Below are 49,203 nucleotides of genomic sequence, written 5' to 3' on the forward strand. Positions count from 1 at the left end.
ACGCCGCCAGCGTTCGTCCTGAGCCAGGATCAAACTCTCCAAGAAAGTTGATTAGCTCATAAAAGTTACGTTGGCTCATGTTCTTCATATATAGTAGATACATGATTGTTATTGCTTGTTTGCACGATTTTGTTTGTTTAGTTTTCAAAGAACAAATTCACCTCGGTAAGAAGCGACAAAAAATATTATACTATAATTCTCACAAACAAGTCAACATCTATTTTAAAAATTAAAAAGATGTTTATCTGCCCGAAAAGAACTTACTTATAGTACCATGTAGGTTACTCAAAGTTCAATGATAAATTTTCCCAATTAACTAAAAAGGGCTGTGATTCGCAAACCACAACAGCCCTTATGTCCTTTTATTTTTATTTTATCTTTTTCCATTCCTCATATAAGGATGGGTTTAACTCCTTCACATGTCTTAAAAACTCATCTAAATAGCCAAGTTTTTTTAATCCAGTGAATAGTTTTGTCGGGACAGACCTTACAGTAGTCATTGCCCTCTTGTGATCGATTACTTTAATTTCTCCCAGCTCATTAAAAAAAATGTGGCGAACCTCGGTGTCAAGTCTAGCAAAACCAATCTTTTTTAATTCTGCTAGCATGAATAATATCTTCATTGCGATTAGTTTGGGTAGTTGCTTCTCCTTTTTTAAGTAGGCTTTTAGATTACCTCCATTCACCAATTCCATTACAATATAATTGGACCCATATTCATAGAGACGGGGGATAACGGAACTTGATTGTCCTATTTGTAGAGCATTTAACTCCTTTTTTTGATTGTCTTCATTAACATATACTTTGACACACTTTTCAGGTGACAATTGAAAGACGGACCCATCTGCACCTTTCCCAAGCATTGTAAAACCGTTCAAATCTTGTAATGTTATATTACCCTTATTTTTGGCTGCTATTTTATCAAAATCATTCATTTCTAATCTCCTTTTATTTCATTTGTCCTTCAATATCCTTTTATAATAGTTTAATGTTTCATTTAATCCTGTATGCAAATCAAACTCAGGTTTCCACGCCAAAAGATTCACAGCATTGGTATTATTCAATCGACTATAACGAATATCCCCTTCGCGTTCTGGCATAAGGATAGGTGATAGATTACTATTAGTTAGTGAATTAATTATTTGAAATAGTTGTTTAATGCTTGTCTTAGAATTAGTGCCGATATTGAAAATACCATTTGTCCCCTTTTCAATCGACAATACATTGGCACGCGCGACATCTTTCACGTACACAAAATCTCTTGTTTGTTCTCCGTCTCCTAATATATGCGGGGCTTCACCATTAAGCACTTTCTTCAAAAAGATCGAGATGACCCCGCCTTCTCCAATAGAAGATTGGCGTGGTCCATAAACATTCGCATATCTAAGAATCGTGTAAGGAAGTTTAAAAAGTTGATGAAAGGCCTGAATGTATAGTTCTGAAGAATATTTGCTAATTCCATAAAAGGACAGAGGCTGAACGGGGAATGTTTCCTTTATACTACAATCATCTTTTTCCCCATAAACAGCACAAGACGAAGAAAAAATGAATTTTTTAACATTAAACTTTTGTGAGCAGGCTAGCAAACGAATCGTTCCCAGAATATTTTGGTTAGCATCCTCGACTGGATTTTTTATCGAGGAGGCAACATCTACTTGTGCCGCCAAATGGATCACCACATCCGGTTTTTCTCTTGCAAAAACAGCATCTATTTTGGGCGAAGTGATGTCCATTTTAATGAATCGAACGTTGGGAGGGACAAATTTTCTATTACCAGACCGTAAATTATCTACTACGATCGGTTCATGACCGGATTGAATTAATAAATCGACAACATGTGAACCAATAAATCCAGCTCCCCCAGTAACGAGCACCTTCATCTAGACTCACTACTCTCTTTTATTAAATTAAAAGATGATCGTCTAATCTTTTCCATTCAACAATCTCCTTTCATGTATAAATCCTTATTTAGACTTTGACTAATATAATCCCAGTTCTTTTCCCCAAACTTCTATTTTCTCGAGATATCTCTTGAGGAGTGTGCTCTTACCTCCATCCAACACCTTTTGTAAATGACTAGAGAGCTTCTTTTCAAGCGTTCTCTGTAAATAGGCCTTTTTAAGAAGATTTAGAGGATTTTCATTAAAAGTTATTCCATATTTCAACATTTCTTGACAATAAACTTGCACGCATTTGCTTCGAATCTGTTCTTCACTCTGCTGCCAATCAGAGCGAAAATCTATTAATAATTCGACCAGAACGACCAAATCATACCAGCATGGATAATGCTTAGCAGACTCCCAATCAATCAAAGTAACTTTCCAATTCTTCACATCATCATTGGCATTTTCACAGCAAATATTATGGACATGGAGATCGCCATGGATGAGACATTGTCCGGTTTCAGTAATTTCCGGAAAAAAATTGGGCCCATTTTTTAATATTTTTTTGATTATTTTATACCTTGGTGCTACCAATTCTTTTAAGTTAGGATCTTTCATTGCCCGATCCAGGTTTTCCTGTGCCTTTTTGATTCCTTTCGTCCGTTCCTTTACCTTTTCCTCAGAATCAAAATAGGGAAGAGAGGAATCAAATAGATCTGCATGCTGCAAAAATCGTTTATTAAATGTTATGGCATGAAATTTTGCCACCGTGGGGATAATTTGTTCCAAATGTTTTGGAGCTAATTTTATTTGTCCGCGTAACGGCTGCAAACATTCAGTAAACATCCATGTTTCATTGCCATTAACGTTCGGTTCCAGCCAATACAATTGCGGCATAAATTCGTGATAGATGTTATAGGCATTTTGATACATACTGATTTCCAACCGATGATTTTCTTTCAGCGGCTGTTTGTATATTTTAAGCACGATGGGAATGAACTCCTGCCCATCTGATAGAATCAACTTCCAAATACTTGTCTTTTCGCGAGTATTTTTGAGGCATTCAATTTTTTCATCTACTAATTTTACTTTTTTATTAAGGACTTTTTTTAGCTTCTCTTCCCAATCATATTTTTTCCAACAACTTAAAACTTCTTCTAAACTATTCAAATAGAAAGTTCTCTCCTTCATTTATTATTTATTATTGTCTTCCCCATAAATTTTTCATATGGGAAACAAAACTTCTAACAAATGGAAGTGGGTCATTCCAAGCAAACAGAGCCTCAACTTTTTTTCCAGATAAACTCTTTATCCACTCAAAGAATTTCATTTCGCCTTTTTTTTGTTTTTGGCGAAAGGAAAGAAAATCACGGACAAAGTAAACCCATTTGACCCCTTCTTCCTGTTCTGTCACTGGTGAGGGATTTTGCCCTGTAAGGGATAAATAATACAAGTGAGCCAAATTAACCCCACAAGCAATTGATAACGCTTGAGTTAAACCAATTCTTGAATTAATTTCAATAAATTTCAACTTCCCATCTCTGGGGTCCCGTTTAAATTCGGCAATAGCTAAGCCTTTGAATTGAATATCTTTTAAAAATGTCGTAGCGAGTTGAATGACTTCTTCGTCCCTCATACTAAGGGCAAGTGCTGTCGATCCAAAATGGGGGGGAAATTGATGTAATTTTTGATTCATCCACAAGCCAACTAAATTCATATTTTCATCAAAAAATGTTTTCACAGAATAAATGCAATCCTCATTACCAGGGATGACTTCTTGGATCATTAGTTCACCGAATGGGCGATAAAAGAGGTACTCTTCTCTCAGTTTAGAAGGCTCTTCAACAACGATTGCTTTTTTATAGAGTCTATGATCGATATTTGTGCGAAAATGAGAGGAGTAAACTGGTTTTAATATGCAAGGAAAGGTAACTTGCTCAATAATTTCCTCGAACTGTTCTTCGTTATTAATAGCGAATGTTTTTGGGCATGGCACATTTGACTTCTGGGCCAATTCGTATGTTAGTCTTTTATCCAATACCGCTTCGACTAGTGTGTGTTTTGGTAATAGAAACCTATAGTAGTGTGAAAGAACAAATCTGTTTTTTGAAATAAACTGAACAAAGTCATCAGAACCCGCATACAACACTGGCTTTTGTCCAATTCTTTGTGCCAGTCTCGTAAGAAAAAGTATTAAAGCAGCTCCCTCACTCACTGGATTTGGACAAATTCCACAGTCGGCAAACCGAGTTTTACCAATTTCATATTTACCTCTTGTATCAAAGGCATATACTTTTATTCCTTTTTTCGCTAAACTCCTCACAATTCCGATTCCGGTCGCACTTAAATCAAGAACAACAGCAGGAACATCATGCCGCATGCTTTTTTCCTCCTTTCATAATAATGATTGATAAACTTCTTCAATTTTCCGAACCATTTTATTAACGGTTAAATTTTGTTGTGCAAATTCATAGGCATTTCGTGCTAATTCTTCCCTTAATGATTTTTTTTGTAAGAGAAGCAATAACTTGTCTGCAAGTTGCTTGTAGTTAGCCGGTTCAACGATAAATCCTGAGTAGCTATCTTTAATAATCTCCGGGATGCCGCCACAATTGGTTGTAAGAATTGCCTGATTGCTAAACATTGCTTCAATAATAGAAATTGGCAGCGTATCACTTGTGGTTGGGAGAACAAAAATGTCTGATTCACTTAGCAATTTTGGTATGTCTTTTCTACTCCCTAAAAAGGAAACATTTTTTAATCTCAATTCACTAACCTGTTTTTCAAGTTTCTTTCTCATTTCACCATCGCCGACAATCCGCACTTCTACATTTTTCATCTCGTCTTTTAATAGAGCCAAAGCTTTAAATAAATACTTATGGCCTTTCCGAGGACGAAGGCGTGCGATACAAGTTATGACCGTTTTTTTCCTGCTTTTCTTCTGAAAATCCCCAACACCAAAATCAATCCCTGTATGAACAGTGGTTATTTTATTATCCACTGTACCTAAATTTCCTAGAATTGGGCGAAAGATATCGCAAAGGACGATCACTTGATTAGCATTTATTATGGCTTGTCTGTCAATGGCCCAAAAATAGATTTCCTCAACCGATCCTTTTTCAATTAAGTTAAACTTTAGTCTGTTTTGGGTCATAAATCCGTGAGGTGTAAAAAGAAGAGGCTTTTGAAAAGTTTGGTTTAAGATTCCTAGTACATTGGCTGTGTATCGATCTTGTGGGTGGATAATATCGTATTGAGACAGATCAAAACTTTTTAGCATCGTATAATAACTGGATAATTTGCTGATATTGTGTAGAATTTTTTCATTAAAGCTGCCATAACGATTGAGAAAAAATTGCTTGAATTCCTCAGAATAACGATCGCGTAATGCCTTCATTTCATCTGACGGAAAAGAGTTTAATGCTATAATATCGACACTATGCCCTAAATTTTCCAAGCCGTTTTTAAGGGTATTGATATAGTGCTGCAAGCCTCCGATCATTGGGAATTCCCAAAATGTGGTGATTAATATCCTCAATTTTTTGTTTTGAATATTTGTTGAATGGTATTGTTTCCTATTTATTATTTGTTCTTGTTCAAATGATTGCTCGACCCCATAATATTGATCCATTGCAGAGATTAAATAAGGAAAAAGGGTCGGTAAAAAAGGGGGGTCAATTTGAGGATAATCTGTCATTTCCATACCCTCCTAATAATCTCAAAAGCTTCCCCGTATTCGACGCCCACCGTCATTCCTCTAACACGTGCCAAATATCTCACACCGTCATAGGAACGCGGATGTGGGAATGGTCTCATTTCTATATCATAATATTGAAGAGATTTGATTTTATCTTCAATGGTATCCGTAATATCCACAAAATAATTGGGTTTGAATTCTTTGTCGTTTGTATGCTGGCTCCATTCACTTGAAGAAACGGTTTCAAAGCAAAGTATCTCAACCGGCTTTCTTCCCGGCAATGGACGAGCAGCAGTTAAAACGGCCTGACACAATATTTGGTGGTCACGGTTGGTATCACCATAATGATGGGTGAATATCATGGCAGGAGTATACTTTTCCAGCAGGTTCTCAATCGATTTGTTAATTTCAACAAGCGGGATTGTTTCCATTAATAAATTTGGGAATTCCAGAAATAGAACCTCATCTACTCCTAAGTGTTTATTTGCCTTCAGCATAAATTGTTGTATATGATGCTCCTCTTCCTTCCGCCCCTTAGCAGCAATCACAGTAATGACTTTATAGCCATTATTAATTAACTTCTTAATGGTTCCTCCGCTCCCAAGAATCTCATCATCAGGATGAGCGGCAATCACTAACACATTCTCACTCATTAGAACACCTCAACTCCAGTTAAAATAGTTTTCTTGTAATTATATGACAAGAAGAAAAAGTCGATATGGACAATAGGGATAAATATGAAAAATAGGCTGATTAGTGGAAGTTTTGACTGTTTACTTAACCCCCTAGCTAACTAAAGATAAAAAAACATATGCATCTCGCATATGTTCATATGTGTTTTATTCAGTTAGTTTTTTTTATTCTTCGATTTACGTTTTCTTCAAACTCCTCCACTGGTAACGGTTTACTAAAATAATAACCTTGCGCTTCTATACACCTATGTTTTAGTAAAAAGTCAGCTTGGTCTTTTGTTTCAACACCCTCTGCAATCACTTGAAGTTTCAATAAATGAGCCATTAGAATAACGGTCTTGATTATGGTTTGGTCGTTGACATCACTTGTGCATTCCCGGATAAAAGACTGATCAATTTTTAACTTATCAATGGGAAAGTTCTTGAGATAATTGAGCGAGCTATACCCTGTACCAAAGTCATCAATACTAATCAAAACACCAATTTTTTTGAGTTCCTTAAGTGTTGTGATTGCGGATTCAACATCCATCGTCATACTTTCGGTGATTTCAATTTCTAAGTACTTCGGTTCAAGTTTGGTTTCTAGTAAAACTCTGCGTACGACATCAGGTAAATTAGATTGAAAAAATTGTCTTGCAGAGATGTTAACAGCAACCGTTATGGGTGGTAAACCGTATTCCTGCCATTGCTTATTTTGCTCGCAAGCCGTACGGATAGCCCACTCACCAATTGGAATAATCAATCCGGTTTCTTCTGCAACAGGAATAAAATCAGCGGGGGAAACTAATCCCTTTTCAGGGTGCTTCCAACGAATTAATGCCTCTGCTCCAATTAATTGACCGGTTTCAATATTTATTTGAGGCTGGTAATATAATAAAAATTCGTTTCTTTCTACTGCTTTACGCAGATGACTTTCTAATTCTAATTCATAATGAGTCTTTTCTTCTAAATCATCTGTAAAAAATTGATAATTGTTTTTCCCCAGGCTTTTGGCAAAATACATGGCTAAGTCAGCCTTTTTTATTAGCGTGTCGAAGGTTTCACCATGTTCGGGAAAGACACTAATTCCAATACTCGGGGTAACAAATATCTCCTTATGACCATGATAAAATGGATTAGATAAACTCTTTAAGATAGATTGAGCGACTTCACGTGCCCTTTGACCATTAGAATTGGAAAGCAGAATGGTGAATTCATCACCGCCATATCTTGAAATGATATCGTTTTCGCTCACAAACCCTTTAAGCTTATTTGCGACTTCTATAAGGATTTTGTCACCAGTTTCATGCCCAAACGAATCATTGACAGCTTTAAAACGATCCAAATCGAAAAATAGCAATGCAAAATTTTCTTGATAGCCATTTGAATTTTTTACTAAATCGTCCAGTTTCTCCATTAATAAGTACCTGTTCGGTAGTCCTGTTAATTGATCATGATAAGCCATATGCTTGATCATATTTTCTGTTTTTAATCTTTCAGTTATGTCAATAACAGTTCCGATGATGGCTGTTTTCCCGTGGTATTCAATAGTGGAACCATAAACTTCTAGAGCCACAATACTTTTATCTTTTCGAATGATCCGATATGGGAATGTAATGGTACTCTCTTCCTTGGTCATTAGTTTCATTAAATTTGCAGTCATAACAGGAAGGTCTTCAGAAAAGATGATTTCCGATAGGTTCAAAGTCAAGAATTCTTGCTCACTATAACCTGTCATCTCACATATTCTTGGATTAACATAAACTAATTTATCATTTTGAAAAACATAGACTCCTACTAAAGAATTTTCAACTAAACTTCTGTATTTTGCTTCTGCTTCCATCAAGTTTTTTTGTGCATTTTTATGCTCAGTAATATCTTTTATAATTCCGTAGATGCCAATAATTTTATTTTTTTCATAAATAGGAATATTTGTTGCTTGGATCTCTTTTTGGTTTCCTTCTTTATCAAAAATGGCACACTCGTATGTTGAAACCACTCCAGATATGGCTTTACGGAAATGATGCATGGTTTGTTCAACATCTTCTGGGACTATCAACGGCACAAATGACTTGTGTATTAGTTCTTCTACTGTATATCCAAATACGGACACAGCTTTATTTGCATTCAAAAAATTCCCATCTAAATCAAAAGTGATGATGATGTCTGGATTATGTTCAAATAATGATTTGTAATACTGTTCATTCCGTTGAAGTTGCTCTGTTTGCTTAGAAACTTTTCGAAAAAACTTGGCAGTGATCCAAAAAATAATCAAAGTACTACTTGCTAACACTACAAATATGTATATAGCATAATGAAAGAAAATTTCCCGCATGCAGGACAACCCTCCGGAAATTGTGGTTCAGTTCCATTTCATCCTATTCGAAGGACACAAAGAAACATATGCATTATGCATATGCTCTCTAAAACTTAAAATTTTTATACTAGGATAACGGCTCTTCAGAATCTCGTTAACTTTTTCATAATTTCTGTTTTTCGTTCTTTATCCCTTATTCTTGTTAGGTCAAGCGCGTATTCATGCCCTTTATTTTTCGATTTTAAGATTTCTCTTATTGCATTTTTTACACTTTCTTCATCATCTGTAACCATGATCACTTTCCGCAGCATTTCTTCTTCACCTCTAAGTTCCATTTATTTTTCTGGCTTGATTTACTGCCTTATTTTTAAAAAATTCTGCGACAGAAGAATTGATTAAAGCAACACAAAATGGCAGTAATAATAAAGAAGACAATTGGTACGAGAACAATCCATGATTGTGTATAAAGATAACTGATATCTCCGCCAATAACACCGGACCATTCATAAGAAATCGTTCGTGGCGGTGTATCATCATCAGGATAATGCGTTCCCCCCAAAAAAAGCTTCATAAATCCAAGATGGGCAAGCAGCTGTAAGGATTGAATAAATTGCTGCCCAAATAATAAAATCCATTTTTCATAGACATGCGGGACATTATGTTTTAGGAAGATCCGGGTTTTACCCGCACCCAGTGTTCTTGAAGCTTCGATAAATGATTCCTTCTCGATTAGCTTCATTTCATTGGCCACCTGAAGACTCAAATTAGGTATAGCAATCATTGCAAGAATGAAAGTTTCAAATAAAGCACGTTTCCAAAAAGGGATATGAAAACCATCAAGCGGCATCCATAAAACACTGTACAAGATAAAGTATGCAATAATGGTTTGCAGTACGACTGAAAAAGGTTCAAATAAAGTTTTCACGCCTTTGTATATCGTTTGTTATAGGAGTATAAAAAGGAACCTAATACAATCGATAATAGAAGCCGGAATATGGCTATCATGATAGTTATACCAATCGTCCATTTTGCCCCCTCTACCATTATATGTCCCAAATCGTATCCATACCGGTCGCTGCCAAAGATACATCTTATTAAATTTCCTTTCTGTTCTCGAAACTAATCCATTCATAAATCCGGAACACCAAAAAAAGGGGAACAAATATTAACAAACAGCCCATAAAAAATGGATCCAAACCGGTTAACATCATCCGAAGCAAGCCATTCATATTAAACAAGTAATCTATGACTAATAAAGTGGACAGCATTGACCAGAGTATTGTCTTCGAAGTCCCAAACATTCCTTCGGTAATATTACGAAGAACCATCTCATTTGAGAATGTTTCAATCATTCACGGATTTTTTTATAGAATGGTGCCTGACACCAGAGTGATTTTTATTCAAAACTTTTCTAATTATCAATAATTATAGTAACCTTTTAATTCCATTTACGTCAAAAATATGGGAAGTATAAGGAAAAACCTAATTGGAAATTAAAATTGCGTGTTGAAGGGAATGAGGATGATGATTAAACGAATCTTTTATCTTCCAGTAAGGTTAATCGCCAGTTTATTAGGGTTTGTGATAGTGGTTAATATCCCAATCTTATTAACTTTTAACCCTTATCAAAATAAAATTGAGATTAAATTTAGTTTTTTCAAGGAATATGTAATAAGCAACATCACTTGGTTTACCCATATTGATGAATATCCCTTCATAGTGAATTATTTAAAAGGGCCTGGAATGGAGAAGTATTTTTATACAATGACGATCTTATCTATCTCTTTACTAATTGTTATCCTCCTAGGATTGCTTATTGCTACAAGTATCATGCTCCTTCCGCTTAACATTCGAAACCGGTTCAGTAATTTTATTAATTTTACAACCACAGCACCTGACTTGTTGGTAGTCTTTCTACTGCAATATTTTGTCATTTACTTGTATCGAACTTTCGACCTAAATATTTTTCAATTATATGGTGGAGCTGAATCAAGACCATATTTCGTGCCAATCTTAATCATCGTTTTTCTTCCTACGCTTTTTTTAATTCAGCACTTATTAAAAGAATTCATGAACGAAGCGCTTCAGGATTATGTTCTATTAGCACGCGCAAAAGGGCTTCCTTTAAGGACTATCTATTTCAGGCATATTCTCTGGAATATTGTTCCATTAATAATTCTCCATTTAAAAACCATTATTTGGTTTATGCTCTCTAATGTATTTATAGTGGAGCATTTGTTAAATATTGATGGTTATAGCGCTGAGAGTTGTAGTATTTGTGGTTGGACTCCTCCTTTTCGCCATTCCATTACTCATCATTAATGGGTTGGCCAGTATCGTAATTATTCTCCAAAAAAGAAAGGAAACTACAAGTCTATGAAATGGTTTACATATAAAAAAACTATCTTTGGTTATCGATGATGCTATTTATGGTATTTTGCTCTATCAAATAATAATCCTTGTTATCATTGGTATTCCTTCCGTTTTACTTACGACTTCGGGAATTCTTGAAGAAATAAAAAAGGAAAATCATTCATCCTTAGTTCCTACTTAATGGGCGGGAGTCATTATCATGTTTTAAAAACACAATTTAAACCATATATAAAATCATATGGAGTGTTAATGTTGGTCCAGCAATTACTCAGTTCGTTAGTTCTCATTATGTATCTAGGGGTCTTTCAAATTTACATTGGTAGTGTGTCGAAGACGGAAGTACATGGTCTAGAGATTCCAAACTCAAATTCAAAAGAATGGGCAGGCTTAGTGGGGCAAAACATTTATGAGTTTTTTCGCGCCCCCCATATAGTCCTCGTGCCATTTATTTGCTACTTTATTGTCATTTTTATCATTAATATGATAAAGAATGAACTTGAATCTTCCATGGACATTAATCCGTTAGGAACCTCTATAAAAAAGAAAAATGCCAAAAAGAAACACTCCGTCAAAGACCTTAAGAAAGTGACTTTAACTGAAGCTGACTTCACCTTACATCGAGATTGAACCAAAAAGCAAAAAAAAGGGTGTCAATCACAAATAGTGGCTGACACCCTTTTACTAACAACTATTTAGTACTGTTTGAGTAGTTTATAATTCCATTGGAAATGCTGGTGAGTAAGTTGGTAAGATAGGCAGTGTCGGACAGGTTCTTGTCTTCACTAGGATTGCTCATAAAGCCCATTTCAATTAACGTACTAGGCACTTTCGACCAATTAAAGCCTGATAGGTCCCCGCGATACGAGATCCCATTTACTTTTACAGCTGGATTTTTTTTAGTTTCATCAAGTATAAGCTGTGAAGCCTTTAGACTTTCTTGATAAATAGCTTTTGTAAATTGATCATCCTCAGAAGGGGTTAAGACAGAAAGACCTTTAACATTTCGATTGGTCGACCCATCCGCATGAATCCGCACAAATAAGTCGGCGTGATTTTGATTAGCGATTTCGGCTCTTTCTTTGTTACTCATATTCACATCATGGGTTGTTCGGGTGTAAATAACTTTTACTCCTCTTTTTTTAAGTAATTTGCCTAAAATTACTGAGGCCTCTAACGTTAATTTGTACTCTGGCTTCCCTGTAGCAACTCCAGCCGTTCCACCCGTTACTTTAATTTTGGTCTCTAACGCACCAGGTCCTACAGGCTCCTGTCCCAGGTTAGCCCGTCGTTGATGTCCTGGATCAATGACCACTATGAAGTCATTTTGCACTACTTCTTTTTCTTCTTCGACTGGGGTTTTCGTTGTTTCTTGATCTTCTTTACTAATTTCCTGTTTTACAGGTTCTTCAGTTAATTCTGATGCTGGGCCATTTTGGCTTTCTGTCCCTACTGTTTTAGCAACTTTTTGTTCCAACATCACATTCTTCGTTGATTGGTCTTTTCCTCCCTCTTCTGGTTGATTGAAGATAAAATACACAGGAATCACTGCTAGAAGGATTATGATCGTGATTCCTATCTTAGCTGTCTTTGACATTATTTCAGAAACTCCTTTCGGCTTTTGATCAAATTCACATTGTAATTTTCCAACAATATTTAATGTGTTAACATACTATGGGTCCGAGCCATCATTAATAACATTAAATTGAGAATAACCCCCAAAAATAACAGATAGTTTAAAATTTCGACAAATCTTTATGAAATCCTACTTTTCCTATTTCAAACCAAATAAAATAACCACCTAGTAAATAGATGGCTCCTTTTTCTCTGGACATTTCAATTTTGCGCTGCTAATTTCCTGGATAAGTATTCTCTTCTATCCTCGATATATTTCGTGATGACCGATAATTCCTGGTCGAATATATCTATATCTTGTTTTTTATATGGATCCTGAAGGACATACGGACGAATCAATTGTGTCAGTTTTTCCGCCTTCGGAATCATATGTCCTACTGTAAATTGCTGCTCCATTATCTCCTTAAGGAGCCGTTGATAGTGCTTACGAAATGTATCTACATATAATAATCGCGCCGTTAATGTATTAAAGCCATCATACGGAACATAATCAGACTCCATCATTTTTCCATTGACATCTCGGCCCCAGGTCGCATCATAGTCCCACGGTATGATTTCAAAAAGGCGTGTTTCACTATTCCTATAAAGAGCATAGTTATGAACAAAACCATCATAATTTGATGTAAAGATAACACCAGCCACCCAGCGGAGATATTTATCAATATCTACAAACTTATGAATCTCCTTTTCAAATTCACTTTTTGAGAACGTATTAATGTTATAGATAAATTCCTGTAGGTAATAATCATCTTCTGGCGTACCAACTTTTCTTTCATAGCCCAATCGGAGGGATCTTTTAGTTTCTTTGTCCAGATCACTCATCAGTGAAAAGTTGGCATCCCCATCCACAGCATAAAAAATGCTCCCCTTTGGCAGGTCCCTTCTTGTTAAGAAATTCTGATCAACACTCTCAATTTCCAAATAGACCCCTTCTGCTCTTGCATTTTGAATCAGAAAGATATGACGCGATTCTGGTGATAACACACCAATCTCCGCAAAGAAATCAAATGACAGTTTGTTTCTGATTAATGAAGGATCCTTAAATTCTGCATTCAGATGAATATGTTTGGAACCTCTGAATGTTTTCGGTTTATAGAAGGAAACCTGGTAAGACTTTTTCGATAAATCACGGATATGAGATCCTCGATAGGCAATATCGATATCGAGCCGTTTCCCTTCAATCGTTAACTGGGCTGGAATTGGGTCATCAATCCAAATATCCCTTTTCAGCTCCCGCAGGTCGATTGGTCTAATAAATAGTTTGTATTGCGGTAGTAGTGCTGTCTGGTCCATTTTTCTATTCCTCCTTCCTATAATCGTATGAGAATTGAAGGAAAGAGGTCCCTTTTGGACAGCTTTTTTTTCGTTCATAGGCCTTTTTCTCACTCAAATGTACCTGTACACACGTAATTTAGTAGAAGAAGAGTGAGTTTCTTGGACAAATTTGTCAATTAGTTATGTGCTCCCTTTTCAAGCTTAAAGGAGGTGCTAAGTTACTATGAGCGATTTTTCAGCTGAAGATATTCAAAGAGCCGCAGATGAAGTAAGACGAGGCGGCTTTTGGGACTTTATGTTCCGTGATCCTAGTCAAGACCGTCGCACTACACGCAGAAGAACATCGAGACGGAGAACATCCAGACAGCAAATGACTTCCCGGATGAACACATCAAGACGTAATACATCAAGAAATCGTAACACTTCGAGAAACCAGAATACATCCAGCCGAAATACTTCGAGAAACCGGAATACATCCAGCCGAAATACTTCGAGAAGAAATACTTCCAGAAGATGTACTTCAAGAAGAAGAACTTCTAGATGCAGATGGACAGGATGGCGTCGAGGTTCAAGATGTAATACTATCATCAATCGTTGTTGGAAGGACGGCAACATGTGGAATTTGAGAGTCCGCAACCGCTAATAAGTTTTTTTTAATAAAAATGGGAAAGGAAACTTGTCTTCCTTTCCCATCCTTATGAATAAACCTCTACTTTTTCTCAGGAATAACACAATTCCCATCCGCACAACTAACATCTTCCTCTGTTGAAAGATCTTGAAGGACTGGAACCGGAGACTCTTCTTCCCAGACTTTTTGCAACGCTCCCATAAAGGTCTCTGTCGGTTGGGCACCTGAAATTGCATACTTTTGATTAATGACAAAGTATGGTACCCCGCGAACACCATACTGCTGGGCAAGGGATTCATCCTGACGGACATCTGCCGCAAAGGCATTTTTATCATTTAGGACATTTAAAACTTCTTGACGATCCAATCCTGATGCTTCTGCAATGTCAGCTAGTGTATCTATTTCCCCAATATGCTTCGATTCAGTAAAATAAGCACGAAGAAGTTTTTCAGAGACAAGAGCTTCTTTACCTTGTGTTTCTGCATATTTAGCCAAACGGTGGGCATCAAATGTATTAGTCGGCTTCATTTCATCAAAATTAAATGTTAAGCCAACAGTGGTCGCCTGCTGCCCAACTCCTTGATTTGCTTGTTTCGCTTGATCAACACTCATTCCATATTTTCCAGCCAAAACTTCATGAATATTTTGTCCGATATTCTTAGGCGAATTTGGATCAAGCTCAAAGCTTTTGAATTCAACTTCCACTTGATCCTTATGTGGAAATTGATCAAGTGCCATTTCTAATCGGCGTTTTCCTATATAACAAAATGGACATACATAATCAGACCAAACTTCAATTTTCATGTCGACACCTCTTTTTATTCTGATAATAAATATAGTAACACAAGGCGGATGAAAACCAATCCAAAGTGCTCAATGAAAAATTGGTTGATTTTACCTGAAAACAAGGTAAAGTAAAAGGATATTTCTTATTAAAAAGAGAATTATTATAAAACTAATCAAAAAATACCTCGAGGTGATGTTGGTTGAAAGAGTGGTCAAAGGAAATTGAAATCCATGCTCCCATTGATATCGTTTGGGGATTATTAAATGGTTCATTAGAGGAATTGCAAAGAATAATGCCACAAGTAGTCGATCATCAACCTGTAAAAGTGACAAATGAAGGTGTTGGAAGCATCTATCGGCAGAAATATCGAGAAGGCAAACGTGTCGAAGAGTATGATGTTGAAACATTAGAATATCAAAATACTCCAGATCAGAAGAAATTAAAAGTAGGTTTTACGCTTGCCAAAATGTTTGAGATCACCGCTAAGTATGAATTAAACGCCATCACTAAGCAAAAAACTCTTTTTAAATACACCTGTACAAATAAGCCACTAAAAGCCTTCCTAAAGTTATTTTTATTCTTAGCAAGCGACAAAATTGTCGTTCAATTTTGTGAGAGAGTAAAAAAAGTAGCTGAAGAAGAATATAAAAATAGCAATGTACTTATAAGATAGCCTGGTTAAAGACTATTTTTACAAAAGAAATTCCACAAGTTTGAGACCTGTGGAATTTATCTAATCAATTAGCTATTATTTTGTTGGGCTCCAAGAAATAAAGAAAATTGCCCGTTACTATTTCTCCAGTTAACTCCTCCCAGGCATGCTTATAGAAGGATAGTTGACTGCGATAGAATGCCTGGAGTTTTTCATAATCTTCTATTTGTTTAGCTCGGTCTGTTTTATAATCAACAATAGTCCATGTGCCATTCGTTTTATAGGTGAGATCAATCATTCCCTTCACATAGAAGGGATGCTTATCCTCAGGGTGAGTAGTGATTAACGAATAAAGAGGATGCCCTCTTTCCACTTTTAATGTAAACGGCACTTCTGTCATTACTTCCTCAGCTTTCACCAATTCATCCCAGAGCGGTGAATGTCGAAATTTTTCCAGGTAGGTGTTTACTTCTTTTTCCCTTTCGATTGGAAGCTTATATTTGCTTAAACCGACCTTAATATATTTAGAAATGTCATGACCTTGAACTGCTTTTTCAAATATATCATGAATCAGCGTGCCCCAATTTTTGCCGCCGCCAGATTCTCGTTCAATGGTAATTAACTCAGAAAAATCTTTATCCTTTGTTGGCGACCAATGTTCAAAGGTTTTTTCCCTGCTTTGGTCCAGCCAAGCGTTTTTACTAATGGTTTTGGCCTGAAATTCGGTGATGGTAATCTCGTTTGGTATGGAAGGAATCCTAAAAGCCTCTACTTCCGCGATTTCCATCTCTTCGATGTTTTCCATTTCAAAAAGGATGTTCCAAGGATTTTTCTTATTCCCATTGTGGGAACTGATGATAAGGGCTTTTTCCGCACGAGTCGCTGCAACATAAATAATCCTCAGCTCCTCTTCGGTAAGGTACATTAATTCCTCTGACTTATGCATAACCCATTGGGGTGGAATCGCAACTTCTTTATCCGCAAAACCATTCTTCACTGTAAAAGAAAAATACCCTTTTGATGTATGATCTTCCCGTTTAATATGCTGTGATAAAAAGGATTCAGGACTGACTGTCTTAGCGGGATGTGCCAAAAAGACAATAGGCGCCTCGAGGCCTTTTGCTTTATGAATATTCATAATCCGAACAGCATCCGCCTCTTCTTCAAGATTAGCCACAACTGTTTTTTCAAAAATCATCTCTGTCAGTACTTCGAGGACTTGTTTATAGGTTGTTTTTCCAGCAGCCTCCTGTTTACGAAGGGCTTCTAGTATTTGGAGCAGACTTTTATAAGTTCGTATGTTGCGGCCATTTTTCAAAAGTAATGGATAAAAGCCAACTTCTTCGATGATTTTTTCAATCGCTGCTGTTGGCGAAAGCGAACGAATTAGCTTTTGATAAAATTGTAATTTTTCTAAAACGATTTCAAATTTAGCTTGTAATTCCGGCGAAATTTCCGTAGGAATATTAGCAAAAATGGAAAATCGGCCATTTGCTTGTTTCCATTGGTATAAATCTTGGTCACTGATTCCGAAGAAAATCCCCCGTAACACGGCAATCAAGCTTACCTCATCTGTTGGGTCCAAGAAGGATGTTAGCAAGATCCATAAATCTTGGAACTCTCTCGTTTCACCAAGAATTACTTCACCACTGATACTGACTGGAATGCCCATATCCTCGATCGTTTTCGCATAGGCTGCTACTCCATCTGTATACCTCGTTAGCACCATGAAGTCCTTGGCTTGATGTCCCTTCCCTATTAGGGTTTGAATGGTTAAGGCGATGTTTTCTGCATCGATTAATATAACATCTTCCTTCTTTTTATAATTGGCAGGAACGGATAAACGCTTTACACCAGTAAACCCAGTGCCCTGGTCCTCGTAAAAGGAAACTAACGGCCGGTATGCCGCTTGGTAATCTGATTCTACCTCAGGTAAATGCCGTTTAAACACCATATTTAATTCACTGGTTACCGTGTCAACTGTCCGGAAATTAGTCGTCAATTGCAGCACTTCGCCGCCATGTTCCTCGAGTAACTGCTTGACGCGATTATAGGTGTCAATATCAGCACGGCGAAAACGGTAAATGGCTTGTTTTGGATCGCCTACCACAAAGAGTGAGCCAATTTTCGGTTTGCAATTTGTCCATGTTTCTTCATGGATGTCTTCACACGTTAAATAAAACATAATCTCTGCCTGAATTGGATCAGTGTCCTGAAACTCATCCACGAGTAAGTACCGATATTTCGCTTGGAAATAGGCTCGAACCTCAGGATTCCCTTTTAGCAACTTTGAAGTATACATCATTAAATCTTGAAAATTTAGAAGGGATCTCTCTTTCTTCAATTGCACATAAGTCTTTACGGCCTCTTCTAAGAAACTAATAATTTTTGGATGGCAATATTCTTTCCATGCCTGGATAAGTGGTTTAATTGTTACTTCAAATACGGATGAAATTTTCTCTTCATAAAATTTTGCATCTTCTTTGGAGAACCAGCGATTATAGGTAGGCTTTAAATTCTTATTAAAAAATTCGAAAATGCTAATAATGTCCTTTTCCTTCGAAGGGTCAATGAATCTTTCCTTTTGAACAGCTGTTAAAATCGCTTTCTGTAAGCTATCATATCCCTTTGGAGGCTCCTCCTCCGGAACGCATCTTTTTGCTTCCTTGATTAAGAGCATGAAAGAATGATAATCGATATTAAGTTCAGGTTTCGGGAGTGTTTCGGTTATCCAGTCCACATCAGAATATTCCTTTAACCCTTTTAACCAAGGGAAAAGGTTGTCCACAGTAATCCCTAATTCTTCGATGATTTCCATTGAATGTGGTTTTTCATCCATTAAGGTTTGTAAATGACGCTGCCAGGCCTCTTCTAAAATCTCGAGATCATCGGCTTCTTCAAGCTCCTTAAAGGTTAAATCTAGATTCGCTTCAATTGGGCGCTCACGCAACAATTTCGCACAAAATGCGTGGACCGTCCCTAAAAAGCAGCGTTCTATATTTTGCAGTGCTTCCCCTAGACGAAATTGGATTTCAAGATTCTTTTCTTTTTTCCATGCTTCTTCTAATTTCGCTTGAAAACGGACCTTTAACTCATCGGCTGCTTTCCGAGTAAACGTAATCGCAACTATTTCCTGAATTTCTGCAGTTCCCGTATAAATAAGGTTAACCATCCGCTCGACTAAGCTTGTGGTTTTACCTGAACCCGCCCCAGCTTCGACTAAGAAATTCGTGCTGAGTTGTGATTTAATTTTATCCCGGGCTGCTTGATCGCGAATTTCCTTAGTCATAGGCTCTAACCCCCTTTAGATTCTGATTGGACTGTTTTATTTCAAGGGTATCTTTATCATAAAAATGACGGCGGCACACCAGCTTATATTCACAGAATTTGCAATCATTGACATCATCAGTCATCTCAAAATGACCATGACTCACCGCTTCGTTTAGTTTTTCCAAAATATCCATGCCATTGGTTCGAAGCGTCTTGTCCTGCTTCCTCGTAAATCTTTGTGCTAAACCTTTTTGAGTTGGAAAATAATAGGAACTTTCTTCGACAGCACCCTCACCGAGATTTAGATGTTGTTCAATTGCCAATGCATAAATCATGTGCTGAAGTTGGCGGCCGCCTTTGAAGGCACCATTTTTCGCATACCCATAGGTGCTCCCGGTTTTATAATCAATGATGTGATATTTGCCATCCTTGGTTTGATCGACACGGTCAATGATCCCAGCTATTCGTATTTCCCCAGAGGGAAGAGTAATAAGCGCTGGTTCCTGTTCGCCAATCCCAAATGAATATTCGAAATGAAGCGGATCATAATTTTCAGCATGAAGCTCTTCTTCTTTTAGAAAAATATCACAACAAGCTAGGATGTCATTCCGCTCACGTTGATAGACTCTCTCATTCGGAGGCGGGAGCACTTCCTTTTGTTCATCAATTAAGTTTTGAGCAATCTTTACAATAAGGCCTAAGTGCTTAGCATAAGAAGGCTTGGTAGAATCCTCTGTTATTTTTTTATAAAATGATTCAAAAATACTGTGAAGCAAACTTCCACGTGTAGCTGCGTCCAGCCATTTGTTTGCATCATAGGAAACGTCCTCTACCGGCCTAACCTTTAGCACTTCTCTTAAAAAATAGGAATACGGACACTTGGCGAGTGTTTCAAGTTTGCCTGCACTCAGCGTTTTCTCTTGATTGAGGCGTGGGTCATACATTTCGGTATCAATTTGAATCAATCCATCATATTCTGAGAAATTTTCCGTATTTCGTGCAGTTTCCGCTGCGATTCCCTGTTTAATATTTGAAAAATGGTTAAGAATCCCATCATTAAGCTGCTGCGAATCATCATTGGTTAATTTTTCATTCCAATAATCTTTATCTTCAAAAATATCACTCGCGATGATAGATGAAGGCAGTGTCTTTAATGCTTTAAATTCTGCATCTTTATTGCCAGTGATTAGCCGATAACATTGCAAAACAATAAATGCGGGGTTAACGACCCGATTATCGTTCATATTAAAATTGCAGTAACTGACCGTGACATGCCCATTTGAATTAGCAAGAACTTGTGACATCGTATACAGATTTTCTTGACCCTTTTCTCGGAGTAGTGGCAGGCCATTCCCTAACTGTAAACGTTCTGTATCAAGTAATAGTGGATCTTCACTCATATTCCCTGGAAACTTCTTGTTATCAAGACCAACGAAAAAGACATTTGACCGGCTATTATAAATACCATTTTTATAAGATGTAACATGAAGGTGGCCAGGTTTTGGCCGTGATGTATTGATACGAACGGATAATAGCAGGTCTTTTATTTTTTCAAATAGATCATAGCTTGATAACGATTCGTCTGCATAGGGGAGCAGCTTTTTAATTTCATCCAATAGAGCTGATTTTGCTATTTCATCAAGAGCTGATCCGGTTTTAGCATTATATTTAAGTAAAAACGCGATACCGGTTAAACATTTTTTATAGTCCATCGTTGTCTCTAATGGTGGGAGATTCTTGAAAATTTCTTGAAAACACGCCCAAATCCAGAAAATATCTTTTGCTTGATTCTCATAATAATCATGGTCATCATCATGTTCGTGTTCGAGTAACTGATCACTGCGCCGGTTCAATTCCCCACTGAGCAGTTTAAGATAGCGATCTTGTGACCACCCAATTTGAAGGTCCCTGAGGACTCTGGTTAATTTTGAATTAGACATCACCACTTCATCAAGGCCAACAAATCCTCCCTCAATAAAGGAAACGCCTTTACCCATTATAATCAAGCCCTCATTCAATAAATCAAGAAAGGCTGAGACACTATAGTTGGACTGCATCCACGCGATTAATCCAGAAACTAGCCTTCCCGGCCGGCTGAATGAAATCGGCAGGCCTTCACCAAAAGTAATGGGCAGATCCATCTTTTGGGACAGGTGGTAAAACTGGGTTATGTATGAATCAGATTTGGTATAGAAAACCACACTTTCATCGAGTGGGATTTTTGCCATTTTGAGCTTTTCTAAAATTTGTTTAACTTCCATTTCTTCTGTTTTAGCAGTAAAAAGTTCTAAGTTTGATGCGCTGCTTGCATCTTCCTGTTGATAAATATAACTTAACGGTGAAGGGTTTCCCCAAGAAAAGGAACGGAGGCTTGACCGCTCAGGGGTATGGATACCCAATACAGGAGAAAGCGGCAGCTTATAAACAGCCTCAGGGATAATTTTACTCAGGAATTTTTCTTCTAGGTATGATAAGTTCAGACCTGATTGTAAGATAAACACTCTCTTCTCATCGATTTGAGCCGATTTAAGTGCCTTATGTATCAGTTCTGCTTTGTCGGTAATTTGCTGACTAATCAAAATATCTTCATATTTAGTAAGGATTTGAAATAGATCCTCTGCTTTGTCTGGATTAATAAATGCTTCCTTTTTCAAAGTATCCTTTGTATAGCCAGCTAACCGTAATGATTGAATGGTTGAATAAATAGCATGACTAAAGGCTGGCGTGATTTCCATTCCGGCAAAGTAACGAAGTTTATCTTGTTTCTTCAACTCATTTAGAAGATTGTATGTAAAATGTACTCCAACGGTATGGTCTAAACTATGTTGCGGCTTTTCCGAATTCAACTCGACTAAGATTTGGACTAAGTCATTCACTGTTTGATACTTGAGATTAATGGCTTGGTGTCCTTGTTTAACGAAAGCCACATTGATTTGTTCCCCGATCGAATGGGAATCAACGATGACGATTTTTTCTTTTAAGGGTACTTTTTGACATATTTCCTTTAGTTCCTTTATTAATGATTGCATGGGATCCTCCAATTACTTTATATAATAAATCTACATACTCACTCTGTTCGAGTTTCATGTTTGTTATTCCTTTTTGTTATAAGAAAACACATATATTCTTCATATTTGGTAATAATAACCTCGATTAACATTGAAAGGATGGGATGTTTGATGTCGTTAGAATGGTTTGACAGAGTATGTGGAGAACTTCAAGAACACCTGGAATCTATTTGTGAAGAATATGATCAGGTTGGTCAAATGACAATTGAGAGAGCTGCCAAACATCCGAGGATTGAGTTTTATGTCGATACCGCAGATGTTGATACCGAGGAACTAGAGCGTGATTATTTCTGCTCATTGTTCTTTGATCCTCAAAATGAGGAATTTTACATCGATACCTTCGATGTTGACACCGGACATACGGCGAAGGTCATCCTTTCAGACATAGAAGACATTGTCGAGGAAGTTCACGCCAGTTTACATGATTACATGAACGGCGATGACCACTATACAGATGATGGGGTCTATCTTCAGACTTCCGAAGTCTATGATGAGGAGGAAGATGATGATGGGGTAGAAACCGTCTATGTGGATGATGAGGAAGAATATTACGAAGCCGAACAAGTGAACAGTGACGACATTTTTGAGGAAATTGATGTTGATTGGTCTACACCGGAGGTAACGGCTTTTAAACACGAGGATGAGGTGGAAGTAACTTATCAATTTGGATTGGTTCAAGCCACTGGCGACGGTGTCTTAAAACGTGTCAACCGGATCTGGACCACTGACGATGAATTAATCAAAGATGAGTCTCATTTCATTTTTAGCAAAGAAGAAGCATCAACGATTATCGCAATGATTGCCTCACATATGGATCAATTAAGCGAGTTTGAATTTTAAACTAAAAATCAATTAGATAAAAAGGGAGCATACCATAAGGATGCTCCTTTTCTCATTCTACCGTGTAATCGATTTGAATTAGATCCCATGGAGTGATCATCCCAAGGGGAGCCTCATCAAACTTCCCATTTTCGGTGATGATGACTGCTTCAATTTTCCGCTTCTTCTTATGTGCTTTTTCAAAAATATTTTCAACCTCAAAAATATTAATCTCTTTTGAGACGATTTCGATTGGGTATTCTTTCTCATAATTCATGATATCTGATACATGGATGTTGGCAAGATTGACAAGACCGCTTTCCATATTTTGCGCCATCCATTTTACAATCGAACTCGATGTAAGTAAGCCCATACATTTTTTGTTTTTATAAACTGGAAATTTAGAATAACCGTACTGTTTAATTGCGGTGGTTACCTTTAAGATACTATCGTGATAATCAAAGAACACCACTTTCTTCGTTGCAATCGACAGTGCATAATTAGGACTGTTAAACACATTAGCAATTTTTTCAATATGAGAAACAACCTTTGCGTTAGGCTCTGCAATATAAAAGCCAATTTCCATTTTCTCGTGCACAATGGCGTTCCGAAGCCGAGCATATTGCTCTAAGTCTTTTTTATACGTTTCAATCATTTGATATTTTTTGGCGCCAACCTTCACGAGGACGACGAATCTATCATCATTTATTTGAACGATATCCCGCAATGCATCGTGTACTTGGTTAAAAGCTACTTCAAAACGTTCAGAAAGAAGTTGTCCTTGTTTTTTATTCATATTCTTTTGCTCTCCCATAGAATAACTCTTTATCATTATATTTATAGTAAAATTAATACTTCAAATTTTCAAGAAATTATTTCCCCCACTTTTGCTTGAGCATTTCTATTTCTTCTCTATGAGTCAACCCTTCATCATCAGGAGTTTCTAGGACTAAGGGAATTCCTTTAAAAACAGGTGATGTAATCAGTTCCTTTAATTGATCGGCTGGGATCAGGCCATTAGTGTGGAAAATGTTTGCGTGCCGGTCTTTCTTTGAGCCTGTTGGGTATTTCGAGTTATTTAGATGTATGGCTTTTAGGTGCTCAAGGTAACCTAAACTTTCCCCTTTTTCAATCAGGTCACCTGAATTTCCCCCTGTCCAAAGGCCGCTCGCAAAGGCATGGCAGGTATCGAGGCAAAAGCCGATCTTTTCTGGGTAATCACATAAGTTTCTTATTTGGACCAGTTCCTCTAAGGTTGTTCCTAACGCTCCTTTTGTACCAGCATTATTTTCTAACAAAATCAAACAGTTTCCATCCCACTGACTAAGAACGCCATTTAACATCGTAAGCATTAAATGATAACTTGCTAATGGGTCAGTTAGGCTAATTTGGCTTCCATAATGGACCACAACCCCAATAGACCCACAGGCATTGGCAATTTGTAAATCATTGAGAAGTGATGCGATTGTTAGATCCAGCTTGTCTTTTGATGGTGTTAAACTTGTAGAATAAGGTGTATGTGCTATAGATTGCAGTAGATGGTTTTGGCAAAATTCATTGCAGTTTTTCGCATCTTCTCGGTCGAAATCTTTGATGGAAAGGCTTCTCGGGTTTTTCGGAAAATATTGAAAAGCGGATGCATCGTTTGCAACCGCTTGTTTTGCTGCTCCTAAATATCCGTTTCTAATACTAACATGACTGCCATAGATCATCACTCTGTCTCCATCCGTACTTTTTACGAATAGGATTTGTTTAGCATGACCATTCTATTCGAATAAGGTGGATTATTGATTGGCTATTATAGTTAGCATACGATCCTCTACCTTTTTCCCTTTAGTATCTTCAAGTAAGTTATTTAAGAGAATCGAAAAGATTAATGTTTGTCCACTTTTGGTTTTCACGTAGCCTGATATGGAACTCACCGTAGAGATGGTTCCTGTTTTTGCCTTTACCCTTCCTCTAAAAAGAGGTTCTTTTAAGCGATTTCTTAAGGTGCCGCCTTCCATCTTTTCAGGTGCCCCAGCGACTGGTAATGACTGAAGATAGCTCGAAAACCACTCTTCTTTCTGCACGGTAAACAACAGTTGCGTTAGTTGGTTTGCTGGAATCAGATTGACATGTGATACGCCGGATCCGTCCCGAAGGACCAATGATTTGGGGTTAACCCCAAATTTAACTAATTCGGAATTTAATACTTTCAGTCCGTTTTCCCAACTCCCTTTTCCCTTCACAATCCTGCCCATTTCCTTAATTAAAATTTCCGCATGGACGTTGTTGCTGAGTTTCATAAAAGGAACCAGCAGCTCAGATAATGGTATGGAATGATGGGTTGTTAACATCTTTGCGGTGTCAGGCACCATTCCTGTTTTTAGTTTTCCTGTCACTTGAATTCCGTGTTCTGTTAACGATTGTTTTAATAAGGACATGGCATATCTTGTTGGATCCCAGACACCGATCCAGTCCTGTTCCGGTTTTGCCTTGATTGGGATTGTTCCTTTGATGGTGATGGTATTTTTTGCGTGTACCCGCTCAATCGTAATATTCTTTTTACTTTCCTCTGCGCCGGTGACGGCTTTATTGGTGATTTTTAGATAATTGGTTTTCGGGGTCAATTTCACGCTTGGCTTCTCACCTATTCTCGCTGCAGGTTGGACGAGTACTTTGACAGATCCAGCATCATAGTCTTTGGTTGGTGATGCCGTTAATGCCGAAATCTGTGCCCCATAATGGGTGGTTTCGTCGCTCCAGGGTAAATCGAGTGAATAGCGGACATCATCATACCAAGTATCATCCCCGATAAGATTGCCGCTTATTTTTTTGATGCCACGTTTTTGAATTTCTTCAGCTATTTGGTCAAAATCAGTTTTCAATAAGGTGGGATCACCTTTCCCTTTTATATATAGGTTCCCTTTAATTGTCTTTTTCTTTATCTCACCATCTGTATGTATTTCGGTTGTAAAAGTGTAGTCTTCACCAAGAATATTAAGGGCCGCTGCCGCTGTTAATAGTTTCATGTTGGAAGCTGGCCGTAAACGGACATCCCCTTGTTGGGCATAAATGATTTTTCCATCTACTGCGGAACGGATACTAACCCCAGCAATGGCTCCTTTTAATGATGGATCGTTATTGATTAGTTGATTCATCTGCTGGACCATTTTTTCGTGGCCGTACATGTCTGCGTTCACTTTTATAGAGGGAACAGAGGGAACAAGCACCATTATTAGAATTAGAATGTAATATTTAAATATGTTACTCAAACTTTGGTCCCAGCCTTTCCTTTTTCCTAAGAGTTTGTCCGAAAAAAGCAAATAATATCAGCTTTGGATTTTTTCTTGGACAACCATTGGATTTCCAGAATATGTCTATTTGTACAAACCGCCTTGAAAATTGTACAAAACACTCCAAATTTCGTACAAAAGGCAGTAAAATTCGCACAAAACCATCCTAAAATTGTACAAAAACAAAAATCCCCAGCTTAACCAAGTATAAAATTACACCATTCTCCTCACCACATTAAAATTTTTCCTAAGATAAGCCCAATTCTGAGGTGCCGGCAAGCTAATTTGCCAAAAAGTCGTGCCCGCTAATCGATAAAGAACCATTAAGTTATACTTTTCTATATAACTGCGAATATCTTCAAACCAAACGATATGTTCCTTCCCGCCAGGCCAGTAGCGATACCATGGTGCTTTCACCGTGGCATCAAATTCAATCGGTTCGCCAACAGCAATCGCTTGATTTTGTGCAGCATTTACAGATAGGGCACGTGTTTGATTCGTCCCCACCATTTTGTCATACCCATACAACGCCAACGCGATTTGTAGCTTTCGAGGATTAATTTGCGTGAGTGAATATTGAATGACTTGCTCCAGCCACGGAATCGGGGCAATTGGATCAGGCGGTCCTCCGGGGTAACCATAATCCATTGTCATCACGGCAACTAAATCAACTGCATTACCAATTCCGGCATAATCGTATGCACCGATAATTCGGTTTGTCGGTATATCAGCTGTTTTCGCATGAACATTTACATGTAATATCAATTCACCTAAACTATTTTTTAGAGCCGTAAGAAACAATATAAAGTCATTCCGTCGTGCAGGTGGAATAAATTCAAAGTCAATGCTCACGCCGCCAAACCCACGTTGTTTCGTTAAATTCACAATACTTGCCACTAGATTGGCCCGATACGTTGGATTCTCGAGCACCCTTCCTGCCAACTCCGCACTAAATTCAGTTCCCGCCAAATTCCTAATCATCATCAATGGGACGACCTTCAATTGATTGCTTCTTGCGACTAGGGCCGCATCCTCGACCATATTAAAAGCATATCCCTCCTCTGTAAAAGAATAAGCGACAACTGCCAAATAGGTAAGTTGCCCCGCGAGAGAATTCAAGGTTGCCAGATTGGCAGCTTCGGAGGAAGGAACTAAAAATCCAAGGGTCGCTAGATCTGATTTCATCGGAGATGGCACATTGATCGTTTGACCTACTATCAATTGAGTTGGATTCAGACCTGGATTTGCGGCCAGAATGTCTGCCGGCTTACTGTTGAATTGCTGAGCCAATTTCCAGATATGATCGCCTGCTTTTATTCGATACGAGTGCAGTGGCGGCAGACGATCCGGAAGATATAAAGCAAGCCCTGGCACGAGTGCATTAGATGATAGCAATCCATTCAGTTCGACTATCGTTTGGGTCGAAACACCATACTTCGTTGATATCATCCACAAATTTTCACCAGCAGCCACAATATGAACAGCCATGTTCTCACACTCCTTTTTTACTATCATATGGGCAAAGGATGATATGTTATTACTCATAGAAAACGAACTTGCCGCTAGACAAGTTCGTTTTTAATAATCTATAGCCGTGGATCAATTGGATCGGATTCCAATGCCAAAACCCCTAACACACATTCATGATAGCGTTCCAATGACTCTCTGCCGACAAACCGCTTTACCGCTTCTACACCTAAGGAGAATTCCTTTAGGGCATTGCGTTGTTTCTTACCCGCATTTCGTTGCTTTAGCCGGGACAGATTCTCAGGTTGTAAATAATCGATGCCATAAATAATATGCAAATACTTACGGCCTCTTACTTTAATAGCCGGTTGCACTAATTTGCCTTTATGACGAGCCATAAATGCTTCCGGTTTAACAACAAAACCTTCATGCCCTTCTTCCGTCATTTCTTCCCACCAATCAATCGCCGCTCTCATGGACTCCTCATCGTTGACCAGCCGATATTCCGTTTCCATAAAAAGCTTGGAAAGGATGCTGAATTCTTTATTCTTCTCCATATGCCAGGTATGTGGTTTATCGAAAAATGTTTCATTACTATGTGCTAGTGTGTGAAAAGGAGCAATTTGAATCCCTGCTAACCCTTCCGTTTCCCAGCAATACTTTTGATACACTTCGTTAAACACTTTCGCATTTTGAATCTTTTCATCCGTTTCAGCAAGCCAACTGGCAACATCCTTGCCGTTAGCAGCTGCTTTCTCCAGTTGTCCTTTTAATTTACTGCGATCAAGCAATGCCATTTCACCCACATGGGCATATTGATTCAAGATTAGTTCTTTTGCTTTTAGGTTCCACGGCAGGATCTCAGCGTCCATCAAGACAAAATCTGTAGAGTATTTTTCAAAATAACCACTCAAATCTGCATGTAATACTTGTAGAATTTGTTCCTCCAGCTCTTTCTTGAAAAAGGCTCTGCCAGTCCGCGTATAAATCGAACCTAATGTCTCTCTGCCGATATACTCTTTGGCCGCTTCCTTATTTTTAAAAAGAAGCAAAATGCCTCGGCTGCCCATATGTTTTTTCTCTACAATCATCGTATCAATGCCATTCGCTTGATAATAGTCAAACGCTTCTTGCGGGTGCTCTAAGTATCCCGCTAAATTCGAAGGTTTTGGAGTTGGGCTCATTGTCGGCGGTAAGTAAACAATCTCCTCAAGAGGAAGAGTGTAATGAGAAAAGTCGTCCAGGGCGGATTTGGCCACATCCTTATGGATAGAAATTTCTCCATAATGCTCAGTTATCACCGAATACCCATTAACAAATTTACCCAGATTAGGCGGTGTCAACCGCTTTTGTTCCCATTTCTTAATTGGGTTGTCGGGAACATTGGCATAATCCTGTTTAGCGGCAACCGATACCAATTGTTTTTCTGGAAAACGATAGGCGGTTAGCCTCCCGCCAAATACCACACCTTGGTCAATGTTAAGTGTGTTATTTACTAATAGTGGCTGCGGCTTGGGATCATGACCCCAAATAATTAATTCTTGTGATTGATGTTCAATGGTCCAGTCTTTTCGCCGCGGCTTGCCATTTTCATCCAGCCCCTCGGAGTCCCCGTACCTGCAAAAATCAAAAATCCGCTGTGATTGTTTACCAATATACCAATCCCTTATCCCAGCATGAGTCGCAACCGCCACATTGACACCATTTTTTTGGATAACCAAATGCGATTTTGCAGCGAGCAGAAGTTCCTTTAATTCTGCTCTTAATTGCTCAGTAGCTTCTTTACCAAATTTGCGCTCATACTCAATAAAATCTGCTTCAACTTTCTCATCACCATGTGCCAGGTTCACCTTGCGCCCATCCAGCCAGCGGGCAATTTTCCAGCCATGGTTGCTATCTATCATGTATGCAATTCCTGCATCCACATGTTTTTTGAAAAATTGCATCGTTTCCAGCGACCGTGGTCCACGACTCATTACGTCACCAAGTGAAAGGATTCTCCTACCCTCTGGATGAAAGAATAAGCCTTCCTCGTTTTCCTGATAACCCAGCTTGGTGAGCAATTCAAGAAACTCCTCCAAGCAGCCATGAATATCCCCAATAAAATCAATGCCGTGACCCACATCGATGGATAAAGGATTCGCCAGCCGTCCTATATCCAGGGCCTCAAGCTCCGGTTCATCTAAAATATAGGTCCGGTGAAAGCCTTCCTTCTTAATAAACCTAAGCGTTCGCTTGAAGTGCTGGTATTGCTGTTTGAGCCGATTCTTGCCGCGTGGAAAATCCCGTTCCTTATCACGAGAAATGAGTTCTTTTTCCGTCACATTTAACACAATCGCAATCACGGGGACATGATATTTTTTACCTAGGTGAAGATAACGCTCACGATTTTCTTCTTTTAAGTGTGTCGCGTCAATTATTGTTAGTTTATTTAAACGGCACCGTTTCCCAATTAAATATTCCATCGCATCAAATGCCTCGTTTGAAATCCGATAGTATTCATCAAATAAGGCATCCGCTTCATCCTTTGGACGCTGATTCCAGGTGATAAATTCTACATCACTGACGAGAACCCGGAATTGATCAGAACTAACAACTTCCGAAGCTAGAATCTTCTTTTCATGGACCAGTCGGTTTAATAAAGTGGTTTTGCCGCTATTCGAAGGTCCGACAAAGAGGACCACTCCAGCATAGGGTAAGTGAATTTTGGTCATGATTGTCCCTCCTCTCTTAAAAAGATAGCCATCTGGGTAGGTTGACCAAAAGTCGGATGTTCTTCACCAATGCCTTGAAAACGCACTTGATAGGAATAGGAACTTGCCCAAGTTCCACATTTCCCTGTAAACTCTTCCCTTGTCCATTCAAAGCGGTGATCATGATGTCTCATTGCCTCATCCATATCATAAACCACATTATATTCTTGATTCGGTGTAGTCACGATCAACACTTCTGGTCGATAGTCTTTAAAAATCGTCTCGAATACCCTTGGTAACCGGAATTCATCAATATGTTCAATCACTTCGCAAAGAATCATGACATCTTTGTTGAGCAGGCGTTCATCAAAATAAAATAGCGAGCCTGCTAATAATTGAGGCTCCATAAATCCACGTTTTTCTTTTGCTTGATCAAATCGGTCTAATGCCTTTAACCGCGCACGATTCGATGGCTCGACTGAAAGAATTTCCTGCACCCCTTCAATAAATCCTAACTTGACAGATAACTTTCCTTCCCCAGCTCCTAAGTCAACAATGGTTTGTTTTTTGGTTAAGGCCTCGACATATTTAATTATCGCTTCGTAACGAAGATCATTTAAACGTATTTTCGGCGGCTCGTTTGCCTCCACTTTTTTCGTTTCTTTTTCAAAGAACTTTGACTGTGAAATCATTTTTTGGAACCGTAAAGAACGATTTAGGATAAGCGACTTTTGCGGGTGTTTTTCTAACCAGCCTTCTCCGTAGCGGTCAAACTTCTCTAATTCTCGTTCATCAATAAAATAATGTTTATAGTTATCGATTACTGGAATCAGAATCGAAAGTTGTTTGAGTGCATTCTGAAGTGTTTGTTTCCCTAAAAGAGTGATAAACCTTGCTGAGCTTTTTTCTCGGATAGCACTTTCCCCATATTCAATCTTAACCGCATAACCCATTGGTGCAAATAAAGCTTCCAGCTCGCGGTTGTTTAAATCCGTGGCTACCGGACCAAAAGATAATTCCATGTCAAAGGGATGTTCAACCCATGAGGCATATTCCTCCTTCGGTTTCCCATTTAACGCAGTCCCCAATGCTTTTCGGATGGAGGTAACAAATATACTACTTGCCGCAAACTCGCGGTCATTTATGTAGTGAGAAATATCATATAAATCAGGTGAGTTCTTGACTAAGTCAATTGGGTCTGTTTTTACAAAGATGATGAACTGTACTTCTTCTCTTGAAAAAATAGGATAAACCAGGCGGACAGATAGCCCTTTCTCTCCACGTTCATAGAGATTATTTGGATTTTTGGCTAATAGGTAAGAAACGGCTTCCGCACCTGGGCCACGAACGGTTAAGGATAGCTGCATTTTTCGCACATCACTTTCAGGATTTTAAGTAGTATTTTATCATAATTCCCCAAAATTGGAATGTCTGGAAATAATCATAAAATTGAAAAACCCGAGTTCCAAAGAAACCCGGGCTGGCTTTTACTTAGTAGATTCATTAAAGTTATAGAAAAATTTTGCTGTAATCGAGCCATCCTTGTTTTCTTTAATATCGGTTACATGGATGCCGGAATCAGCAGGTGTCGAGCTGTAGCCTTTCCAGAAGTAGTAGGAACCGGTGTGAACATTCCCGGAAACTGGAGTAAGATTGCTTCCTGTCTTAAAGAAGTCACCGGCATTTCCACGGTTTACATTCTTTTCAAGCTCATACTTACCATCCGCTTGTAGGATCGATAATCCGTAGTGTGTTACAACATCGCCATTGCTAGCTGTTTGTGATTGATTAAACTGGTATCTCTTATTCATCCAGTTTTCGACATTATTAGGGCGGAAGCCAGCTGTTTGATAGAGTGATAGAACATTTTCATCAACATGCCAAGCTACTAGTCCATGTGCATCCGCACCCTCACGAATTAACCCTTTGTTAAAGCCTTGCTGCTGAACATTTTCAAATAAGAAATATTCTGTACCGTTAGATCCAGGTACTTCCATCTTAACAATTCCATTTTCTGCAGTGGCCGCATTGACTGGCGGTAATGTAATCGTTTGAACACCATCAACAGGCTTTACTTCTTTCGGTGAAGCCCATCCCAGGAAGATTTTTGAATATGGATCAAAATGGACTGGTGAGTTACCAGAATATGCAGCTGCATCTGGATATCTCATCCAAGAACCGCCTGCCATCATGGAATAGTTACCAACACCCTCTGATGTGTAAACCGTATCATAGAAATCCGGAAGTCCTAACGCATGACCAAATTCATGGGCAAATACGCCAGGCTGTCCAGGGAATGGACCTGTTTTCGAAGCTTCATCATAACCGCCAGTTGCTTCATTGTATCCGGCAACGTTACCACCGATTTCCGGCTGGATATTGTAATTATCTACATAAACACCGTCAAAAGTGTGGTCCTCAACAAACTGTGAATACCAGGTATTCCACTCTTCATCGGTTTCAACGCCGTCTTGGTTTAAATCAGCTGCAGGTTTACCTGTTTCATAATACTTTCCGTAATATGAGGCACTTAGCGCATTCCATTTATGTGACCAAATTTGAGCAGGATCCCCGCTAAATTCAGCACCTGTTCCTTCATGCACAATGAATACGTTTGGAACTTGTCCATTCACGGCGTATTTAGAATAGTCTACTACACTATCAGCTGCTTTAAATAGGTCTGTCACTAATTCACCATTATGTGCATCACCATTGACGTTACCGTTGACATATTTACCGCCTTCTGCATGTGTCCCATCTTGGTCTAAGTAGTAGGAAGCCCCTTTAGGAAGTTCTACCCAAACCAGATCAGCATTATCTTTCTTTACTAGTTTCACTTTCCCATAACTAGATTCCTTGTAAATGTTTTGCATTGTGCTATTCGTCGGTGCTTTCTGACCATTAAATTTTGCATATTGCTTAAATTCATCTAATTCATATGGATTATAGGTATCTCCAAAAATTAAATCATTAATATATTTGGCTGGAACCTGACCTGGGACATCTCCTTTTGGCTCATCGCCTTCCTTAAATTTAGCAAGGATAACTAGTACTGGAACATCACCATTTGCCGATTGATAGGTTACATGATTATCCCCGGCCTGCTGAAATTTCGTCCCCTTATTGTTTGCTACTTTCTCGGCTGGGTCCACTTTTGATAGATCTTTCCCTAATTCTTTCGCCTTTGCTGCTAGTTCGGGAGAGGCCCCAACATAATGAGCAAGACTTAAATCATATGTACTTTGTGCTTTAGTAACCTTAAGCTGCAAATCGGTAGATTGATAGCCAGTTAGAGTAAGACTACCAGCTAACGCTAAGGCAAATGCAGATTTTGATAGGACCTTTAACAAGAACAGCACCCCTTTTATTTTTGTAGAATTCAAATTTATCAGAATAATCAGCGAATAATAAGCTGCGATGTACCCACTTTTTAAATAATTTAGAGAGTCGAAATATAGTTTTTTCTCCCTGTTAATCGGTATATTAAATGCGGCTTTTGTCATGATTTTCGAAATTTCCTACTAAAAATAAAAAAAGGCCAATCAGGCCCTTTTTACTAACTATTACTATTCATCACCATATCGATATCTTCTGTTTTTTGCTGCAAAGCATGCCTCACATGTAGGAAATGAATGATCCCACGGCAGTTTTTTGCCACAGTTTTTGCATTTTTTTACGAACTTTTTAATATCTGTTTTCAGGCGGTCTTGAACTTTATCACTGACCTCTTCTCTCAGTCGTTCCCAATAGATGGCAGTAGTTCGCTCTCCTAATCGATATAAAAATAAGAGATGGAGTCCAATTGCTTTGTAACTTAATTCTAATTCTTCTAAGCTGCGTTCCTTTACAATCGGTTCAGGGAGTACACGTCCCTGGATAATTGCATACATGGTATCTTCCCATTGCCTGGTTAAGATCGGCTCATTTTTTGAAAACGGCAGATGTAAAAAGCCATAAAGGTCCATTAAAGAGAGCCTTGCTTCAATTTCCGTCCCCGCAATCATTTGATAAAGCGACTTTTCCTCTGCCAGCGATGCCTTTTTCGTCCCTTTAGGACTTTCAAATTTCCCCCATAGTTCAAAAAAGGTACCTAAATCATGATAATAACGTTGAAAGCGTTCAAAAACGGAATTGGTTGGTGCTATCGCAAAGGTATGAACAGGTTCATCTTCCTTCAAAAGCAAGTTCCGCATTTTTCTGATATCACTCGTAAAGGCCACTTTGCCAATATTGTAAATGCCCTTTCGCCCGGCGCGGCCAGCTATTTGCTTCACTTCTTGGGAGGTCAGCAAACGACGGCGTGTTCCATCAAACTTATCATTTTCTAAAAAAACAATTCGGCGTATCGGCAGGTTTAGACCCATTCCAATCGCATCTGTGGCCACAATGACTTTTGTTTTTCCCTTATTAAATTGCTCAATCTGCTTTTTCCTTGTTTCTGGAGGCATACTTCCGTAGATCATACTGACGGTATGGCCGTCATTTTGCAGCCGTGAGGCCGTTTCAAGCACGCGCCGACGTGAAAAACAAATCAACGCATCTCCTTTTTTTACGTGTTTAATATGAAATTCTTTCGTTTCTACTTCGAGTGGGGTATCGCGTGTGTATTCATGTATCTCAATATTTGATTCGCCCAAGAGTTGCAACAGCATCGTTTTTGAATTCCGACTCCCAATGATATGTACCTCTTCTGCATTGGCTTTCGTAATTGCCTTATACCAGGAAAAACCACGGTCTTTGTCGGTAATCATTTGCGCTTCATCTATTACCACTACTTCATAGAACTCTTTTTCATGAAACATTTCCACGGTGCAGGACGTATGATTAGCCCCGGGCGTCATTTTTTCTTCTTCACCCGTTTTTAAAGAACACGGCGTCCCCTCAGTGTTTAACTTATCATAAACTTCGAGGGCCAAAAGTCGAAGCGGAGCTAAATATAAGCCGCTATAAGCTTCTTTCATCCTTTCGAGCGCATGATGTGTTTTCCCGGTATTAGTCTCACCGATATGAAGGACATAGCGGATCTGCCGCTGGAGCGAAGGGTCGTATTCGGTTGCAAAAATGTCCCTCATCATCCGCTCTTCTGCTTCTCTTTTTCGCTTTAATTCTTCTTCAGCTTCCTTTTGTTTCCGCTCTCGCTCATGGAGGTCATTTTCAAAAATTTCCTTGTGTACCTTTTCATCAAAAGGAATTTCAGCCAAGCTGATTAAATCAGCTAGGTATTCAGCTTGAATATCCTCAATAAAATATCCCTCTACATCATAAAGCACCTGTGCAATACTGCCTTTTACAAAAGAAGCCGATAGTTCTTCATGAAAGGTTTTAAAAAAATCAGCCTTCAGTTGATCTGGTAACTGCTCTAAAACTTTTTCCGGAATAAGATCGGACAGATAATCACCAATTAAGCTTTCATAAACAAAGAAATAGGTTTGATATTCATATAAACTTCTGCCCCAGTTCATCGTTTTATGGATATCACCAGTCAGTTCTTCAAAAAAGCTGGCAACCGTGGTGTAGGCTGAGGGATTAAAATGACCTTCATCAATCAATTTTTCTTCTAACGCAAAGGTATCGACAGATTGGAATTTCACATTATTTTGTAAATCCGCCACTAATTGTTTTGCCACGAAATAACGTAACGATAAATAGAACCCTTCATATTGTTCTTCCAAAATCGCAACTGCGTTATCCTCTATCTCACTTCTAATGAATTGCTTCTGTTCTTCCAGTTGTTTTTGTTTTTCTCGCTTGATAAAATTGTCGATTGCATCCTGATACTGATTCTGCCACAAGTCTGATTTTCCTGAAAATGTTTCCTTAATCCACCCCATCGCATCAAAAGGCTGATATGTGCGCATTTCATCTCTAAACAATTTGTTGATCAACTTACGGTCGATTCCCTGTACCTCAAAGCCTTTTTCACTTAACAATTGCTTTTTTTCATTCCGCGGGACATCATTCGTTGACTTATTCAGCCAAACGTTAATCCAAATTTGTTCGACATAATCCTTACGGTCCACTAGGTATTGTTCAAAGGATGGCAGTGTTTCCTTCGTTTCGAAATAATGGTTAATATCTTCATATATTTTCATTTTTGTATGTTCAATCGCTTGAGGGTAAATTGTCGTTAATTTGTTCATCAAATTCCCTCCTTTTCTATAAAATGGATTGTTTTGTCTATAATAACATAAAAATAAAAACCGAATTAATATTCGGTTTTATAAATGATGGTTATTGCAATATTGATCAACCAAGTCTTCGATTTGATCTAGCTCAGGAAACTTTCCTGAAAACTGAAATTTAATTTCCTCAATAAAGTTTTCTTGATGGTACACATGGATAGCACCATTCTGTTGAATGACACTAAATTCTGGTACAAATCGATACCCGCTGCGTTCAATTGCCCCCATTGCTGTGGATTCCCCTTTTTGTTTTTTTATAGTATAAGCAGAAAATAGCTTGCTAATCCCATATGGGATCGTAATACCATTGAAAAAAAAAAGGATGGTGCATTTTATTTTGCACACATCCTTTTCCTTACTTTATGCAGTTGTATAAACTTCTGCTTTATTTATTTCATGGCGAATTGTTGCCTGAGCTGCCGCTAATCGTGCAAGCGGTACACGGTATGGCGAACAGCTGACATAATCCAAGCCTGTTTTATAACAAAATTCAATCGAGGTCTTTTCACCGCCATGCTCCCCGCAAATTCCTGTTTTTAAGGAAGGCTTTGTTCCACGGCCCAACTTGACGCCTGTTTCCACGAGCTTTCCTACGCCATCTTGATCGAGGACTGCAAACGGATTATCCGGCAGCACTTTATTTTCGATATAAGCCTGCAAGAACTTTCCTTCGGCATCATCACGGCTGTAGCCAAATGTTGTTTGAGTTAAATCATTGGTACCAAAGGAGAAGAAATCTGCTTCCTCGGCAATCTTATCGGCAGTCAAAGCAGCACGTGGAATTTCAATCATGGTTCCAATCGTGTACTTGAAGTTCTTAACTGTTTCTTCTTGAACCAGTACTGCCGCATCAATTACCAATTTACGCATATCCTTTAACTCATTCACATGACCAACTAAAGGAATCATAATTTCCGGCTGTACTTCAATACCTTTGTCTGCGAGCGTTGCCGCTGCATAGAAAATGGCTTTCGCTTGCATTTCATAAATCTCTGGATAAATCATTCCTAGACGGCAGCCACGGTGGCCAAGCATTGGGTTAAACTCATCTAATTGACGAACTTTTTTCAGCAACTGCTCTTTCGCTTTTAATTCTGGTGATTGAGGATCTAAGATTTGAAGTTTCGTCACTTCCACCAACAAATCCTCTTTATTTGGTAAAAACTCATGCAACGGCGGATCAAGTAACCGAATAGTGACAGGTAATCCTTTCATTTCTTCAAAGATTCCTTCAAAATCTCCTTGCTGCATTGGTAAAAGTTGATTCAATGCTTCCATTCTCTCATGATAATTTTCAGCAAGAATCATTTTTTGAACAATTGGAATCCGTTTCAAGTCCATAAACATATGTTCCGTACGGCATAAACCAATTCCGCCTGCTCCAAATTCAAATGCCTTTCTTGCATCTTCAGGATTATCTGCGTTGGCACGGACCCCAAGCTTACGTTCTTGGTCTGCCCATGCTAGCAACAACTGGAATTCATCCGATAGTTCTGGGTCAATCATTGGAATTTCTCCCAGCATTACTTCACCAGTGGAGCCGTCAATCGTAATGATATCTCCATAACTAACGACTTGATCACCCACTTTAAACTGTTTAGCCTTTAAGTCAATCTTTAAAGCTTCGCAACCGCAAATACACGCTTTCCCCATTCCGCGTGCAACAACCGCAGCGTGGCTCGTCATTCCTCCCCGGCTTGTCAAAATCGCTTGGGATGCAACGATTCCATGGATATCATCCGGTGTTGTTTCCGGACGAACAAGGATTACTTTTTTACCATCAATGCTTAATTGCTCCGCTTCATCGGCATCAAAAACAACTTGGCCTGTCGCTGCTCCTGGTGAGGCCGGTAAGCCTTTCGCTACCACTGTTTTCTGAAATTTATCGTCAATCCTGCGATGCAGGAGTTGATTAAGTTGGTCAGGGTCGACGCGAAGCAAGGCAGTCTTTTTATCGATGATTCCTTCCTCGACCATTTCCACCGCAATGCGGATAGCCGCTTGTGCGGTTCTTTTACCGTGACGAGTTTGTAGAATAAAAAGCTTGCCGCGTTCAACCGTGAACTCTATGTCCTGCATTTCTTCATAATGCTGCTCTAGTTTCTTACAAGTATCAGTAAATTGCTTGTATACTCCGGGCATCTCGTCCTTTAACGTAGCGATTGGCTGTGGAGTACGAATCCCTGCAACCACATCTTCTCCCTGTGCGTTAATTAAGTATTCACCGTAAAGGACATGCTCACCAGTCGAAGGGTTTCTTGTAAAGGCCACACCAGTGCCGGAATCATTACCCATGTTTCCGAACACCATACTTTGAATATTTACGGCAGTTCCTAAATGGTCAGCAATTTTATTCAGGCGGCGGTAGACAATCGCCCGCTGATTGTTCCAAGAATTAAAAACAGCATGAATAGCAAGGAATAATTGCTCTTTAGGATCCTGCGGGAAATTCTTTCTAGTATGTTTTTTAACGATTCCTTTATAACCAATAATGACTTCTTTCCAGTCTTCCGCACTCATTTCCGGGTCAGAAGAATAGCCTTTTTCTTCACGAATTTCTTCTAATAATTGTTCGAAAAAGTAGGTATCAATATTAAGGACGACATTACTAAACATTTGAATAAAGCGGCGGTAAGAATCATAGGCAAAACGCGGATTATTCGTTAAGTTTGCCATTCCTACCACGGTTTCATCATTCATGCCTAGGTTCAAAATGGTATCCATCATACCAGGCATGGAGAAAACAGAACCGGATCGTACAGAAACTAGTAAAGGATTTTGCGGGTCGCCTAGCTTTTTACCCATTTTCTCCTCAAGACGCGCAAGAGCTTCTAGGGTTTGAATTTCAACGATGGCTGGAATCGTTTTGCTAGCTTCATAGAATGCATTACATGCCTGTGTTGAGATCGTAAAACCATACGGCACCGGCAGGCCAATTCGCGTCATTTCCGCTAGGTTCGCACCTTTCCCCCCGAGTAAACCTTTCATATTGCCATTTCCTTCATGAAATAAATAAACGAATTTCTCCATTTTATAAACCCCTCTCCTTTTTTAACACGTCTAAGATTAAACCTGCCGTTTCCTCAACGGCTTTATTTGAGACATCGATGACAGGACAACCAACGCGCTTCATCACTTTTTCAGCATGATCTAGTTCTTCAAGTATTCGCTTAAAGCTAGCGTAATTCGCTTGTGAGGCTAACCCCATTGCTTTTAGACGTTCTACGCGAATTTCGTTGAGTTTATCTGGTGAAATAATTAGTCCAATACAATTTTTGCGAGGTATTTTGAACAATTCTTCTGGCGGTGCCACCTCTGGTACTAGCGGAACATTAGCCACTTTAAAACGTTTGTGAGCTAAGTACATAGACAGAGGAGTTTTCGATGTACGTGACACACCGATGAGTACAATATCGGCCTTTGTAATTCCTCTTGGGTCACGGCCATCATCATATTTGACAGCAAATTCGATTGCTTCAATTTTCCGGAAATATTCCTCATCCAATTTCCTCATTAGACCTGGACGATGGTGCGGCTGCTTATGAAAGCTCGTTTCAAACGCATTCATTAAAGGGCTTAGTAGATCCACGGCCAAGATCCCCTCTTCTTCAGCACGGCGATCTAAATAATTTTTTAATGCCGGAACAACGATTGTATAGGCTATTATGGCAGGCCCTTTTTTCGCCAATAAAATCATATCCTCAATATCTTCAAAGTCATCCACATAGGAATTACGGCGAATTTCAACCTGACCACCATTAAACTGTGTTGCCACTGCTTTGACAACAAACTCAGCGGTTTCCCCAACTGAGTCGGATACAACATAGACCACTTCTCTCTGTACCAAAAGGCAGCCACTCTCCTTAGTTTGATTTGTTTTCCATGATTTCTAAATATGCTCGCGTAATCGTTGTTTTGGTGATGCGGCCTAGAAGCAAATATGTATTTTTTTGCCCATCTACTTCTTTTACAACTGGTAAGGAGTCAATGTGATTATGAATCATCTTTTTGGCTGCCTCGAGCAATGTTTCTTCGGGATTAATTGTCATAATATTTGGCATTCTCGTCATGATAACACTAACAGGCAATTCATGAAGATTTTGATTACCTAGTGATGCTCTGAGCAAATCCTTTCGAGATACAACTCCAGCTAGATAGCCATTAGAATCAACAATATAGAGTGTCCCAACATCCTCTAAGAATAGTTGAACAATTGCATCATAGACGGAAGTAGATTTTTCAACCACGATCGGAAGGGCCTTATAATCCGTTACCTTTTGATGGATGAATTTCTTCGCTTGTTGCTTTGCTTCATAGCTTTCATTAAAATAATAACCCACCCGAGGTCTTGCTTCTAAGCTTCCAGACATTGTTAATATAGCGAGGTCGGGTCTTAATGCAGCTCTTGTTAATGAAAGTTTCTCTGCAATATCTCTCCCAGTAATTGGGCCATTTTGTTTAACAATCTCGAGGATTTCATCCTGGCGTTTAGATAATTTAATCATTACCACCCCCTTAATCACATTAAAGATGTTATATTCATTAGGTTTATTATAAATGTGTTATACTTATTTGTATATAGTATATTACATTAGGACAAAAATCGAAACAATAAGTTTAAATTTTTTTTAATAAAATAGCTTTCTTCATTTTTCATTAAAAAGCTCTGGTAACATGCCTGTTGATTTCCGCTCCAGGCACGTGCGGTTCGCGGGCGGTCCGGGAAGCCTCCTCGTCGCTGGGCTCCTGCAGGGTCTCCCCTGCCCCGTCCTCCCGCAGGAATCTTCGTGCCTTCCACTCCAATCAACAAGGTGCCAAAATAAACAATAAGATTTAACGTAGTCCATAAAAAAATCCCACCGCAAAGCGGCGAGATTCTGTAAACTATTTTTGGCAATTGGGACAATAATAGGTTTTCCTTGATGATATTGTTTCCATTTTGATGATGGACCCGCATCTATTGCATTTTTCACCTTCACGATCATACACCTGACACAAATCATTAAATCCACCTGTTAATTTATCATCCTTAAAGAGTGGATTATCCATGTAACCGCCATGTTGGATGCCTTTTTGGAGGATTGATTTGATCGATTGATACAGTTTCTCTCGCTCTAAATCGACAATATCATCAATATCCTTTGTAGGAATGATACCGGCATCGTAGCAGATTTCAGCGGAATAGCAATTTCCGATGCCTGCGATAAACTCTTGATCAATCATCGTAGTTTTTAACCGGCCATGCTTTAGGCCAATCCTTTTCAAAAAATTATTTAATGAAAACTCAGTAGATAACGGTTCCGGACCTAAATGCGCAAGGTGCTGCTCTGCTTGTGTTTGATTATATAGATGCAAATATCCGAGGCGGAGGCCAATAAAGTATAGGTGATGTTCACCAAAGGATAAACGTATTTGAACTGTTCGTTTAGGCTTATCTGCTTCAGTCCCATAGAACATCCATCCGCCAAGCATTAAATGGAGTAAAAGAATTTGACCATTTTGCAGTTGAAAGAGTAAATGCTTTCCGCGACGATTGATTGAAATAATTTTTTGATGGTGACACGTTTTAATAAACAGGTCGGGGTTTAAATTGATTGATTTTTCCCGATTTATTTGTACATCCGTTATAGTTTTGCCAGCAATTTTTTGATTTAATAGGATTTTATAGTTTTCCATCTCAGGAAGCTCTGGCATTAAATGACTCCTTCCATATTAAGCATGTGTTTAATAGAATTCCCCATTTAACATGAAAGAAGACTATTAATGATAAAGAAAAATATTACCCTAATAAGAAAAAAGAACAACCTTCGCGGGTTGCTCTACTAATTAGTACTCATGCATATTTCAACATTTTCGAATGTTTATCATCAATTTTCGTCTCAATTCTTTCCATTGCTTTAAAATCACTTTTTATTTCCTGTTTATTATCCTTCACCAATTCCTTAAAGCTAAGTTTACGTTTTCTCATTCCTTCCGCCACCTTTCTTTGTTCCTATTATACCCAAGATGTAAACATCAGAATCGTCATAAATATTACAATTTTTTGAACATTAATAACTTTTTAATTGTTTATTTTTATGATAAAACAAAAAAAGGCCAAAATAATCCCCTACGTGAATGGTTATTTTATATGCATTCACGCAAGGGATCAATCTATTTTTGATTTTCCCTTTACTATTTTTTAAATTTACATTCCTACTTCCTTCAGTAAATCTTCTAAAGTTTTCCCTTTGTATTTCTCTTCTCCTTTTAGAGCATTCTCCATCCAAGGATTTTGCATAAGGTAATTATTTACTACAAAATGCATATATTTCTCATCGACAACACCGTCGTAGTTAATGTCCGCTTCGCGTTTATTGGTTTTCCAATATTTCTGAATGAACACCGCATCATTTACATCGATGACATTATCTTTGTTTACACTCCACCAGGTAGATAGTTATAATCAATCGGTTTAGAACCAGCCACAAGTTGACCGTCCATATCTAGCCCTAAAGTGGTTGATTTCTTAAAGGTGAAGTGTCCTGGTACGTCAATTTGCAACGTAAACAGCTTGCCTGTAATTGGTACATTCGAAGTAAAATAGTACGGGAATGTACTTGATCCCAATTTCGCATCGTATGTCTTTCCATCTGAATCCGTCACTTTGACTACAGTACCCGCCTTTACATAATCTAAATTTAAAGGTGCAGGATCCAAGCCACCAAAGAACATCAATCCTTCTGCTAGAACTCCGCCTCTTAGAACAGAATAGGTAGGTGTAATAAAGAAGTACGGTTGTACCCCAAATGTTGATACAGTTTTACCATCCGTATTCGTATAGCTTACACCAAAGAATCGTCCATTTTTCACACCATACAATGTCATTGGGCAGGTATACCTACCGTGACAGACCGTTTCATTCAACAAGCTTTTGCTCAAGTGTTAACACCACTATTTGACCCAACCTTTTCAGAGCATAGTTATGGATTCAGACCAAATAGGAGAGGACATGACGCAGTTCGAAAAGCGAAAGAATATATAAGTGAAGGTTACAGATGGGTTATAGATATGGACTTAGAAAAATTCTTTGACAAAGTGAATCATGATAAGTTAATGGGAATATTGGCTAACAGAATTCAAGACCGTATGGTCTTGAAACTAATTAGGAAATATCTACAAGCGGGTGTCATGATTCATGGTGTAACCTATGACTCTGAGGAAGGAACGCCACAAGGAGGTCCACTAAGTCCCCTTCTTTCCAATATACTGTTGGATAAACTTGATAAAGAGTTGGAACGAAGGGGGCACAAGTTCGTTCGGTACGCTGATGATTGTAATATCTACATGAAATCAAAGAAAGCTGGCGAAAGGGTAATGAACTCTATTACAAACTTTATAGAAGTGAAATTAAAACTTAAAGTAAATAGAGAGAAAACTGCCGTTGACCACCCATGGAAACGTAAGTTTCTAGGTTTTAGTTTTACTTTCACCAAGAAACCGAAGGTTCGAATATCTAAGGAAAGTATCAAGAGACAAAAGTCTAAGATACGCGAACTAACTTCACGTTCAAAACCTATCCCAATGGAAATAAGAATTGAGAAACTAAATCAATACCTCACGGGATGGTGTGGTTATTATGCCTTAGCGGATACACCAAGTAAGTTTAAAGAATTTGATAAGTGGATTAGAAGACGACTTCGTATGATTGAATGGAAACAATGGAAAACACCCAAAACAAGAGTGAGAAAACTCAAGGGTTTGGGAGTACCTCCAAACATGGCTTACGAATGGGGAAATTCCAGAAAGAAATATTGGAGGATAGCTAGTAGTCCGATTCTGCACAAAACCCTCGACAACTCTTATTGGAGTAACCGAGGGCTTAAAAGTCTATATCAAAGATATGAATTTCTACGTCAAACTTAGTTGAACCGCCGTATACCGAACGGTACGTACGGTGGTGTGAGAGGTCGGGGGTTAGTCACCCCCTCCTACTCGATTTATACAAAGTGGCGGGATAGAAAAACTAAAGTTTGTGAACAAATGTACTTAAACTATAGGGGGCATGAGTTAAAGAATGGGATCGCTGCGGCGGTCCTTTTCTTTATTGCACTAACGAGCAGTTTAGTTTAAGAAAGAATAGTCTATGGAGGTAGAGAATACCACCTATATTAAAACTTAGGATATTCTTACTAAAAAAAATGAATGATGGGGTACTATCAAGCGTTTTCTTGACAGTGTCCCCTCATTCAACTACTTTGCGAACCGCTAAAACTTAATTTTGGTTGGTTTTAGAATAATTTCGTAAAAACTTTTCCATTAAAGATAAGAGATCGGATAGATTACTTTCAGCATCTTTAACAACTGTTTTTTGCGAAGTTACCTTTGTGTTACTTTTGATCCTATATGTTTTATTTTGACTGTTATCGTTTTTTTACACCTTTTTTGACGTGACTGTTGTTTTTCGGATTCGGTCATATTTGGTTAATTACTTGAATGGCTTCCAGCTATGTTACTAGCTTGGTTATCAGATTTTTCTTTTTCAGCCTTTTCAATTTTTACCCATAACTGATATTTTTAATGTGGAACATGGAAATGTGAACCATTTCCTGATTATTGATCAAAAGAACGAAATCTTTATTTACCTCAATGATTACTCCCTCTAACTTCTCAGGACCGCCACGATTAAATTTTACCAATTTTAATTTCAATGACTCAAGCAGGTCTTGGAAATTAGCCGCCTTTTTAAATTCGAAATCGATAGGAACGTCAATGTCGAATTTCATCTCGCCCTTCATATTATCAGTAAAACTTTTAATATGTTTAGTGTTGTAGTAAACGACCCCATCATCTTCCGTGAGAAGGACCAGAAGATCGTCACTTGCATCCATTAACATCCCAATTTTGGATTCTGGTCCTCCTCTATCAACCTTGATTACTTTACCTATAAAACATTTCATGATGTCTTTATCCATAAAATTTCTCCCCTTTAAATTAAGTTATTATATTTACACTGCATTTATATGTATCACGGGAGGATGTTGTCCTAATAAAAAGGCCTGTTTATTTATAAATCAAGAGAAAAATAGGCAATTAAAATGATATGATACAAGACAAAAATAGCTTTAATTATCCTTGTAGTAGCCCACCACGCGGTCATGCATATGGTCCTGTGGGATGGTGGTATTTTCAGGAGGGGCATCCATATGTAAAGATTGTGAATTAAATCACTTAAAGTAACGGGTGCGTTAGTTGAAGAAGATGTTCAAGGACCTAATTGGTCCTTTTTAATTTTGATTAATAAAATATTGAATTTATGATAGGCTCGTTTTAAATCGTTGGACCTTATGGTTTAATCACTGGAATGAAACTAAACGATATAAGACAAAACTCGTCTACATGTGGGAGAATTTGAGAGGATTTTAACAATAAAACGTCAACATATAGGTGTAAATTGGGGCTAAAAAAATAAAAAAGCCGAGCATTAATCGCTCGACTTCTACATTTGTTCCTTTTTATTCTTTATTGCTTTATCTTTCTTCATTGTCCAATCCCTTCACGATCTCCATTAATTCCTCAGCCCTAAAATTTTCCATATAGATTCCTCACCACATTCTTTTTGTCCATACTGTTGGCACGGCATGTATCCTTCTCCAAGTTCGCCCCTCATAAAGTATCTGTCACGTTCAGGCTCGTTAAGTTCAATGAACTTGTATTCATTGTAAACTTCATACGAAAAACTACCAACCTTAAAAACTACGAAAAGTACAATTGCAGCAATAATTATCTTTTTCAACTTCTCCACCCCAAAATAGACAATCCTTTCAATTACTATTTTATTGGATGCATGAAGATATTACCATATGAACTTACAATAAAAATCTGACATTAAGATGCTCGAACATTTAGCAAATATAGAAAGAAACTATTTCTTCTACATCTCTACCTTCTTCCCAATATTCTTTAACAGTTCTACTAAACCAATCCCAATCTAGTGGTTCAAATACTACCTTAACATTTTCATTTTCTTCTGCTCCTTCATGTTTGTAGTAATACTGTAGAAGTTCATCCCCCTTATAAAGTATCTTAGCAAGAGCTAACCAATTCCTTGATTTTTTAGCTTCTTCAATTAGCTCACAGATTAGTTCATAGTAGTTGGCGCTTATTTCACGATTTGTCATTAATATAACCTCCAAGAATAGTTTTCTTTCCCTTGGAGTCTTTTTATCTACTAATCGTCAATGTGTAAAGCAAATCTGAAAATATCTTTTAATTGGACAGCCAATCGTAAAATGGAACCTTGCCATCTTCATACTTTGGAAATTCAATTTCTCCTCTTTTCAGCTTACTTCTGTAGAGAGTGTTTTCAAGGCAAGTTCTCAAATAAGCTGCAAGATTTTTAACAGTACTTGTAGCTTGTACTTCCTTCACGGCTAATAAGCAGACTTGTTTACTAAGTCCTTTGTTCATGTATTCAAAAACTAAATTGTCAATTATTTCTTGGTTGTTACCTTCTTTGTTAACAAATTTATCGTTAAAGGTATTTTTAAAGGTATCTTTAAATGTATTTTTAAAAGCTATATTTTCCTTGACAGGTGGAGTGACAAATGGAATGACATTAGGGTGGACATCTGGCTGGACACTAGGTTGGACATCAGATTCGAATACCTCAACAATGTAGATATTTGCTGACTGTTGGTTGTTCTTCCTAATAGCAGCATTAATCGACAGTACTTCTAACTTAGCCAAAAGCTTGAAGAATCTTTGAACGGTCTTATCGCTAACAACCATGTTGAACCTTACTTTGAACATGTCCAGGAACTTCAAATAAGAGACTGAAAATACCCCTGAAGCATTTTCTGCCAAGTCAGCAACTAAATAAAGCATTCTAATTTGGTTGTCATTGAAACACCAACGATCTTTCGCTTCTTCGATAAATTTCTCTTTGTTGTATGTACCCTTGCTATACTGTTTCAAATGTTCAGTCTTTCCAGTTACCAACATTTCCCTTCCCCCTTGTACTACAAGGAAAAGTATCGTATAATAAAAGAAACGATTCCTTGTGAATTGGACTGAACCTTGTCCTAGAGTGGCCGCTCTATGATGGACAGGGTTTTTATTTATGATTATATTTTATCACTTTAAAGCATTAAAGTGTATAAAAGTATTCCAATTTATGGAAATTAATTTATATATCCAACTTGTCAATTGAACTGTATTTCTTCGCTTTTGCTTCCAAATCATTTCCCCATAAAGCTACATATTTCTTAGTAACAGAAAGATCACTGTGGCCCAAAAGTGCTGCCAATGAGAAAGCATCCATTCCAGCTAATATAGAACGTTTAGCGTAAGTATGTCTCAAGATATGTGGACTGAATTGCTTCTCGATTCTTACTTCCTCTTTATACTTTTCAAATCTTGTTTGGATGCTTCTAGGCTTCAAAGGTTTGTTGTCTCTATTAATGAACAAGTATTCATGAGATAAGTCACCTCGAAGCTTTAAGTAATTCTGAAGAATAGCTTGAACTTTCTTTGAAGGATAGACAACTCTTTCTTCAAGGTTTTTCGTATTTCTGATTATCAGCTTTTTCTCTCGAACGTCCTCAACTTTGATTCCTACTGTTTCTGCCAATCTAACCCCAGTATCAAGCATTACTAAAAAGATAGTTAGGTCCCTTTCTCCGATAAAGCTCCTTTGCTTTTTCATGAACTTTGTTAGTCGAACAATTTCATCATCTTCCAAAGTTTCAATAACCCTTTGACGATCTCTAAGCTACTCGATGTTTTTCATTGGATTTGGAGTAACAGCTCTAATTCTGTATAAGTAATTGAAGAAAGCACTCAAAGCTCGAATTTTCGTATTGATGCTTACAATCTTAATCTTGTCTTTTAAATGAAGTATTAGCTGCTCAGTATCTTTCTTGTTAAGCTCAACAATTTCTTTATTAAATCCTATCTCGACTAATGAACTTTTTACAGCTTTCAATTCACCTTTGTAAAATTTGATAGTTGAAGGTCTTAAATTCTTCAGCTGACAATCTCTCTCGAACTTTGCGATTGCTTCTTCATCAGTTAGTTTCTTTCGAACAATTTGTAACTCTTCTTCAGTAAGCAGCCCTCGTCTTGCCATATTCTTCCTCCTAAGCATAAGATTTTACGCGTACGATTTAGCCTGTTCAAATCTTGTGCCGAATGCAAAAAAAAGACTCCCAACAGAATGTTGGAAGCCTTGATACATCAATGATTTTGATACCGGTGGTCGGGGTCGAACCGACACTCCAGAAGGAACACGATTTTGAGTCGTGCGCGTCTGCCAATTCCGCCACACCGGCATAATAAAAAATTCCATAGATAAAACTATAAAATTTTAGTGAGAAATATTTAACAGGGGCAGTAGGAATCGAACCCACACTGAAGGTTTTGGAGACCTTAGTTCTACCTTTAAACTATGCCCCTAAATGGTGGAGGGGGACGGATTCGAACCGCCGAACCCGGAGGGAGCGGATTTACAGTCCGCCGCGTTTAGCCACTT

The 49,203-nt window shown here is 38.3% G+C and carries 44 protein-coding genes, 2 tRNA genes and 2 pseudogenes; 7 read left to right on the forward strand and 41 right to left on the reverse strand.

From position 1 onward, the window contains the following. Positions 1 to 368: 368 nt before the first annotated feature. From FS608_RS27295 to FS608_RS30990, 10 genes are all read right to left on the reverse strand, one after another. Complete coding sequence (locus FS608_RS27295; protein WP_144555679.1) at positions 369 to 935, reverse strand: kinase; 567 nt, start codon at positions 933 to 935, stop codon at positions 369 to 371. Positions 936 to 953: 18 nt separating this feature from the next. Beyond that, positions 954 to 1,880, reverse strand: a complete 927-nt coding sequence (locus tag FS608_RS27300) for an NAD-dependent epimerase/dehydratase family protein (protein ID WP_144555680.1) — start codon at positions 1,878 to 1,880, stop codon at positions 954 to 956. Between the two features lie 99 nt (positions 1,881 to 1,979). Next, on the reverse strand, positions 1,980 to 3,053 hold the full coding sequence (locus FS608_RS27305; protein ID WP_186328916.1) for a phosphotransferase: 1,074 nt from the start codon (positions 3,051 to 3,053) through the stop codon (positions 1,980 to 1,982). 31 nt (positions 3,054 to 3,084) lie between these two features. After that, positions 3,085 to 4,263: a carboxylate--amine ligase gene (locus FS608_RS27310; protein ID WP_144555682.1), complete on the reverse strand. Its 1,179-nt coding sequence runs from the start codon at positions 4,261 to 4,263 to the stop codon at positions 3,085 to 3,087. A gap of 15 nt (positions 4,264 to 4,278) precedes the next feature. Further along, positions 4,279 to 5,580, reverse strand: coding sequence for a glycosyltransferase family 4 protein (locus tag FS608_RS27315; protein ID WP_144555683.1), 1,302 nt, complete (start codon positions 5,578 to 5,580; stop codon positions 4,279 to 4,281). Continuing rightward, a complete protein-coding gene (locus tag FS608_RS27320; RefSeq protein WP_144555684.1) occupies positions 5,577 to 6,233 on the reverse strand; it encodes a PIG-L deacetylase family protein in 657 nt (218 codons plus the stop codon). The genes FS608_RS27315 and FS608_RS27320 overlap by 4 nt, the downstream gene beginning before the upstream one ends. A gap of 190 nt (positions 6,234 to 6,423) precedes the next feature. Next, positions 6,424 to 8,544 (reverse strand): sensor domain-containing protein, encoded by a 2,121-nt coding sequence (locus FS608_RS27325; RefSeq protein ID WP_222127415.1) that lies wholly within the window; start codon positions 8,542 to 8,544, stop codon positions 6,424 to 6,426. Between the two features lie 167 nt (positions 8,545 to 8,711). Next, on the reverse strand, positions 8,712 to 8,879 hold the full coding sequence (locus tag FS608_RS30590) for a hypothetical protein (RefSeq protein WP_186328917.1): 168 nt from the start codon (positions 8,877 to 8,879) through the stop codon (positions 8,712 to 8,714). Between the two features lie 56 nt (positions 8,880 to 8,935). Continuing rightward, complete coding sequence (locus FS608_RS27330) at positions 8,936 to 9,493, reverse strand: ABC transporter permease subunit (RefSeq protein ID WP_144555688.1); 558 nt, start codon at positions 9,491 to 9,493, stop codon at positions 8,936 to 8,938. A 169-nt stretch (positions 9,494 to 9,662) separates the two neighbouring features. Further along, positions 9,663 to 9,920 (reverse strand): hypothetical protein, encoded by a 258-nt coding sequence (locus FS608_RS30990; protein ID WP_144555690.1) that lies wholly within the window; start codon positions 9,918 to 9,920, stop codon positions 9,663 to 9,665. Between the two features lie 172 nt (positions 9,921 to 10,092). On the opposite strand from FS608_RS30990, the gene FS608_RS27340 reads away from it, so the two are divergent. Together FS608_RS27340 and FS608_RS27345 are read left to right on the forward strand one after the other, a co-directional pair. Further along, on the forward strand, positions 10,093 to 10,890 hold the full coding sequence (locus FS608_RS27340) for an ABC transporter permease subunit (protein WP_222127416.1): 798 nt from the start codon (positions 10,093 to 10,095) through the stop codon (positions 10,888 to 10,890). Between the two features lie 303 nt (positions 10,891 to 11,193). After that, a complete protein-coding gene (locus tag FS608_RS27345) occupies positions 11,194 to 11,568 on the forward strand; it encodes a hypothetical protein (protein WP_144555694.1) in 375 nt (124 codons plus the stop codon). 61 nt (positions 11,569 to 11,629) lie between these two features. Here FS608_RS27345 and FS608_RS27350 read toward each other — a convergent pair whose 3' ends face one another. After that, on the reverse strand, positions 11,630 to 12,535 hold the full coding sequence (locus tag FS608_RS27350; RefSeq protein WP_144555695.1) for an N-acetylmuramoyl-L-alanine amidase family protein: 906 nt from the start codon (positions 12,533 to 12,535) through the stop codon (positions 11,630 to 11,632). 239 nt (positions 12,536 to 12,774) lie between these two features. Next, entirely contained in the window at positions 12,775 to 13,866 is a 1,092-nt protein-coding gene (locus FS608_RS27355) for a CotH kinase family protein (RefSeq protein ID WP_144555696.1), read from the reverse strand. 205 nt (positions 13,867 to 14,071) lie between these two features. Here FS608_RS27355 and FS608_RS31865 point away from each other — a divergent pair. Further along, a pseudogene (locus FS608_RS31865) lies at positions 14,072 to 14,146 on the forward strand (CotG/ExsB N-terminal domain-containing protein); the annotation flags it as partial. Between the two features lie 14 nt (positions 14,147 to 14,160). On the opposite strand, the gene FS608_RS30995 reads toward FS608_RS31865, so the two are convergent. Beyond that, positions 14,161 to 14,436, reverse strand: a complete 276-nt coding sequence (locus tag FS608_RS30995) for a hypothetical protein (protein ID WP_144555697.1) — start codon at positions 14,434 to 14,436, stop codon at positions 14,161 to 14,163. Between the two features lie 121 nt (positions 14,437 to 14,557). Further along, entirely contained in the window at positions 14,558 to 15,280 is a 723-nt protein-coding gene (locus tag FS608_RS27365) for a DsbA family oxidoreductase (protein ID WP_144555699.1), read from the reverse strand. 182 nt (positions 15,281 to 15,462) lie between these two features. On the opposite strand from FS608_RS27365, the gene FS608_RS27370 reads away from it, so the two are divergent. Beyond that, on the forward strand, positions 15,463 to 15,936 hold the full coding sequence (locus tag FS608_RS27370) for an SRPBCC family protein (protein WP_144555700.1): 474 nt from the start codon (positions 15,463 to 15,465) through the stop codon (positions 15,934 to 15,936). Positions 15,937 to 16,000: 64 nt separating this feature from the next. On the opposite strand, the gene FS608_RS27375 is transcribed toward FS608_RS27370, so the two are convergent. Beyond that, on the reverse strand, positions 16,001 to 19,204 hold the full coding sequence (locus tag FS608_RS27375; RefSeq protein ID WP_144555701.1) for a UvrD-helicase domain-containing protein: 3,204 nt from the start codon (positions 19,202 to 19,204) through the stop codon (positions 16,001 to 16,003). After that, positions 19,197 to 22,214 (reverse strand): PD-(D/E)XK nuclease family protein, encoded by a 3,018-nt coding sequence (locus FS608_RS27380; RefSeq protein ID WP_144555702.1) that lies wholly within the window; start codon positions 22,212 to 22,214, stop codon positions 19,197 to 19,199. Before FS608_RS27380 ends, FS608_RS27375 begins: the two co-directional genes overlap by 8 nt. A gap of 150 nt (positions 22,215 to 22,364) precedes the next feature. Between FS608_RS27380 and FS608_RS27385 the strand changes: the two genes are divergently transcribed. Next, entirely contained in the window at positions 22,365 to 23,093 is a 729-nt protein-coding gene (locus FS608_RS27385) for a hypothetical protein (RefSeq protein WP_144555703.1), read from the forward strand. Between the two features lie 52 nt (positions 23,094 to 23,145). Here FS608_RS27385 and FS608_RS27390 read toward each other — a convergent pair whose 3' ends face one another. The 17 genes from FS608_RS27390 to FS608_RS27470 form a co-directional block, all read right to left on the reverse strand. After that, positions 23,146 to 23,868 (reverse strand): CBS domain-containing protein, encoded by a 723-nt coding sequence (locus FS608_RS27390; RefSeq protein ID WP_144555704.1) that lies wholly within the window; start codon positions 23,866 to 23,868, stop codon positions 23,146 to 23,148. 76 nt (positions 23,869 to 23,944) lie between these two features. Then, on the reverse strand, positions 23,945 to 24,784 hold the full coding sequence (locus FS608_RS27395) for a deoxyribonuclease IV (protein WP_144555706.1): 840 nt from the start codon (positions 24,782 to 24,784) through the stop codon (positions 23,945 to 23,947). Positions 24,785 to 24,856: 72 nt separating this feature from the next. Next, positions 24,857 to 26,329: a D-alanyl-D-alanine carboxypeptidase/D-alanyl-D-alanine endopeptidase gene (gene dacB / locus FS608_RS27400; protein ID WP_395947832.1), complete on the reverse strand. Its 1,473-nt coding sequence runs from the start codon at positions 26,327 to 26,329 to the stop codon at positions 24,857 to 24,859. Positions 26,330 to 26,563: 234 nt separating this feature from the next. After that, the gene (locus tag FS608_RS27405) at positions 26,564 to 27,838 is read right to left on the reverse strand and encodes a glycosyl hydrolase family 18 protein (protein WP_144555709.1); all 1,275 of its coding nucleotides are present in this window, start codon (positions 27,836 to 27,838) and stop codon (positions 26,564 to 26,566) included. Between the two features lie 98 nt (positions 27,839 to 27,936). Further along, a complete protein-coding gene (locus FS608_RS27410) occupies positions 27,937 to 30,531 on the reverse strand; it encodes a polynucleotide kinase-phosphatase (protein ID WP_186328921.1) in 2,595 nt (864 codons plus the stop codon). Continuing rightward, complete coding sequence (locus tag FS608_RS27415; protein ID WP_144555713.1) at positions 30,528 to 31,877, reverse strand: 3' terminal RNA ribose 2'-O-methyltransferase Hen1; 1,350 nt, start codon at positions 31,875 to 31,877, stop codon at positions 30,528 to 30,530. Before FS608_RS27415 ends, FS608_RS27410 begins: the two co-directional genes overlap by 4 nt. Before the next feature lie 120 nt (positions 31,878 to 31,997). Next, on the reverse strand, positions 31,998 to 33,860 hold the full coding sequence (locus FS608_RS27420) for a M6 family metalloprotease domain-containing protein (RefSeq protein WP_144555714.1): 1,863 nt from the start codon (positions 33,858 to 33,860) through the stop codon (positions 31,998 to 32,000). Positions 33,861 to 34,076: 216 nt separating this feature from the next. Next, on the reverse strand, positions 34,077 to 36,650 hold the full coding sequence (locus FS608_RS27425) for a DEAD/DEAH box helicase (protein ID WP_144555716.1): 2,574 nt from the start codon (positions 36,648 to 36,650) through the stop codon (positions 34,077 to 34,079). Positions 36,651 to 36,728: 78 nt separating this feature from the next. After that, positions 36,729 to 36,920: a YbxH family protein gene (locus FS608_RS27430; RefSeq protein ID WP_144555717.1), complete on the reverse strand. Its 192-nt coding sequence runs from the start codon at positions 36,918 to 36,920 to the stop codon at positions 36,729 to 36,731. A gap of 132 nt (positions 36,921 to 37,052) precedes the next feature. Next, positions 37,053 to 39,722, reverse strand: a complete 2,670-nt coding sequence (ppdK, locus tag FS608_RS27435; protein ID WP_144555718.1) for a pyruvate, phosphate dikinase — start codon at positions 39,720 to 39,722, stop codon at positions 37,053 to 37,055. A 1-nt stretch (position 39,723) separates the two neighbouring features. Then, complete coding sequence (locus tag FS608_RS27440; RefSeq protein ID WP_144555720.1) at positions 39,724 to 40,539, reverse strand: pyruvate, water dikinase regulatory protein; 816 nt, start codon at positions 40,537 to 40,539, stop codon at positions 39,724 to 39,726. Positions 40,540 to 40,555: 16 nt separating this feature from the next. Beyond that, positions 40,556 to 41,197, reverse strand: coding sequence for a transcriptional regulator CcpN (gene ccpN, locus FS608_RS27445; protein WP_144555722.1), 642 nt, complete (start codon positions 41,195 to 41,197; stop codon positions 40,556 to 40,558). Positions 41,198 to 41,283: 86 nt separating this feature from the next. Beyond that, positions 41,284 to 41,589 (reverse strand): hypothetical protein, encoded by a 306-nt coding sequence (locus FS608_RS27450; protein ID WP_144555724.1) that lies wholly within the window; start codon positions 41,587 to 41,589, stop codon positions 41,284 to 41,286. Beyond that, positions 41,577 to 42,386, reverse strand: coding sequence for an Fpg/Nei family DNA glycosylase (locus FS608_RS27455; protein ID WP_144555726.1), 810 nt, complete (start codon positions 42,384 to 42,386; stop codon positions 41,577 to 41,579). The genes FS608_RS27450 and FS608_RS27455 overlap by 13 nt, the downstream gene beginning before the upstream one ends. 139 nt (positions 42,387 to 42,525) lie before the next feature. Beyond that, a complete protein-coding gene (locus FS608_RS27460; protein ID WP_144555728.1) occupies positions 42,526 to 42,660 on the reverse strand; it encodes an FbpB family small basic protein in 135 nt (44 codons plus the stop codon). A 219-nt stretch (positions 42,661 to 42,879) separates the two neighbouring features. Then, entirely contained in the window at positions 42,880 to 43,077 is a 198-nt protein-coding gene (locus FS608_RS27465) for a hypothetical protein (protein WP_144555730.1), read from the reverse strand. A 32-nt stretch (positions 43,078 to 43,109) separates the two neighbouring features. Beyond that, positions 43,110 to 43,559 carry a hypothetical protein gene (locus FS608_RS27470; RefSeq protein WP_144555733.1) on the reverse strand — a complete coding sequence of 150 codons (450 nt, stop codon included), beginning with the start codon at positions 43,557 to 43,559 and terminating at the stop codon, positions 43,110 to 43,112. Positions 43,560 to 43,565: 6 nt separating this feature from the next. Between FS608_RS27470 and ltrA the strand changes: the two are divergent. Then, positions 43,566 to 44,597, forward strand: a pseudogene (gene ltrA, locus FS608_RS27475) (group II intron reverse transcriptase/maturase); the annotation flags it as partial. Continuing rightward, positions 44,598 to 44,804 carry a hypothetical protein gene (locus tag FS608_RS31000; RefSeq protein WP_222127417.1) on the forward strand — a complete coding sequence of 69 codons (207 nt, stop codon included), beginning with the start codon at positions 44,598 to 44,600 and terminating at the stop codon, positions 44,802 to 44,804. It begins immediately after the preceding pseudogene. A gap of 425 nt (positions 44,805 to 45,229) precedes the next feature. On the opposite strand, the gene FS608_RS27480 is transcribed toward FS608_RS31000, so the two are convergent. From FS608_RS27480 to FS608_RS27510, 8 genes are all read right to left on the reverse strand, one after another. After that, positions 45,230 to 45,646 carry a hypothetical protein gene (locus tag FS608_RS27480; RefSeq protein ID WP_144555735.1) on the reverse strand — a complete coding sequence of 139 codons (417 nt, stop codon included), beginning with the start codon at positions 45,644 to 45,646 and terminating at the stop codon, positions 45,230 to 45,232. A gap of 593 nt (positions 45,647 to 46,239) precedes the next feature. Then, positions 46,240 to 46,467, reverse strand: coding sequence for a hypothetical protein (locus FS608_RS27485; RefSeq protein WP_144555737.1), 228 nt, complete (start codon positions 46,465 to 46,467; stop codon positions 46,240 to 46,242). Positions 46,468 to 46,576: 109 nt separating this feature from the next. After that, positions 46,577 to 46,852, reverse strand: a complete 276-nt coding sequence (locus FS608_RS27490) for a hypothetical protein (protein WP_144555739.1) — start codon at positions 46,850 to 46,852, stop codon at positions 46,577 to 46,579. Positions 46,853 to 46,940: 88 nt separating this feature from the next. Next, positions 46,941 to 47,675 carry a hypothetical protein gene (locus FS608_RS27495; protein WP_144555741.1) on the reverse strand — a complete coding sequence of 245 codons (735 nt, stop codon included), beginning with the start codon at positions 47,673 to 47,675 and terminating at the stop codon, positions 46,941 to 46,943. Between the two features lie 184 nt (positions 47,676 to 47,859). After that, positions 47,860 to 48,414 carry a tyrosine-type recombinase/integrase gene (locus FS608_RS31510; RefSeq protein ID WP_260871840.1) on the reverse strand — a complete coding sequence of 185 codons (555 nt, stop codon included), beginning with the start codon at positions 48,412 to 48,414 and terminating at the stop codon, positions 47,860 to 47,862. 30 nt (positions 48,415 to 48,444) lie between these two features. Continuing rightward, the gene (locus FS608_RS31515; RefSeq protein WP_260871841.1) at positions 48,445 to 48,801 is read right to left on the reverse strand and encodes a phage integrase N-terminal SAM-like domain-containing protein; all 357 of its coding nucleotides are present in this window, start codon (positions 48,799 to 48,801) and stop codon (positions 48,445 to 48,447) included. 120 nt (positions 48,802 to 48,921) lie between these two features. Beyond that, a tRNA-Leu gene (locus FS608_RS27505) sits at positions 48,922 to 49,003 on the reverse strand. A gap of 53 nt (positions 49,004 to 49,056) precedes the next feature. Next, positions 49,057 to 49,127: transfer RNA gene (locus FS608_RS27510), tRNA-Trp, on the reverse strand. Positions 49,128 to 49,203 lie beyond the last annotated feature (76 nt).

This window comes from Bacillus sp. X1(2014) (assembly GCF_007678255.1).

Bases quoted from the DNA above. Each gene is read 5' to 3' on its own strand.
- FS608_RS27300 (WP_144555680.1), bottom strand. From the start codon at position 1,880: ATGAAGGTGCTCGTTACTGGGGGAGCTGGATTTATTGGTTCACATGTT.
- FS608_RS31515 (WP_260871841.1), bottom strand. From the start codon at position 48,801: ATGGCAAGACGAGGGCTGCTTACTGAAGAAGAGTTACAAATTGTTCGA.
- FS608_RS27390 (WP_144555704.1), bottom strand. From the start codon at position 23,868: ATGAATAAAAAACAAGGACAACTTCTTTCTGAACGTTTTGAAGTAGCT.
- FS608_RS27350 (WP_144555695.1), bottom strand. From the start codon at position 12,535: ATGTCAAAGACAGCTAAGATAGGAATCACGATCATAATCCTTCTAGCA.
- FS608_RS27425 (WP_144555716.1), bottom strand. From the start codon at position 36,650: ATGAACAAATTAACGACAATTTACCCTCAAGCGATTGAACATACAAAA.
- FS608_RS27415 (WP_144555713.1), bottom strand. From the start codon at position 31,877: ATGCAGCTATCCTTAACCGTTCGTGGCCCAGGTGCGGAAGCCGTTTCT.
- FS608_RS27410 (WP_186328921.1), bottom strand. From the start codon at position 30,531: ATGACCAAAATTCACTTACCCTATGCTGGAGTGGTCCTCTTTGTCGGA.
- FS608_RS27405 (WP_144555709.1), bottom strand. From the start codon at position 27,838: ATGGCTGTTCATATTGTGGCTGCTGGTGAAAATTTGTGGATGATATCA.
- FS608_RS30995 (WP_144555697.1), bottom strand. From the start codon at position 14,436: ATGATAGTATTACATCTTGAACCTCGACGCCATCCTGTCCATCTGCAT.
- FS608_RS27365 (WP_144555699.1), bottom strand. From the start codon at position 15,280: ATGAAAATTGAAGTTTGGTCTGATTATGTATGTCCATTTTGTTATATA.
- FS608_RS27490 (WP_144555739.1), bottom strand. From the start codon at position 46,852: ATGACAAATCGTGAAATAAGCGCCAACTACTATGAACTAATCTGTGAG.
- FS608_RS27495 (WP_144555741.1), bottom strand. From the start codon at position 47,675: ATGTTGGTAACTGGAAAGACTGAACATTTGAAACAGTATAGCAAGGGT.
- FS608_RS27395 (WP_144555706.1), bottom strand. From the start codon at position 24,784: ATGATCTATGGCAGTCATGTTAGTATTAGAAACGGATATTTAGGAGCA.
- FS608_RS30590 (WP_186328917.1), bottom strand. From the start codon at position 8,879: ATGCTGCGGAAAGTGATCATGGTTACAGATGATGAAGAAAGTGTAAAA.
- ppdK (WP_144555718.1), bottom strand. From the start codon at position 39,722: ATGGAGAAATTCGTTTATTTATTTCATGAAGGAAATGGCAATATGAAA.
- FS608_RS27455 (WP_144555726.1), bottom strand. From the start codon at position 42,386: ATGCCAGAGCTTCCTGAGATGGAAAACTATAAAATCCTATTAAATCAA.
- FS608_RS27375 (WP_144555701.1), bottom strand. From the start codon at position 19,204: ATGACTAAGGAAATTCGCGATCAAGCAGCCCGGGATAAAATTAAATCA.
- FS608_RS27460 (WP_144555728.1), bottom strand. From the start codon at position 42,660: ATGAGAAAACGTAAACTTAGCTTTAAGGAATTGGTGAAGGATAATAAA.
- FS608_RS27385 (WP_144555703.1), top strand. From the start codon at position 22,365: ATGTCGTTAGAATGGTTTGACAGAGTATGTGGAGAACTTCAAGAACAC.
- FS608_RS27340 (WP_222127416.1), top strand. From the start codon at position 10,093: ATGATTAAACGAATCTTTTATCTTCCAGTAAGGTTAATCGCCAGTTTA.
- FS608_RS27480 (WP_144555735.1), bottom strand. From the start codon at position 45,646: ATGGATAAAGACATCATGAAATGTTTTATAGGTAAAGTAATCAAGGTT.
- FS608_RS27315 (WP_144555683.1), bottom strand. From the start codon at position 5,580: ATGACAGATTATCCTCAAATTGACCCCCCTTTTTTACCGACCCTTTTT.
- FS608_RS27380 (WP_144555702.1), bottom strand. From the start codon at position 22,214: ATGCAATCATTAATAAAGGAACTAAAGGAAATATGTCAAAAAGTACCC.
- FS608_RS30990 (WP_144555690.1), bottom strand. From the start codon at position 9,920: ATGATTGAAACATTCTCAAATGAGATGGTTCTTCGTAATATTACCGAA.
- FS608_RS27295 (WP_144555679.1), bottom strand. From the start codon at position 935: ATGAATGATTTTGATAAAATAGCAGCCAAAAATAAGGGTAATATAACA.
- FS608_RS27355 (WP_144555696.1), bottom strand. From the start codon at position 13,866: ATGGACCAGACAGCACTACTACCGCAATACAAACTATTTATTAGACCA.
- FS608_RS27320 (WP_144555684.1), bottom strand. From the start codon at position 6,233: ATGAGTGAGAATGTGTTAGTGATTGCCGCTCATCCTGATGATGAGATT.
- ccpN (WP_144555722.1), bottom strand. From the start codon at position 41,197: ATGATTAAATTATCTAAACGCCAGGATGAAATCCTCGAGATTGTTAAA.
- FS608_RS27430 (WP_144555717.1), bottom strand. From the start codon at position 36,920: ATGGGGGCAATTGAACGCAGCGGGTATCGATTTGTACCAGAATTTAGT.
- FS608_RS27310 (WP_144555682.1), bottom strand. From the start codon at position 4,263: ATGCGGCATGATGTTCCTGCTGTTGTTCTTGATTTAAGTGCGACCGGA.
- FS608_RS27470 (WP_144555733.1), bottom strand. From the start codon at position 43,559: ATGACATTGTATGGTGTGAAAAATGGACGATTCTTTGGTGTAAGCTAT.